Annotated in this window: 54 protein-coding genes, 1 tRNA gene and 1 pseudogene; 21 read left to right on the top strand and 35 right to left on the bottom strand. The window is 65.1% G+C overall.

Going from position 1 to position 55,317, the window contains the following annotated elements:
* Window positions 1-792 precede the first annotated feature (792 nt).
* Window positions 793-1,206, top strand: coding sequence for a hypothetical protein (locus FHX47_RS00275; protein ID WP_183356912.1), 414 nt, complete (start codon window positions 793-795; stop codon window positions 1,204-1,206).
* Window positions 1,207-1,650: 444 nt separating this feature from the next.
* Here the strand turns inward: FHX47_RS00275 and FHX47_RS00270 are convergent, their stop codons facing one another.
* The 3 genes from FHX47_RS00270 to FHX47_RS00260 all read right to left on the bottom strand — a co-directional run bounded on the left by FHX47_RS00270 (window position 1,651) and on the right by FHX47_RS00260 (window position 4,660).
* Complete coding sequence (locus FHX47_RS00270; RefSeq protein WP_183356911.1) at window positions 1,651-2,424, bottom strand: SDR family NAD(P)-dependent oxidoreductase; 774 nt, start codon at window positions 2,422-2,424, stop codon at window positions 1,651-1,653.
* A gap of 37 nt (window positions 2,425-2,461) precedes the next feature.
* A complete protein-coding gene (locus FHX47_RS00265; protein ID WP_183356910.1) occupies window positions 2,462-3,652 on the bottom strand; it encodes an acyl-CoA dehydrogenase family protein in 1,191 nt (396 codons plus the stop codon).
* 87 nt (window positions 3,653-3,739) lie between these two features.
* On the bottom strand, window positions 3,740-4,660 hold the full coding sequence (locus FHX47_RS00260; protein WP_183356909.1) for a LysR family transcriptional regulator: 921 nt from the start codon (window positions 4,658-4,660) through the stop codon (window positions 3,740-3,742).
* A 114-nt stretch (window positions 4,661-4,774) separates the two neighbouring features.
* Between FHX47_RS00260 and FHX47_RS00255 the strand changes: the two genes are divergently transcribed.
* Genes FHX47_RS00255 through FHX47_RS00240 form a run of 4 tightly spaced genes read left to right on the top strand, consistent with a single transcriptional unit; the run spans window position 4,775 to window position 7,211 of the window.
* A complete protein-coding gene (locus FHX47_RS00255) occupies window positions 4,775-5,464 on the top strand; it encodes a DUF4245 family protein (RefSeq protein ID WP_183356908.1) in 690 nt (229 codons plus the stop codon).
* Window positions 5,439-6,110, top strand: a complete 672-nt coding sequence (locus FHX47_RS00250) for a carbonic anhydrase (RefSeq protein ID WP_183356907.1) — start codon at window positions 5,439-5,441, stop codon at window positions 6,108-6,110. Before FHX47_RS00255 ends, FHX47_RS00250 begins: the two co-directional genes overlap by 26 nt.
* Window positions 6,111-6,162: 52 nt before the next feature.
* Complete coding sequence (locus FHX47_RS00245) at window positions 6,163-6,669, top strand: prepilin peptidase (RefSeq protein ID WP_246327921.1); 507 nt, start codon at window positions 6,163-6,165, stop codon at window positions 6,667-6,669.
* Between the two features lie 41 nt (window positions 6,670-6,710).
* The gene (locus tag FHX47_RS00240; protein WP_183356905.1) at window positions 6,711-7,211 is read left to right on the top strand and encodes an NUDIX hydrolase; all 501 of its coding nucleotides are present in this window, start codon (window positions 6,711-6,713) and stop codon (window positions 7,209-7,211) included.
* Here FHX47_RS00240 and FHX47_RS00235 read toward each other — a convergent pair.
* Window positions 7,201-7,743: an Lrp/AsnC family transcriptional regulator gene (locus tag FHX47_RS00235; RefSeq protein ID WP_183356904.1), complete on the bottom strand. Its 543-nt coding sequence runs from the start codon at window positions 7,741-7,743 to the stop codon at window positions 7,201-7,203. The genes FHX47_RS00240 and FHX47_RS00235 overlap by 11 nt on opposite strands.
* Before the next feature lie 166 nt (window positions 7,744-7,909).
* On the opposite strand from FHX47_RS00235, the gene FHX47_RS00230 reads away from it, so the two are divergent.
* On the top strand, window positions 7,910-11,410 hold the full coding sequence (locus FHX47_RS00230; protein WP_183356903.1) for an indolepyruvate ferredoxin oxidoreductase family protein: 3,501 nt from the start codon (window positions 7,910-7,912) through the stop codon (window positions 11,408-11,410).
* A gap of 73 nt (window positions 11,411-11,483) precedes the next feature.
* On the opposite strand, the gene FHX47_RS00225 is transcribed toward FHX47_RS00230, so the two are convergent.
* Genes FHX47_RS00225 through FHX47_RS00215 form a run of 3 tightly spaced genes read right to left on the bottom strand, consistent with a single transcriptional unit; the run spans window position 11,484 to window position 16,303 of the window.
* Complete coding sequence (locus FHX47_RS00225; protein ID WP_183356902.1) at window positions 11,484-12,647, bottom strand: acyl-CoA dehydrogenase family protein; 1,164 nt, start codon at window positions 12,645-12,647, stop codon at window positions 11,484-11,486.
* Window positions 12,644-14,698 (bottom strand): acetyl/propionyl/methylcrotonyl-CoA carboxylase subunit alpha, encoded by a 2,055-nt coding sequence (locus FHX47_RS00220; RefSeq protein ID WP_183356901.1) that lies wholly within the window; start codon window positions 14,696-14,698, stop codon window positions 12,644-12,646. Before FHX47_RS00220 ends, FHX47_RS00225 begins: the two co-directional genes overlap by 4 nt.
* 9 nt (window positions 14,699-14,707) lie before the next feature.
* Window positions 14,708-16,303, bottom strand: coding sequence for a carboxyl transferase domain-containing protein (locus FHX47_RS00215; protein ID WP_425484893.1), 1,596 nt, complete (start codon window positions 16,301-16,303; stop codon window positions 14,708-14,710).
* Between the two features lie 102 nt (window positions 16,304-16,405).
* Here FHX47_RS00215 and FHX47_RS00210 point away from each other — a divergent pair, with 102 nt between their 5' ends.
* Entirely contained in the window at window positions 16,406-17,041 is a 636-nt protein-coding gene (locus tag FHX47_RS00210; protein ID WP_183356900.1) for a TetR family transcriptional regulator, read from the top strand.
* A 42-nt stretch (window positions 17,042-17,083) separates the two neighbouring features.
* On the opposite strand, the gene FHX47_RS00205 is transcribed toward FHX47_RS00210, so the two are convergent.
* On the bottom strand, window positions 17,084-18,517 hold the full coding sequence (locus tag FHX47_RS00205) for a class II fumarate hydratase (RefSeq protein ID WP_183356899.1): 1,434 nt from the start codon (window positions 18,515-18,517) through the stop codon (window positions 17,084-17,086).
* A gap of 113 nt (window positions 18,518-18,630) precedes the next feature.
* Here FHX47_RS00205 and FHX47_RS00200 point away from each other — a divergent pair, with 113 nt between their 5' ends.
* Window positions 18,631-19,296, top strand: coding sequence for a rhomboid family intramembrane serine protease (locus tag FHX47_RS00200; RefSeq protein ID WP_183356898.1), 666 nt, complete (start codon window positions 18,631-18,633; stop codon window positions 19,294-19,296).
* Here FHX47_RS00200 and phoH2 read toward each other — a convergent pair.
* Window positions 19,293-20,591, bottom strand: coding sequence for an RNA 5'-3' helicase PhoH2 (phoH2, locus tag FHX47_RS00195; protein ID WP_343064308.1), 1,299 nt, complete (start codon window positions 20,589-20,591; stop codon window positions 19,293-19,295). The genes FHX47_RS00200 and phoH2 overlap by 4 nt on opposite strands.
* Window positions 20,592-20,895: 304 nt before the next feature.
* Complete coding sequence (uppS, locus tag FHX47_RS00190; protein ID WP_183356897.1) at window positions 20,896-21,795, bottom strand: polyprenyl diphosphate synthase; 900 nt, start codon at window positions 21,793-21,795, stop codon at window positions 20,896-20,898.
* 262 nt (window positions 21,796-22,057) lie between these two features.
* Between uppS and trhA the strand changes: the two genes are divergently transcribed.
* A complete protein-coding gene (gene trhA, locus FHX47_RS00185) occupies window positions 22,058-22,669 on the top strand; it encodes a PAQR family membrane homeostasis protein TrhA (protein ID WP_246327920.1) in 612 nt (203 codons plus the stop codon).
* A gap of 164 nt (window positions 22,670-22,833) precedes the next feature.
* Here the strand turns inward: trhA and FHX47_RS00180 are convergent, their stop codons facing one another.
* The gene (locus FHX47_RS00180; protein ID WP_183356895.1) at window positions 22,834-23,232 is read right to left on the bottom strand and encodes a hypothetical protein; all 399 of its coding nucleotides are present in this window, start codon (window positions 23,230-23,232) and stop codon (window positions 22,834-22,836) included.
* A gap of 46 nt (window positions 23,233-23,278) precedes the next feature.
* On the bottom strand, window positions 23,279-24,265 hold the full coding sequence (mca, locus tag FHX47_RS00175; RefSeq protein ID WP_183356894.1) for a mycothiol conjugate amidase Mca: 987 nt from the start codon (window positions 24,263-24,265) through the stop codon (window positions 23,279-23,281).
* Window positions 24,266-24,286: 21 nt separating this feature from the next.
* Here mca and FHX47_RS00170 point away from each other — a divergent pair, with 21 nt between their 5' ends.
* Both FHX47_RS00170 and greA read left to right on the top strand, forming a co-directional pair.
* On the top strand, window positions 24,287-24,727 hold the full coding sequence (locus FHX47_RS00170) for a DUF4307 domain-containing protein (protein WP_183356893.1): 441 nt from the start codon (window positions 24,287-24,289) through the stop codon (window positions 24,725-24,727).
* Between the two features lie 228 nt (window positions 24,728-24,955).
* Window positions 24,956-25,459, top strand: a complete 504-nt coding sequence (greA, locus tag FHX47_RS00165; protein WP_183357782.1) for a transcription elongation factor GreA — start codon at window positions 24,956-24,958, stop codon at window positions 25,457-25,459.
* Window positions 25,460-25,478: 19 nt separating this feature from the next.
* Here greA and ilvA read toward each other — a convergent pair whose 3' ends face one another.
* From ilvA to FHX47_RS00150, 3 genes are all read right to left on the bottom strand, one after another.
* Window positions 25,479-26,759: a threonine ammonia-lyase gene (gene ilvA, locus FHX47_RS00160; RefSeq protein WP_183356892.1), complete on the bottom strand. Its 1,281-nt coding sequence runs from the start codon at window positions 26,757-26,759 to the stop codon at window positions 25,479-25,481.
* A gap of 2 nt (window positions 26,760-26,761) precedes the next feature.
* Window positions 26,762-28,300 carry an AI-2E family transporter gene (locus tag FHX47_RS00155; RefSeq protein ID WP_246327878.1) on the bottom strand — a complete coding sequence of 513 codons (1,539 nt, stop codon included), beginning with the start codon at window positions 28,298-28,300 and terminating at the stop codon, window positions 26,762-26,764.
* A gap of 106 nt (window positions 28,301-28,406) precedes the next feature.
* The gene (locus FHX47_RS00150; RefSeq protein ID WP_246327877.1) at window positions 28,407-29,255 is read right to left on the bottom strand and encodes a Bax inhibitor-1/YccA family protein; all 849 of its coding nucleotides are present in this window, start codon (window positions 29,253-29,255) and stop codon (window positions 28,407-28,409) included.
* A 223-nt stretch (window positions 29,256-29,478) separates the two neighbouring features.
* Between FHX47_RS00150 and FHX47_RS00145 the strand changes: the two genes are divergently transcribed.
* The 3 genes and pseudogenes from FHX47_RS00145 to FHX47_RS11085 all read left to right on the top strand — a co-directional run.
* Window positions 29,479-30,096, top strand: coding sequence for a biotin transporter BioY (locus FHX47_RS00145; protein ID WP_183356890.1), 618 nt, complete (start codon window positions 29,479-29,481; stop codon window positions 30,094-30,096).
* Between the two features lie 11 nt (window positions 30,097-30,107).
* Window positions 30,108-30,737: an energy-coupling factor transporter transmembrane component T family protein gene (locus FHX47_RS00140; protein WP_183356889.1), complete on the top strand. Its 630-nt coding sequence runs from the start codon at window positions 30,108-30,110 to the stop codon at window positions 30,735-30,737.
* 55 nt (window positions 30,738-30,792) lie between these two features.
* Window positions 30,793-31,083 (top strand): annotated as a pseudogene (locus tag FHX47_RS11085) (virulence activator alpha C-terminal domain-containing protein); the annotation flags it as partial.
* A 189-nt stretch (window positions 31,084-31,272) separates the two neighbouring features.
* Here the strand turns inward: FHX47_RS11085 and FHX47_RS10705 are convergent.
* The 3 genes from FHX47_RS10705 to FHX47_RS00125 are packed head-to-tail and all read right to left on the bottom strand — an operon-like array spanning window position 31,273 to window position 33,450.
* Window positions 31,273-32,094 carry a hypothetical protein gene (locus tag FHX47_RS10705; RefSeq protein ID WP_246327876.1) on the bottom strand — a complete coding sequence of 274 codons (822 nt, stop codon included), beginning with the start codon at window positions 32,092-32,094 and terminating at the stop codon, window positions 31,273-31,275.
* A 4-nt stretch (window positions 32,095-32,098) separates the two neighbouring features.
* Window positions 32,099-32,992: an ABC transporter ATP-binding protein gene (locus tag FHX47_RS00130; protein ID WP_183356887.1), complete on the bottom strand. Its 894-nt coding sequence runs from the start codon at window positions 32,990-32,992 to the stop codon at window positions 32,099-32,101.
* A complete protein-coding gene (locus FHX47_RS00125) occupies window positions 32,989-33,450 on the bottom strand; it encodes an ATP-binding cassette domain-containing protein (protein ID WP_183356886.1) in 462 nt (153 codons plus the stop codon). Before FHX47_RS00125 ends, FHX47_RS00130 begins: the two co-directional genes overlap by 4 nt.
* A gap of 130 nt (window positions 33,451-33,580) precedes the next feature.
* Between FHX47_RS00125 and FHX47_RS00120 the strand changes: the two genes are divergently transcribed.
* The 3 genes from FHX47_RS00120 (at window position 33,581) to FHX47_RS00110 (ending at window position 36,115) form a co-directional block, all read left to right on the top strand.
* Complete coding sequence (locus FHX47_RS00120; RefSeq protein ID WP_183356885.1) at window positions 33,581-34,807, top strand: sensor histidine kinase; 1,227 nt, start codon at window positions 33,581-33,583, stop codon at window positions 34,805-34,807.
* Complete coding sequence (locus tag FHX47_RS00115; RefSeq protein WP_183356884.1) at window positions 34,798-35,457, top strand: response regulator; 660 nt, start codon at window positions 34,798-34,800, stop codon at window positions 35,455-35,457. The genes FHX47_RS00120 and FHX47_RS00115 overlap by 10 nt, the downstream gene beginning before the upstream one ends.
* A 274-nt stretch (window positions 35,458-35,731) precedes the next feature.
* Window positions 35,732-36,115, top strand: coding sequence for a hypothetical protein (locus FHX47_RS00110; protein ID WP_183356883.1), 384 nt, complete (start codon window positions 35,732-35,734; stop codon window positions 36,113-36,115).
* Window positions 36,116-36,202: 87 nt separating this feature from the next.
* Here the strand turns inward: FHX47_RS00110 and FHX47_RS00105 are convergent.
* The 12 genes from FHX47_RS00105 to FHX47_RS00050 form a co-directional block, all read right to left on the bottom strand.
* Window positions 36,203-36,279 (bottom strand) — tRNA-Leu (locus tag FHX47_RS00105).
* A 53-nt stretch (window positions 36,280-36,332) separates the two neighbouring features.
* Window positions 36,333-37,718, bottom strand: coding sequence for an NAD(P)/FAD-dependent oxidoreductase (locus tag FHX47_RS00100; RefSeq protein WP_183356882.1), 1,386 nt, complete (start codon window positions 37,716-37,718; stop codon window positions 36,333-36,335).
* A 75-nt stretch (window positions 37,719-37,793) separates the two neighbouring features.
* Complete coding sequence (locus tag FHX47_RS00095; protein ID WP_183356881.1) at window positions 37,794-39,338, bottom strand: S8 family serine peptidase; 1,545 nt, start codon at window positions 39,336-39,338, stop codon at window positions 37,794-37,796.
* Window positions 39,335-40,327 carry a Ppx/GppA phosphatase family protein gene (locus tag FHX47_RS00090; protein ID WP_183356880.1) on the bottom strand — a complete coding sequence of 331 codons (993 nt, stop codon included), beginning with the start codon at window positions 40,325-40,327 and terminating at the stop codon, window positions 39,335-39,337. The genes FHX47_RS00095 and FHX47_RS00090 overlap by 4 nt, the downstream gene beginning before the upstream one ends.
* Complete coding sequence (locus FHX47_RS00085) at window positions 40,324-40,932, bottom strand: DUF501 domain-containing protein (RefSeq protein WP_183356879.1); 609 nt, start codon at window positions 40,930-40,932, stop codon at window positions 40,324-40,326. Before FHX47_RS00085 ends, FHX47_RS00090 begins: the two co-directional genes overlap by 4 nt.
* Before the next feature lie 11 nt (window positions 40,933-40,943).
* Entirely contained in the window at window positions 40,944-41,564 is a 621-nt protein-coding gene (locus FHX47_RS11010; protein ID WP_183356878.1) for a septum formation initiator family protein, read from the bottom strand.
* A gap of 245 nt (window positions 41,565-41,809) precedes the next feature.
* Window positions 41,810-43,093 (bottom strand): phosphopyruvate hydratase, encoded by a 1,284-nt coding sequence (gene eno / locus FHX47_RS00075; RefSeq protein ID WP_183356877.1) that lies wholly within the window; start codon window positions 43,091-43,093, stop codon window positions 41,810-41,812.
* A gap of 84 nt (window positions 43,094-43,177) precedes the next feature.
* The gene (locus FHX47_RS00070) at window positions 43,178-43,603 is read right to left on the bottom strand and encodes a MazG nucleotide pyrophosphohydrolase domain-containing protein (protein WP_183356876.1); all 426 of its coding nucleotides are present in this window, start codon (window positions 43,601-43,603) and stop codon (window positions 43,178-43,180) included.
* A complete protein-coding gene (locus FHX47_RS00065; protein ID WP_246327875.1) occupies window positions 43,600-44,754 on the bottom strand; it encodes an adenosine deaminase in 1,155 nt (384 codons plus the stop codon). Before FHX47_RS00065 ends, FHX47_RS00070 begins: the two co-directional genes overlap by 4 nt.
* A gap of 87 nt (window positions 44,755-44,841) precedes the next feature.
* On the bottom strand, window positions 44,842-45,264 hold the full coding sequence (locus FHX47_RS00060) for a TA system VapC family ribonuclease toxin (RefSeq protein WP_183356874.1): 423 nt from the start codon (window positions 45,262-45,264) through the stop codon (window positions 44,842-44,844).
* Window positions 45,261-45,509, bottom strand: a complete 249-nt coding sequence (locus FHX47_RS00055) for an antitoxin (RefSeq protein WP_183356873.1) — start codon at window positions 45,507-45,509, stop codon at window positions 45,261-45,263. The genes FHX47_RS00060 and FHX47_RS00055 overlap by 4 nt, the downstream gene beginning before the upstream one ends.
* A gap of 82 nt (window positions 45,510-45,591) precedes the next feature.
* Window positions 45,592-45,978: a cupin domain-containing protein gene (locus tag FHX47_RS00050; protein ID WP_183356872.1), complete on the bottom strand. Its 387-nt coding sequence runs from the start codon at window positions 45,976-45,978 to the stop codon at window positions 45,592-45,594.
* Between the two features lie 120 nt (window positions 45,979-46,098).
* Here FHX47_RS00050 and FHX47_RS00045 point away from each other — a divergent pair, with 120 nt between their 5' ends.
* Window positions 46,099-47,574, top strand: a complete 1,476-nt coding sequence (locus FHX47_RS00045; protein WP_183356871.1) for a solute carrier family 23 protein — start codon at window positions 46,099-46,101, stop codon at window positions 47,572-47,574.
* On the opposite strand, the gene FHX47_RS00040 is transcribed toward FHX47_RS00045, so the two are convergent.
* From FHX47_RS00040 to FHX47_RS00020, 5 genes are read right to left on the bottom strand one after another with little or no spacing between them, the layout of a single operon-like run.
* Window positions 47,567-48,304 (bottom strand): DedA family protein, encoded by a 738-nt coding sequence (locus tag FHX47_RS00040; RefSeq protein ID WP_183356870.1) that lies wholly within the window; start codon window positions 48,302-48,304, stop codon window positions 47,567-47,569. The two genes, FHX47_RS00045 and FHX47_RS00040, sit on opposite strands and share 8 nt — an antisense overlap.
* 32 nt (window positions 48,305-48,336) lie before the next feature.
* Window positions 48,337-49,695: a thymidine phosphorylase gene (locus FHX47_RS00035; RefSeq protein WP_183356869.1), complete on the bottom strand. Its 1,359-nt coding sequence runs from the start codon at window positions 49,693-49,695 to the stop codon at window positions 48,337-48,339.
* Entirely contained in the window at window positions 49,692-50,201 is a 510-nt protein-coding gene (locus FHX47_RS00030; RefSeq protein ID WP_183356868.1) for a cytidine deaminase, read from the bottom strand. The genes FHX47_RS00035 and FHX47_RS00030 overlap by 4 nt, the downstream gene beginning before the upstream one ends.
* A 29-nt stretch (window positions 50,202-50,230) precedes the next feature.
* Entirely contained in the window at window positions 50,231-51,496 is a 1,266-nt protein-coding gene (locus FHX47_RS00025) for an amidohydrolase (protein WP_183356867.1), read from the bottom strand.
* Entirely contained in the window at window positions 51,486-52,601 is a 1,116-nt protein-coding gene (locus FHX47_RS00020) for a sugar phosphate nucleotidyltransferase (protein ID WP_183356866.1), read from the bottom strand. The genes FHX47_RS00025 and FHX47_RS00020 overlap by 11 nt, the downstream gene beginning before the upstream one ends.
* A gap of 241 nt (window positions 52,602-52,842) precedes the next feature.
* Between FHX47_RS00020 and sdhC the strand changes: the two genes are divergently transcribed.
* The 3 genes from sdhC to sdhA form a co-directional block, all read left to right on the top strand.
* Complete coding sequence (gene sdhC, locus FHX47_RS00015) at window positions 52,843-53,247, top strand: succinate dehydrogenase, cytochrome b556 subunit (protein ID WP_343064242.1); 405 nt, start codon at window positions 52,843-52,845, stop codon at window positions 53,245-53,247.
* A 4-nt stretch (window positions 53,248-53,251) separates the two neighbouring features.
* Complete coding sequence (locus tag FHX47_RS00010; protein WP_183356865.1) at window positions 53,252-53,752, top strand: succinate dehydrogenase hydrophobic membrane anchor subunit; 501 nt, start codon at window positions 53,252-53,254, stop codon at window positions 53,750-53,752.
* 66 nt (window positions 53,753-53,818) lie between these two features.
* Window positions 53,819-55,317 (top strand): succinate dehydrogenase flavoprotein subunit (gene sdhA, locus FHX47_RS00005; protein ID WP_183356864.1); only part of this gene is annotated, 1,499 nt, incomplete at its 3' end.

Below are 55,317 nucleotides of genomic sequence, written 5' to 3'. Positions count from 1 at the left end.
GTTCTCGTCGGGGACAACGGGATGGGGAAATCAACGGTGGTCGAAGTGCTGGCCGCAGCTTTCGGTCTCAATCCCGAGGGGGGCGCCCATAACGCAATGCATGAAACCCGTCCAATGGAATCGGGCCTCGCCGACCATCTTCAACTGATACGTGGCCCAGGCGCCTCCAAGCGGGGGTCTTTCTGCGGGCAGAGACTCTGCATGGCCACTTCAGTTATCTAGAGACGATCGGCCCGACCAATCTGCATGAACACAGTCATGGTGAAGCGTTCTTGGACTTCCTAAGTTCACGATCGGGCATTCACGGTCTCTGGATTCTGGATGAGCCAGAGTCGGCACTGTCCTTTTCAGACTGTCTGACCCTGATTGCCCTGCTACGCCAGCTCCAGGCGCAAGGATCGCAGGTTGTGCTCTCAACGCACTCACCGATTCTGGCGACATTTCCTGAGGCTGACCTACTCGAGGTCGGCCCCTGGGGCATCCGAGAGGCTTCCTACGATGACCTCAACCTCGTACAAAACTGGCGGCTTTTCCTTGAGGAACCTGAACGTTAGCTCCGCCACCTCGGCTGAAATCGACGCATGGTCTTCCACACCACCTTTGCCCCGTTAGTCGATCCTCTTGCGGCACGCTGTGAATTGAGGTGACCGTGCGCCGTCGCGCAAGCCACACCACTTCAATGGGTGCCAGCCAGACGCGACCAGCATTCATCCCGATACATGAGGCATGACAACTAACCGACCCTCGCCTGGCTGCGCCGAGTGTAAAAGTACACGGTAGTACGGTGAGGCCATGGCGGAGAACAGGTTATTCCTGGCACTTTCCTTGGCATGGGTCGTGGCTCTGACGGGTTGCGGCTCCGCACGCGGCGAACCGGATCGCGTGGAGACTTTTCCGGTTGACGGAGGAGAGTGCACTGCCCAGTGGTGGCTCGAACCGCTCGTCCAAGATGTTTCCGGCGAGGCATCGGCTGCGGCGGAACGTGCGCTGCGCGAGTCGACGGTTTCTGCCACGGACATCGCGGAGTGGGAGGAAACACTGCTCAATGCCCAGTCCCGCCACCAGGAGATTCCTGCCAAAAAGCTGGAAGGCTACGCCTATATCGAGACAGTGAGGGAGAAAGTGCGTTCCGGGCTGGACGAGGCTGGTTTCCCAGATGCCCCGACCCGCATCATCGAGACCTACGCGGACCTGGAGTGTTCCTGACTGCTTCATCACCGAATCGTCGCGTAGCTACCAGAAAGTGCACGCCGGCAAGGCCTTCGGCAGATACCCCCAATCCGTATGTTCCGCAGGCGACAGGAAGACCACCGGAGTGAACGAGGCGATGATCGGCGATAACTTTAGGATTTCCCCTGCGGCCGTTCAAGGACCCCCACCGAACACACCCGCCGCTGACCAGCAGCCTTGAAATCACGTGGGCAGGGGGTGTCCGTATAGGTGGTCCGGTGACTTGTCCGGTGACGGGAGCTAACAACGCCTGGACCCCTCCCATGTGCCAAGTACCACTTTCCGCCGGACCCTACACGTACAGTCCGCCCGTGATGGCGTTCTGCACCACAAAACCGGAGGTGCAGTTATCCATCTCCATGCACCCGAAGACCACCCACCCAACTAAAGTATTACCCGAGGCCCCTGCAGCAGAAAAAGTCACCGGGGCTCCAGCCGCACGGCTCCGTCGAGGCGGATCACCTCACCGTTGAGCATCGGATTGGCCAGCACCTGACTGACCATCAGCGCGTAGTCCTCGGCATTGCCCAGCCGCGGCGGGTGAAGGGTCTTGGCCTGCAGCGCCTCACGGGCCGCATCGGGCAGCCCGGCCATCATCGGCGTCTGGAACAGCCCCGGTGCGATGGTCACCACCCGAACGGCGCTGGAGGCCAGCTCACGGGCCGCCGGCAGGGTCATTGAAGCCACCGCCCCCTTGGATGCGGCATAGGCGATCTGTCCGATCTGCCCCTCGAAGGCCGCCACCGAGGCGGTGTTGATGACCACGCCGCGGTCCTCACCGGTGAGCTCATTGGATTTCATCGCTGCCGCGGCCTGCGCCATGAAGTTCAAGGTGCCGCTGGTGTTGATCGCCAGCACCTTGTTGAACGTGTCCAAGTCCAGCGGGCCGCTGCGGCCCACCAGTTTGCCCGGTGTGGCCACACCGGCGCAGTTGACCATCACCCGCAGCGTCCCCAGCTTCTGGGCGGCCTCGACCGCCTCGGCCGCAGTCTGGGGGTCGGTGACGTCTCCGGGGTGAAAGTGCGCCCGCTCTCCGATGCTGGCCACCGCCTGAGCTCGCGTGTCCTGCCCTTCGGCGTCTGGCAGGTCCACGACCACCACGTGCGCCCCGGCGTCGTGGAGCGTGCGGGCGGTGGCTGCGCCGAGCCCTGAGGCACCGCCGGTGATGATGACACTTGCTTGGGTCAGTTCCATAGTCTCCTCAAGTTCCCTATCCCTTGTGGCGGGCTGATCACCGGAATGCGGGCTCACCGGTGAGTCGGTGACCGATGATCAGCGTGTGGACTTCGTCCGTACCTTCATAGGTGCGCACTGACTCCAGATTATTCGCATGCCGCAAGGGTGAGTAGTCGGTGGTGATGCCGTTGCCGCCGAGAATGGTGCGCGCTTCGCGGCAGATCTCGATGGCCTGCCGGCAGTTGTTGAGCTTGCCGACCGAGATCATGTGGTCCTCCAGGGTGCCGGCATCCTTGGCCCGGCCCAGCTGCAGAGAGATCAGCTGGCCTTTGTTCAGCTCCACCGTCATATCGGTGAGCTTCTTCTGCGTCAGCTGGTAGCCGGAGAGCGGGCGGTCGAACTGCTGGCGCGCTGAGGCGTACTCAAGTGCCGCCTCAATGGAGTCGCGGGCTGCGCCCATTGCACCCCAGGCGATGCCGTAGCGCGCCTCTGACAGGCAGGCGAAGGGTCCGCGCAGTCCGGGGTTGTTCGGCAGGATGGCGTCTGCTGGCAGCCGGACTTCCTCCATGGTGATGTCGCACTGCAGGGAGGCACGCATGGAGAGCTTCTGCTCGATGTCGGAGACAGTGAAGCCGGCGGTGTCGGTGGGAACGATGAAGCCGCGGACCTTCTCGGTGATCTCGCCGTCCGCTCCTTCAGTGGGCGCCTTGGCCCAGATGATGACAATCTGGGCGATGCTGGCCAACCCGATCCAACGCTTCTGCCCGTTGAGCACCCACTCATCGCCATCCCTGCGCGCAGTGGTGGCCATCGACGAGGGGTCGGACCCGGCAGTAGGCTCGGTCAGCCCGAAGGCCCCGATGACCTCGCCGGCGGCCATCTTCGGCAACCACTGATTCTTCTGCTCCTCGGAACCGTTCTTATAGATCGCCGACATCGCCAAGGACCCCTGGACTGAGACCACAGTGCGCAGCCCGGAGTCTCCTGCTTCCATCTCCTGCATGGCCAGCCCATATTCGGTGGCGCTGCGACCGGCACAGCCGTAGCCATGCAGGTGCATGCCGAACAGCCCCAGCTGGGCCATCTCGCCGATGAGCTCCACGGGCAGTACGGCGTTCTCGTACCAGGTGCCGATGTTCGGGCGGATCCGACGATCGACGAAGTCAGCTGTACGGTCCCTGACCTCGAGTTCCTCAGCGGTGAAGTGGGACTCGATGTTCAGCAGGTCTGTGGGGTGTTTCGGCATGTGAGTCTCTCTTTGGTCAGGGTTTCGGCCTACTCTTCTATTCTGCGCACCGCAGGGCTCGGATGCCCCTTTGTTGCGAAACGCTCATCAATCTCTGACGCTTCTCGCCTGACTGCCGCGCACCGGGTACAGGGCTTCGGCGACGTCGATGACCTCTGCCAGAGCCGGGCTGGGATCCTCCCTCCTCCAGACCAGCCGCACCGGAAGCGGCGGCGGCGACTCCGCAATGGGGCGAAACACCACTCCGGGGGCGTAGATGTGCTGCTGCACACTGGACTGGGTCATCGCCACGCCGAAGCCCGAGGCGACCAGCACCAGCGACGTCGTCGAGTCCGGCGCAATCTGGGTGATCCGCGGGACGAACCCGACCTTGGCGGCCAACATATGCAGCCGCTGCGGCAGGGCGGCTCCGGGCCCGGAGGGCAGGGTGATCCAGCTGTCGCGCTCCAGCTCCTTCAACGACACCTTGGCCCGTGTGGCCATCGGGTGACCCTGAGGCAGCGCGAGCACCAGCTCCTCGTGGGTGACCACCCGGGAAGCGACCTCAGCCGGCAGCAGGTCCCAGCGTCCCAGGGCTATGTCGAGACTGCCCTCCAGGATCTGTTCCAGGCCCCGGTGGGACAGGGCCGAGGACTCCAGCTCCAGGCGGAGCCCGGGCAGCCGACGGCGAATCTCACGGGCCAGCGACCCCACAATGTGATTGGTCGAGGCACTGGCGAACCCCAGGCGGACTCTGCCGGTGCGCCCCTGCGCCGCCTCGCTGACGATGTCTGCGCACCGATCAGCCAACGTGATGATCTCACGGGCATGCGGCAGCAGCGCCTCCCCCGCCGGGGTCAGCTCCGCTGAACGGGTGGTGCGCTCGACCAGCTTGGAGCCCAGCGACCGCTCCAGCTGGGCCAGCGACCGGCTCAGGGCCGACTGCGTCAGGCGAAGCCGGTCCGAGGCCCGCCCGAAGTGCAGCTCCTCTGCCACGGCGACGAACCCTCTGGCCTGCTGAATTTCCATACCCTCATTGTAGGAGGGTCCAGTGATGCGCATCGCACATGATTCGACGGCGACAGTCCTCGCAGCCGTACCCGGCCGTCATGAGAACCCAGCAGTGATGAGACAATGCACAGTGTGACCGATCAGAAACCTGAGACTGCCCGCGCACCCCTGGCCGACGAGGACGCTGTGGGGACCCGCGCGCAGAACGAGGGCGCCGACGACGCGCCCACACCCCAGCTGACGCAGTCGCAGGCCAAGCGGCTGCTGACCCCCATGATGGGCATGGTCATCACCATGGGCGTACTGGTGGCGATACTCGCGGCGATATGGTTCATGAACCCGGAGCCGGATGTCACCTACACCCGCGACGAAGACGTTCCGCAGGCGGCCTCCTGGGCAGACGATGTGGCCGAATACTCGCCCCTCTCCCCCGATGTGCCGGCGGAATGGTCTGCCAACTATGCCCGCTGGGAGACTCGAACCGAATTCGGCGTCGACGTCTGGGAGGTCGGCTACACCACCGAGGCGGTCGACTTTGTGGGCTTCGCCCAGACCGACGACGCCAACGCGGCTTGGGTGAACGCAGAGGTCGACCAAGCCCCACAGACCGGCACCACCACCATAGCGGGACTGGACTTCCGGACCCACCAGCAGGAGGACCGCCGCTACTACGTGCTCGAGGGGCAGAACAATGAACGCGACGGCACCACTGTGGTCATCAGCGGTGATGCCGGTGATGCGGAGTTCGATCTTGCCATGGAAGCGATCATCGACTCGCTGGGACGCGAGGTCTCCGATGCCGCCGACAACGACAACCCCTAGGAGACCCACAGTGGCTGACACGAGCACCAGCACTCCCCTCCAGCCCAGCCCCGCTGAGGCCTGGCGCCTGCTGCAGGCCGGCAATGATCGGTTCGTCAGCGGAGATGTGGCCCACCCGAACCAGAATGCCGCCCGGCGCTCCTCACTGACCGAGTCCCAGCATCCGATCGCAGTGATCTTCGGCTGCTCCGACTCCCGGCTGGCGGCCGAAATCATCTTCGACGTCGGCCTCGGTGACGTGTTCGTCGTCCGCACTGCCGGTCAGGTGATCGACGACGCCGTGCTGGGCTCCTTGGAGTTCAGTGTGGATTCGCTGCAGGTGCCGCTGATCGTGGTGCTCGGCCACGACTCCTGCGGCGCCGTGACCGCAGCCCTGGAGTCGTCCACAACCGGGCAGCTGCCTGCTGGCTACGTCCGGGACCTGGTGGAGCGCATCCTGCCCTCTGTGCTCGCCGCCCAGCGGGACGGGGCGGACACGGTGAACGAGACGGTGGTCGAGCACGTCAAACAGACCACCGAGCGCATGATCGATCAGTCCAGGGTGCTCCACGACGCCGTCGCCGATGGCCGGACCGCCGTCGTGGGGGTGACCTACCGGCTGGCCGAGGGCCGAGCGGACCTGGTCTCCCAGGTCGGCCAGCTGTAGACCGCCCTTCCCGCGGCGGCCCACTCTCCTTAGGCTGGGAGCTGTGATCTCGATGATCGGTGAGCTGCTCACCTCCGGCTCGGCTGCCCACATGGTGGCGGCGGTGCTGCTGCTGGGCGGCGGCGCGGTCTTCGCGGTGTGTGGGACGGCGTTGGGGTTCATCGACGTCCGCGAGCACCGGCTGCCCAACCGGATCGTCTACCCCTGGGCGGCCATCACCTTCGGGCTGCTGGTGCTGACCGCGTTTCTGCTCACCGACGCGGCAGGCCTGGGCCGGGCCGTGGCCGCAGGCCTGGGATGGGGCCTGCTGTTCCTGCTGGTGGCGCTGATCCATCCGCCTGCGGTGGGGATGGGGGATGCCAAGCTCGCCGTCGTGCTGGGCATGTACACCGGGTTCTTGGGCTGGGGCACCTTCGCCGCCGGACTGGCACTCTCCTTCGTGCTGGGCGGGGTGGTCTCGATCGGTCTGCTGCTGAGCCGGCGGGCCGCATCCACCAGCCGCATCGCCTTCGGCCCGTTTCTGATCATGGGCACCGCCCTGGCCCTGATCTTCAGCTGATCTCTTCAACTCATCGCCCCGCCCTGGCCTAAGGTGAGGCTATGCCTACCCCGGAGTTCGTGAAGGATCTGCGCCGCAGCATCGACACCCAAGAAATGTGGCTGCCCGGAGTCAGCGCAGTCGTGGTCAAACACCATGACGACGACGGCGCAGCACTGGCTGTGCCGCAGGTCCTGCTGGTGCAGCGCAGCGACAACGAAGAGTGGACCGTCACCTCCGGCATTCTTGAGCTGGGTGAGGACCCCGCCCCGGCAGGGGTGCGCGAAGTTCAGGAGGAGACCTCGGTGATCGCTCGTGCGGTCAGGCTGGCCGGAGTGTGGACGATGCCGCTGGTCACCTATGCCAACGGTGACAACTGCCGCTACCTGGACAGCGTCATGGAGTTCGAGTGGGTCTGCGGGACCCCGAGGGTCAACGATGATGAATCCCGCGACGTCGGCTGGTTCAGCCTGGCCGCCCTGCCGGCTGGACTCAGTGCCGCCCAGCAGCGCAAGATCGACTGGGCTGCGGACTTCGGCTCCGCCGCCAAATTCATGAGGTGAGCGTCGATGGTGCCGGCCCGGCACTGTGGGGCTGGAGGCTCTGTCCGGCAGCCTCGGCGGCGAGCGCACGGCGCAGCGACTGCAGCAGCGGCCGCGTTCGGGCCGGGATCCGCTGCCGCAGAACGGTCTCAGTTCGGGTCCGATGCACGCCCGGGATCGCCAGGATCCGTTGGATCGCCTCCTCCAGATCCTGCGGGCTGGACGTGACCACCACGCAGAGAATGTCACTGTCTCCGGTGGTGGAGTCTGCCTCCATCACCTCCGGAAGCCCGACCAGGTGCTCAGTCACCTCATCCAACACCCCCTGCGCCAGATTCAGCCGAATGAAGGCCTTGGACTCATAGCCCAGAGCCGTCGGATCGATCACCGGCTGCCACCCGTGAAAAATCCCCCTGCGCTGCAGGTTCTCCAAACGGGCCTGGACCGTTCCGCGTGCCACCTGCAGCTGCCGTGCGTACTCACGAATACCGGCTCGGGGCTGCTCAACGCAGAGCAGCAGGATCTGCAGATCCAAATCATCGATCGCCTTCATCAGCGCCTTCCGCAGGTGTGGTACATGTCACATTGGTCACTGTAACCCGACAAAACGTGCTGTGACTAGTCCAATGGCCCAGTTCAAAGCAGCGGTCATTGAATCTTTGGCTCAGAGAACACCATGATGGGGATCACAATGACGCACCTGCGACCCAAGGCCTGACATGACTCTCGAACTGCAGAATCCGTCACAACCGGCTCCCACCCCGTTGGAGTCGCGCTATACGGATAATTCCGGAATCGTCCAGCTCACCGGCATCCAAGCGCTGACTCGGCTGCCGGTGGACCAGCATCGGCGCGACCGGGCCACCGGGCTGAACGTCGGCACCTACATCTCCGGATACGAGGGCTCCCCGTTGGCCGGCTACGACCTGGAGCTGGCCCGGCACCGCGAGCTGCTCGACGACAACGACATCCACCACCGCCCCGGACTCAATGAAGAGTCCGGCGCCACCGCCATCCAGGGGACCCAACTGGTCCAGACCCTGGAGGGCGCCACCCGGGACGGCGTCGTCGGGATCTGGTACGGCAAGGCCCCCGGCCTGGACCGGGCCGCTGACGCGCTGCGCCACGGCAACCTGATGGGCGCCCATCCCAACGGCGGCGCAGTCGTGCTGGTCGGTGATGATCCGGCCGCGAAATCCTCCACGGTGCCCTGCGCCTCCGAGCTGGCCCTAGCAGATCTGGGCATGCCGGTGCTCTACCCCGCTGACAGCCAAGAGGTTCTGGAGATGGGCCAGCACGCGGTGGAACTCTCCCGGGCCAGCGGGCTGTGGGTGGGGATGAAGATCGTCACCGCAGTGGCCGACGGGTCCTCCAGCGTAGACCTGCACTCTGTGGCACAGCAGCCTCGGCCCCGCATCCCGCAGGGGGCGAAGAAGCACGTCCCCACCGGTCGGCTGCTGCAGCCGACGCTGGGTCCGCTGGAGCGCGATATGGTCACCACCCGATGGAGGATCGCACGCGAGTACGGCGCCCTCAACGGGCTGAACACGATCGTCGGGGCCTCCGACAGCGACTCGCTGGGCATCGTCGCTCCCGGACGCACCTGGCATGAGGTCATCGCCGCGCTGGGCCGGCACGGCATCGACCTCAGCACGCTGAGCTCCACACCCGTCCGGCTGCTCAAAGTCGGTATGCCCTGGCCCATGGATGAAGCGACCATCGCGGAGTTCGCCGACGGGCTCGATGAGGTCCTGGTCATTGAGGAGAAGCGCTCCTTCATCGAATCTGCAGTGCGCGACGCGCTCTACGGCACCGCTGAGGCTCCGCTGATCACCGGCAAGCGAAACAGCGACGGCGCCGAGCTGATCCCGGCCTACGGGGAGCTGGACGCCTCCACCCTGGAGCGTCTGCTGGCTCGGAGGCTGCCCTCCCACGGGCTGAGCACCGCCGCCGTCGACGTCTCTCCGGGCTCGCCCAACGGCCGTCTGTCACTGCCGCTGACCCCGGCGGCGAAGCGGGCTCCCTACTTCTGCTCCGGCTGCCCGCACAACTCCTCCACCAAGCCTGCCGAGAGTGACTCACTGGTGGGCGCGGGCATCGGCTGCCACACCATGGTTCTGCTGATGGATGACTCCCAGGTGGGTCACGTCACCGGCATCAGCCAGATGGGAGGCGAGGGCCTGCAGTGGGTGGGCATGGAACCGTTCATCGACCGCGACCACTTCGTGCAGAACATCGGCGACGGCACCTTCGACCATTCCGGGTCCCTGGCGGTGCGCGCCGCAGTGGCCAGCGGGGCCAACATCACCTATAAGGTCCTCTACAACTCAGCGGTCGCCATGACCGGCGGCCAGAGTCCAGTGGGAGAAATGTCGGTGGAGCGGGTGCTGAAGGTGCTTCAGGCCGAGAACGTCTCCCGCATCATTGTCACCACCGAAGACCCGAAGCGCTACCGCGGCAGAAAACTGCCCCGCGGAGTGCAGCTCTGGCACCGGGACCGGATGGAGGAGGCCCAGCGAACCCTGGCCGAGACTCCCGGCGTCACCGTGCTGCTGCACGACCAGGAGTGCTCCACAGAGCTGCGGCGCAAGCGCAAGCGCGGCACTGCTGAGACCCCCACCACTCGCATCGCCATCAATGAGCGGATCTGCGAAGGCTGCGGCGACTGCGGGGTGAAGTCCAACTGCCTCTCCGTGCAGCCGGTGGACACCGACCTGGGACGCAAAACCCGGATTCACCAGACCTCCTGCAACTTTGACTACAGCTGCGTCAAAGGTGATTGCCCCGCCTTCATCAGTGTCGAATCCACCGGTCAGGAAGCGACGGTCACCGCCGCCCCGCCGCTGGAGGAGGACGACCTGCCCGCACCGCCGAAGGGTGAGCCGAAGGAGGATTTCGGCGTCCGGATGACCGGAGTGGGCGGCACCGGTGTGGTCACCAGCTCCCAGATTCTGGCCACCGCCGGACTGCTGGCAGGGTGGTATGCCCGTTCTCTGGATCAGACCGGCCTGGCGCAGAAGGGCGGGGCCGTCGTCTCCGATGTGCGCTTCACCCGAGGCGGCGCACCGACGTCGAATAAGCTCATCGACGGCGAGTGCGACCTCTATTTGGGCTACGACGTGCTGGTGGCCGCTGAGGAGGCCAATCTCAGTGCAGTCTCCGGGCAGCGGACCACCGCAGTGATCAACACCGCCCTGGTGCCCACCGGGCATATGGTCGCTGATGCATCAATCGACTCTCCCGACACCGAGCAGCTCAGTCAGGATGTGGCCCAACGTGCCGCCTCCTCCTCCGTTGCGCTGAACGCGGCCCAGCTGGTCCGGGAACTCTTCGGAAACGACCAGTACCTGAACACCTTCATGATCGGTGTCGCGTATCAGACCGGGGCGCTGCCGATTGCGGCATCAGCCATCGAGGAGGCGATCCAGCTCAACGGAGCTGCAGTGGAGTCCAATGTGCAGGCCTTCAGACGCGGGCGGCAGCACATTGCTGACCCGCAGGCGCTGATGGCAGCTGCCGCGGAGGCGGTCGGCAGCACTGATTCAACCAGCAGATCTGAGCTGCAGGACCCGTGGGCGCAGCTGCCCGGAGAGTCCGAGCTGCAGCGGCTGCTCCGCACCCGTGCCGATGACCTGGTCGGATACCAGGATGAGAAGTACGCCCAGCAGTACCGGCAGGTCGTTGAAGAAGTCCGTGACCGTGAGGAGCTGGTGAGCCCGGGGCGCACTGATCTGGCCGAAGCTGCCGCGCGCTATCTCTACAAGCTCATGGCCTATAAGGACGAGTACGAGGTCGCTCGGCTCGCCCTGGATGCGCAGATGGATGAGCAGATCGCCCAGGACTTCGGCCGCGATGCTAAGACAACCTGGCATCTGCATCCACCGATGCTGCGCGAGTTGGGCATGGACCGCAAGATCAAGCTTGGCAGCTGGTTCCGCCCGGCCTTCTCCACGCTGAAGCGAATGAAGAGGCTGCGCGGCACACCGTTGGATCCCTTCGGCCGTGCCCATGTGCGTGTGCTGGAACGTGAGCTGATCAGCGAGTACCGGCAGCTGGTCGACTACGTGCTGGCCAAGCTGACCGAACAGAATCACGCTCAGGCGGTGACGCTGCTGTCGCTGCCGGACATGGTGCGCGGCTATGAGTCAATCAAGCTGGACAACGTGGAGCGGTACCGGCAGGAGAAGTCCGCCCAGCTGGCGCAGTTCGACGCAGTCTGAGGACCAGGCTGAAACTCAGCTCAAGGATCGGCGGAGCCGGGGAGTCTGCGACCTCCGGCTCCGCGTCCGCGCCTCAGACCATTCCCAGCGAGCGTGCGATCAGCATCAGCTGCACCTCAGTGGTGCCCTCGCCGACCTCCAGAATCTTGGAGTCGCGGTAGTGCCGGGCCACGGTGTACTCGTTGATGAATCCGTAGCCGCCGAAGACCTGGGTGGCGTCGCGGGCATTGTCCATGGCGGCCTCCCCGGCGATCAGCTTGGCCATAGCGGCCTCCGTCTTGAAGGGCTTGCCGGCCAGCATCAGGTGGGCAGCGTGGTAGTAGGCCTGCCTGGCGGCGTGTGCCCGTGTCTGCATGCGCGCGATCTTGAAGGAGATGCCCTGGTAGGAGCTGATCGCTGAGCCGAAGGTCCGGCGACTTGTGGCGTACTCCACGGCCTGGTCCACGCACCCCTGAGCCGCCCCGGTGCCCAGAGCGGCAATGGCGATCCGTCCCTCGTCGAGAATGCCCAGGAAGTTGGCATAGCCGCGGCCGCGGTCTCCCAGCAGGTTCGCCTCCGGCACGCGGCAGTCGGTGAACGAGAGTGGATGGGTGTCCGAGGCGTTCCAGCCGACTTTGTCGTAGCCGGGGCCCACATGGAAGCCAGGGGTCCCGGAAGGCACGATGATCGTGGAGATCTCCTTCTTGACTCCGCCCTGGGCCGTCTCCGTGGTGCCGGTGACCGCGGTTGCCGTCACCAGCGAGGTGATGTCCGTGCCGGAGTTGGTGATGAACTCCTTGGTGCCCTCGAGCACCCAGTCCCCGTTGTCCAGCCGGGCCGTCGTCGCCGTACCGGAGGCGTCAGAGCCCGCGTCAGACTCCGTCAGCCCGAAACCCGCCAGGCGCTTGCCGGAGAGCAGATCTGGCAGCCACTGCTCTTTCTGCTCCCGGGTGCCGTACCGGTTGATCGGCATTGAGCCCAGCCCGACGCCGGCTTCTAAGGTGATGGCCACCGATTGGTCGACCTTCGCGATCTCCTCCAGGGCCAGGCAGAAGGCCAAGTAGTCGCCGTCCTCGCCCCCATACTCCTCCGAGAAGGGCAGACCGAAGAGGCCCATCTGGCCCATCTGGTCGATGACCTCATAGGGAAAGCTGTGTTCGGCGTCGTGCTTGGCTGAGACCGGGGCGATGACCTGGTTGGCGAAGTCCCGGACCGATTCAGCCAGTGCCTGGTGCTCATCGGATAGCAGCTGTGTCATGACTCGTCCTTACTGTTGTCTTCGGTGCTCGCCTCAACTGTGGCCAGCACCTGGCCGAGCGAGACTTGGTCCCCCACGGCCACGTTGATTCGAGCAGTGCCCTCTGACAGGGCGGTCAGGCGGTGTTCCATCTTCATCGCCTCGATGGTCACCAGCAGGTCCCCGACAGTGACCTCGGCACCTGAGGCAACCTCCACGGCGACCACGGTGCCGGGCATCGGCGCGGTCACCTCTGGTACGGCGTCGACGAGCTCCGCCTCGATCTCTGCCAGCTGCCGGTGGGTCTGGGCCTCTGCGTCGAGCACGGTGAACATGCCCGTGAAGTCCTCAGCAGTGACCCAGACCTCTGCTCCGGTCCGGCTGCGGGTGCCCAGGCTGATGTGCACCGGGATGCTGCGGTGCTCGGTCTGCAGCTCCCACTGGCCGCAGCCGGAGCCCGGCAGCAGCGCAGCGGCACCGTCAACGGGGACCTCAAACTGGTCGGTCGTCGCTCCGGTGCGGCTGCAGGTGACGCTGAAGGTCGGGGTGTGCCCCGTGCCGGGGCGCCACCCGTCGCTCTGCCACGCGGCGGGGCCCTGTACTGGAGGGTGGAACGGTGCTGGAGGGTGGGACTGCGCGGCAGCGTCCGGCAGCAGCCCCCTCTGCTGGGCGAGGAACAGTGCGGCTGCGGCTGCGTGGTGCTGCTGCGGCACCGGGAAGTCCAGATCGGGCAGCTTGCGCTCGATCATCGTGGTGTCCATCGTCCCGGCCCGCACATCAGAGTCTGCGGTCAGCTGCCGCAGATAGGAGATGTTGGTGCTCAGCCCGTGCACCACAGTGCCGCCCAGGGCCCGGTGGAGCCGGGAGAACGCCTGGTCCCGGTCAGCGCCGGCGGCGATGACTTTGGCAAGCATCGGGTCGTAGTCGGTGCCGATCACCTGGTGCTCGCGCATACCGGAATCGACCCGGATGCCTGGGCCGTGCGGCTCGCTGAGGCCCAGGACCGTTCCTGCACTGGGCAGAAAATCAGCCTGGGGGTCCTCCGCGTAGATGCGGGCTTCGACGCTGTGTCCGCTCAGGGCGACGTCGTCCTGCGTCATCCTCAGCGGCTGGCCGGCGGCGATGCGCAGCTGCTGCTCCACCAGATCGATGCCGGTGATCTCTTCGGTCACCGGGTGTTCGACCTGCAGCCGGGTGTTCATCTCCATGAAGTAGAACTTCTGCGGCTCCTGGTCGGAGACGAGGAACTCGACTGTTCCCGCGCCGCGGTAGTCCACACTCGCGGCAGTGTCGCAGGCCGCTTGGCCGATGCGGGCTCGGGTCTCTTCGTCCAGCAGTGCAGAGGGTGCCTCTTCGATGATTTTCTGGTGCCTGCGCTGCAGCGAGCATTCGCGCTCCCCCAAGTGGATGACGCTGCCGTAGGAGTCTGCGAGGATTTGGACTTCGATATGCCGCGGAGTGCGGATGAGCTGCTCGATGAACAGGGTGTCATCGCCGAAGGCGGCTTTGGCCACCCGCCGGGCGGTGATCAGGGTCTCTGCTAAGTCCTGCGGATCCTCGACGACGTGCATGCCTTTGCCGCCGCCTCCGGCCGAGGGCTTGATCAGCACCGGGAAGGTCATCGTCGCCGCGGCTGCCACAAGCTGCTCGTCGCTCAGCCCAGGTTCGCTGGTCCCCTCGACCATGGGCACACCCGCGGCGGCGACGTGGTTCTTCGATCGGATCTTATCGCCCATGACCTCCAGGGCGTGCTCCTCGGGGCCGATGAAGGTGATCCCGGCTGCCGCGCAGGCTCGGGCGAACTCTACGTTCTCAGAGAGGAACCCGTAGCCGGGGTGGATCGCTTCGGCACCTGTTTCTGCGGCCGCATCGATGATGGCCTCGATGTTCAGATAGGAGCGTGCGGCAGCGGCTGGCCCCACACAGACCGCACGATCTGCCATCGCAACGTGTTTGGCCTGCGCGTCAGCCTCGGAGTAGATCGCAACGGAGGCGATGCCCATACTTTTCAGGGTGGTGATGATGCGGCAGGCGATCTCACCGCGGTTGGCGACTAGGACAGTGCTGAACATGACGACCTCCTACATCCGGAACAGGCCGAAGCCAGTGTCGGGCAGCGGCACGGAGGCACAGGTCTGCAGGGCCATACCCAGCACCCGCCGGGTATCGGCAGGGTCGATCACCCCGTCGTCCCACAGCCGCGCTGTGGAGTAGTAGGGCTGGCCCTGCGCCTCGTACTTCTGCCGAATGGGCTCTTTGAAGGACTCTTCCTCCTGCGCCGTCCACTGCTGGTCGGCGGCCTCCATCTGGTCCCGCTTGACCGTTGCCAGCACCGAGGAGGCCTGGGTGCCGCCCATCACCGAGATGCGCGCATTGGGCCACATGAACAAAAATCGTGGAGAGTAGGCGCGACCACACATCGAGTAGTTTCCTGCCCCGAAGGAGCCGCCGATGATCAGCGTGATCTTCGGGACCCTGGTGCTGGCCACCGCGGTGACCATCTTGGCGCCGTTCTTGGCGATGCCGCCAGCCTCATAGTCGCGGCCGACCATGAATCCTGAGATGTTCTGCAGAAAGAGCAGCGGGATCCCGCGCTGATCGCACAGTTCGATGAAGTGTGCCCCCTTCAGCGAGGACTCGGAGAACAGGATCCCGTTGTTCGCCACAATTCCCACGGGGTGACCGTCAATATGGGCGAAACCGGTGACCAGAGTGGTCCCGTAGTCGCGTTTGAACTCATGGAAGACGCTGTCATCAACGATGCGTGCGATCACCTCCCTGACCTCGAAGGCCAAGTTCACATCCTGTGGGATGAGCCCGTAGAGCTCCTCAGCCTCCTGCTGGGGAGGCAGCGGGGCCTGCACCTGCCATGCGCTGTGCTGCGGGGCAGGCAGTGTTGCCACAATGTCGCGCAGAATCTGCAGGGCGTGGTCGTCGTTCTCCGCGATATGGTCGGCCACCCCGGATTCGGCCGTGTGCACCTTGGCACCGCCGAGCTCCTCGGCGGTGACCACCTCCCCGGTGGCCGCTTTCACTAAGGGTGGGCCGCCCAGGAAGATCGTTCCTTGGTTGCGCACGATGACCGACTCATCGCTCATCGCCGGAACGTAGGCGCCGCCGGCGGTGCAGGAGCCCAGCACGGCGGCAATCTGGGGGATCTTCTTCGCTGAGAGGTTGGCCTGGTTGTAGAAGATGCGGCCGAAGTGGTCCTGGTCCGGGAAGACCTCGTCCTGCATCGGCAGGAATGCTCCGCCGGAGTCGACCAGGTAGATGCAGGGAAGGTGGTTCTCCTCGGCGATCTGCTGGGCGCGCAGGTGCTTTTTGACGGTCATCGGGAAGTAGGTGCCGCCTTTGACCGTCGAATCGTTGCAGACGACCATGACCCGGCGCCCGTGCACCAGGCCGATTCCGGTGATGATGCCGGCACCGGGTGCGGCGTCGTCATACATCTGGTGGGCGGCCAGCGCGGCGATCTCCAGGAAGGGGCTGCCCTCGTCCAGCAGCCGGTTCACCCGGTCCCGAGGCAGCATCCGCCCCCGGTCGATGTGCCGTTGACGGGCCTTCTGTGATCCGCCGCGCGAGACGGAGTCGAGGTGGCGCCTCAGCTCCTCAACCAGCTCTCGGTTGACCTGCGCATTTGATTGGAAATCCGCAGAATGCGGATCCGCTTGGCTCAGCAGTGACTCCAAATCTGCCTCTCCTGTCACTGGTGCACTCGAATTTGAGTTAATATCGACTAACTGAAACTAAGATAGTGGTGGTGATCACATTTGTCCAGCGTGAGAGATGAACATGCCGGGTCCAAACCCAAGACGCGGCGTCAGGCGGAGAAGGAGCAGCGGTACCGGGATCTTGTGGAGACTGCCGGCCTGCTTTTCGGCACCCGTGGCTTTGCCGCGGTGACCCTGGATGACATTGGTCGTGAAGTCGGCGTCTCCGGGCAGGCGATCTACCGGCACTTCAGAGGAAAGCAGGACCTGCTGGGCAAACTGCTGCTGGGAGTCAGCGCCACCCTTCTGGAGGGCGGTCGCCGGATTCAGGCCGAGCACCCGCAGCTCAACGACCGGATCGAGAGTCTCATCGGTTTCCATACGGCATTCGCCCTGGCCAGCCCAGAGGTCATCCGCGTGCAGGAGCAGGAGATGCCGCAGCTGCTTGAGGCAGACCGTCGAGATGTTCGGCGCCTGCAGCGTGAGTACATCGAGATTTGGCGTACGGCCATCGGTGAAATCCACCCCACGATCAGCCCCGTGGAGCTGCGCACCCGGGTGCACGGGGTCTTTGGACTGATCAACTCCACTGTGCGCTCGATGAAGCGCTCCCCACAGCAGTCGCCCGCCTCACCGGAGGTCGCTGACATCGCGCCGACGCTTCATGCCATGGCGCGCGCCGCGCTCGACTGCCGGGTGACCTGAGGCCACCCGGGACGGCGGTGCGGGATCTACACTGTGCAGGTTTTACACCGTGGGGTTGGGGTGGGTCATCGACATCACGTCCAGACCGGAGTCGAGCTGCTCCTCGGTGAGCTCGCCGCGCTCCAGGTAGCCCAGCTCGATGACCGCGTCACGGACTGTGACTTTGTTCTTCACCGCATGTTTGGCGATCTCTGCGGCGGCCTCGTAGCCGATGTATTTGTTCAGCGGGGTCACCACCGATGGTGAGGCGCCGGCGAGGAAGGCGCTGCGTTCGACGTTGGCGCTCAGGCCCTTGATCATTTTGTCTGCCATCACCCGGCTGGTGTTGCTCAGCAGCCGTACTGACTCCAGCAGGTTCTGTGCCATCACCGGGATCCCGACGTTGAGCTCGAAGGCGCCGTTGGTGGAGGACAGTGCCACCGTGGTGTCGTTGCCGATCACTTGGGCGCAGACCTGGATGGCCGACTCGCAGATCACCGGGTTGACCTTGCCCGGCATGATGGAGGATCCGGGCTGCAGGTCGGGGATGTTGATCTCGCCCAGGCCGGTGTTGGGCCCGGAGCCCATCCACCGCAGGTCGTTGTTGATCTTCATCAGTGAGTAGGCGATATTGCGCAGCTGCCCGGAGGCCTCCACCAGGCCGTCGCGGTTGGCCTGGGCCTCAAAGTGGTCGCGGGCCTCCGTCAGCGGCAGGCCGGTGTCCGCCGCCAAATGGGCAATGGCCTTCTCTGCGAAGCCCAGCGGCGTGTTGATGCCGGTGCCCACTGCTGTGCCGCCCAGCGGAACCTCAGCGACCCGCGGCAGGGAAGAGTCGACGCGTTCGATCCCGTAGCGGACCTGGGCGGCGTAGCCGGAGAACTCCTGCCCCAGGGTCACCGGTGTGGCATCCATCAGGTGGGTGCGTCCGGCCTTCACAACATCTGCGAATTCTCCGGACTTCTCCTCCAGGGCGGAGGCCAGGTGAGCCAGGGCCGGTTTGAGGTCGTTGACCAGCGCGTTGGTCGCGGCCACGTGCACCGAGGTCGGGAACACGTCGTTGGAGGACTGGGAGGCGTTGACGTGGTCGTTGGGGTGGACTTCGGCGTCCAGGCCCTTCTCCTGCAGCCAGGTGTTGGCCAAGGTGGCCAGCACCTCGTTGGTGTTCATGTTTGAGGAGGTGCCGGAGCCGGTCTGGAACACGTCGATGGGGAAATGCTCGTCCAGGTCCCCGGACTCCACCTGCCCGGCGGCGACGACGATCGCCTCAGCCAGGTCGGCCTCCAGCACGCCCAATTCGGCGTTGGCTTGGGCAGCGGCCTTCTTCACCTGTGCAAGGGCCTGAATGTGGGTTCGTTCCAGAGTGCGCCCGGAGATCGGGAAGTTCTCCACTGCCCGCTGCGTCTGGGCGCGGTAGAGTGCGCGGGCCGGCACCTTCACCTCGCCCATGGTGTCGTGCTCGATACGGTAGTCGGTCTCACCTGATGTCTGCTCAGTCATAACCCCCATCCTATGGACTGGCGGTGGCGGTGCACCAGTATGACGACGGATCAGGGGTGATTCAGGGTGGGCTCAGGGCCCATCGGCCTCTGGGCTTCCGTAGCATGGGAGGCATGAGCGAATCTGGAGACTCTCTGGGATCCATCGGCCAGGACATGGTTGCCGGGGTGAAGCGCAGGTTCATTCCTGTGCTGCTGCCGCTGGCAGCCATGTGGGTGCTGTTCCTGATTTCCTTTGCTGTGGGCAACTGGTTCAACCGGACTCTGGCGCTGGAGGCGCGCAGCCTCTCCGGGCTCGTGGGGATCATCTTTATGCCCCTGCTGCACGGCGGCTTCGGCCATCTTATCGGCAACACGGTGTCCTGGTTGGTGCTGGGCGGAATGACCTCCATGCTGACCAGGCGGTTCACCCAGGTCATGGTGATGCTCTGGCTGCTCTCCGGAGCGATTCTCTGGCTGATCGGCACCCCGTGGATCTGCCATGCCCCGGAAGGCAGCAGCTGCGTGGTCAATCATGTGGGCGCCTCCGCAGTCATCTACGGGTTCGCAGCGTTCATCATCACCTTCGGAATTCTTGCCCGGCGAGTGCTGCCCATCCTGTTCGCGATCTTCGTCGCCTTCGCCTACGGCATCTCCATGCTGGTGGGCATGCTCCCGGTCACCCCGGGAGTCTCCTGGTCAGGCCACCTCGCCGGCGGGGTCGCCGGGGTCGCCGTCGCCTTCTTCCTCACCCGGGAGGCCAGGGCCCAACGCAGCGGCACGCCGCAGATCGAGCACTAGCCCTCCTCGAGCAGCTCAGTGACCAGCGCGGCGATCCGGCTGCGCTCGGACCGGGTCAGGGTGATGTGGCCGAAGAGCGGGTTGTCCTTCAGGATCTCGACCACCGCTCCGACGCCGTCGTGGCGTCCCACCCGCAGGTTGTCCCGCTGGGCGACGTCGTGGGTGAGCACGATCTTGGAGTTCTGTCCCATCCTCGACATCACGGTGAGCAGCACGTTCTTCTCCAGGGACTGAGCCTCATCGACGATCACCCAGGCATCGTGAAGGCTGCGTCCGCGGATATGGGTCAGCGGCAGCACCTCCAGCAGACCGCGGGCCACCACCTCCTCCAGCACGTTCTCGCTGACCACCGCACCCAGGGTGTCGAAGACGGCCTGGCCCCACGGGTTCATTTTTTCGGCCTCACTGCCGGGCAGGTACCCCAGCTCCTGGCCACCGACGGCGTAGAGCGGCCTGAAGACGATGATCTTCTTGTGCTCACGGCGCTCCAGCACCGCTTCCAGGCCGGCGCACAGTGCCAGCGCCGATTTGCCGGTGCCGGCCCGGCCGCCCATGGAGACGATGCCGACCTCGCGGTCCAGCAGCATGTCGATGGCCAGACGCTGCTCGGCCGAGCGGCCGTGGAGTCCGAAGACGCCCCGGTCCCCGCGCACCACCTGCACGTACTTCTGCGAGGCGGCATCGATCTTGACCCGGCCCAAGGCCGAGCCGTGCCCGGAGGAGATGACCAGTCCGGTGTTGGTGGGCAGGTCCTCGGCCGCATCGACGTCGACGCGTTCGCCCTCGTACAGCTCGGAGATCTGGTCTTCGGTGGCGCTGATCTGGGCCAGACCGGTCCACCCGGAGTCGGTGACCCATTCGTTGCGGTACTCATCGGCGGTCAGCCCCATGGCCGAGGCCTTCACCCGCATGGGCAGGTCCTTGGAGACCACGGTGACGTCGCGCCCCTCATCGGCGAAGCTCTTGGCGACCGCCAGAATGCGCGAGTCGTTGTCTCCGTGGCGGAAGCCCGCCGGAAGCACGCCCTCGTCGATGTGGTTGAGCTCCACCAGCAGGTGCCCGCCGGCATCGTTGAGCGGGATCTGTTGGTTCAGCGAACCGTAGCTGAGCCGGAACTCGTCCAGCAGCCGCAATGCCGAGCGCGCGTAGTAGCCCAGCTCGGAGTCGTGGCGCTTGTTCTCCAGCTCGGAGATCACCACGATCGGGATGATGACCTCATGCTCAGCGAAGCGCAGCGCGGCCTTCGGGTCGGAGAGCAGCACCGAGGTGTCCAGCACATAGGACTTCTGGGCCACTGCGGAGGCGACCTCGGAGTCGAGTTCCTCAGTGACGGTGTGGGTAGTGTTCAAAGAAGCCACAGTTTCTCCAGACCGGGGACCGCGGCTGGACTCAGCCAGTCCTCACATCGATACGCGGATGGTGGTCGGTCGGCCCGCGGCCAGGGTGGCGGCCAGGGACCGTACCGGCCCCTGCTGCCACTGGGCATAGACGTTGGGCCTTCCGGTCAGTGTTCTGACACTCCCAATCTAGGCAATGCAGGCGTCGTTTCCCGGCAGAAACGCTCAACGGAAGATGTCGGTCTGATGAACAGCTGCTGAATCAGGAACCGTAGCGGCGCTGGCGCTGCCCGTAGTCGCGCAGAGCGCGGATGAAGTCCACCCGGCGGAAGTCGGGCCAGAGTGCTTCGCAGAAGTAGAACTCGGAGTAGACCGACTGCCACATGAGGAACCCGGAGAGCCGCTGCTCACCGGAGGTGCGGATGATCAGGTCCGGGTCGGGCTGCCCGCGGGTGTACAACCAGGATGAGATCGAGCCTGGGGTCAGCTCCTCGGCGACCTCGTCCAACGTGGCTCCGCGCTCCTCAGCCTCGCGCAGCAGCGCCTTGACCGCGTCGACGATCTCCTGGCGCCCGCCGTAGCCGACGGCGACGTTGACGTGGATCGCTGGTGCTTCCTGGGTCCTGCCGACCTTTCCGGCGATCCGGCGCAGCGACCCGGTGGCCGTGGAGACCACCCCGGACGACGATTCGGCAGCAGGTTCCTGGGCAGCGGCGTCGTCAGCGGCGTCGTCGTCGGTGGTCAGTGCGCGCAGCCGCGAAGCCAGCGCCTGCGGAAGCAGCTCCGGCTGGCCCACGGGATGGACCCGCACCGCGCCACCGTTGGGCCGCGACTCGGCCAGCCGGTCGAGGGTGTCGGCGATGATCTCCATCAGCTGCTCCAGCTCTTCGGCCGAGCGGTTCATGTTGTCGGTGGAGAGCATATAGAGCGTCACTGTGGGCACCCCGAGCTCTGCGCACCAGCCGATGAACTCCACGATCTTATCCGCCCCGGCCAGGTGTCCGTCAGCGGTAGAGGAGTCGGCGAGCTTGGCCCAGCGCCGGTTGCCGTCGACCACCACCCCGATGTGGGCGGGCATGCGGTCATGGCGCAGATCACGCTGCAGCTGCCGCTCATAGAGCCGATAGGCCAGCGTGCTGAGGCCTGGAACCTTCAGCGCCATTGCGCTCCTCTCTGCCGGGCGGCCCAACTGATCGTGGAATTCCACTGTATGTGACGCGGCTCCCTGGTGAGGACCCGGAGCACCCTGGTGAGGAGCCGGAACAGTGTTACCGGAGCGTCACTATACTGGGAGCATGGTCCATGCTGACGTCGACCCCGCAGGGGACCCCACAGAGCATGCTCGGGCAGGCAGTGAGCAGCCCACCGGCGGCACGGCCGCGCCGAACCGGCTCTTTGACACCGACGTGACGCTCAAACCGCGGATGCGCGGCTGGCTGCACGCCGGAATGGTTCCGCTGGCCCTGGCGGCCGGCATCGTCGTCGTCGTCCTGGCGCCTGGCACCGCGCTCACGGTCGCCTCGGCGATCTATGCGATCACCGGGCTGCTGCTGTTTGCGGTGTCAGCGACCTATCACCTGGGAACGTGGTCACCGCGGACGGCTCGGGTGCTCAAACGCCTGGACCACACCAATATTCTGCTGATCATTGCCGGGACCTACACTCCGGTGACCTTGGCGCTGCTGCCGGAACCCAGAGACGTGATTCTGCTGACCAGCGTCTGGTTCGGCGCCATCGGCGGTGTCGCCTTCCGGCTGCTCTGGACTGACGCGCCGAGGTGGCTGTACACGATCTTCTACATTGTGCTGGGCCTGGCGGCGGTGGTGTTCATGGGCGACTTCTTTGCCGCCAGCATTCCGGCCGCGGTGCTGCTGTGTGTGGGCGGGGCCGCCTACATCACCGGCGCGGTGTTCTACGCGATGAAGCGGCCGAACATCTCCCTGCAGTGGTTCGGCTTCCACGAGCTCTTCCACGCATGCACACTGGCGGGCTTCATCTGTCACTACATCGCCATCATGTTTGCCCTGCTGGCCTAATCCAGCTCGGCCAACGCTGAGGCAACCGAGGGGCGCTTGGGGACCGATCAGATCACTGGCAGGTGAGGAAGCTGGCGCTGCTGCCGAGGGCTTCGCAGAGCTGAGACGGTTGGCCATGGCGTCCACGCTACCGGCCGGTGCCGCAGGGCGTCTTCGCGCCAAGCTCAGGAGCGGGGCTTCTCCGGGTCTGCGTGATCGTCCTCATCGGAAGTCTGCGAGGCGGCGCCGGGGCCGAAGCGGGCCTCGGCGGCGGCGGTGCGAGCGTGCTGCTGGGACTCGGAAATACCGGCCGGAACGATCTCGCCGGGGAACTCAGCCTCTTCGCCGGAGGCCTCCGCATCCATCTGATTGTGGTACTTCATCCGGCGCATGCGCTTGGCCATGTCGCGGACCACCAGAATCGCCAGTCCCACCATGAGCGCGGTGAAGAGAAAGCCCAGAATCCCGGGCGTGATATCAGATTCCTCCAGCCCGGGTCGCAGATCCGGGGTCTCTCCTCCCCCACCGCCGCCGGGCCACCAATTGGTCAGGGCGGGGAGTATAGCCGCAAACGAAGAAGTCACAGGCTCAGTCTACCGCCGATTGCCTCCGGTGCAGAAGCGGGACCGTTCAGTCGCGCAGCCCTGCGAAGAGGTCGTCCTCGGGAAGCTCGGTGTGCACCGCCGAGTCCACCAGCACGTAGTCGTCGTAGGGCCATACCTCGCGCAGAAAGTCGTTGGGAGTGGCGAAGAAGAAGCCCTCCGGGTCCACTTGGGTGCGGTGGGCGCGCAGTGCGGCGTCGCGCTTTTCGAAGAAGTCGCCCACCGGGACCTTTGTGGTGACCTCGTGGGTGGTCAGCCAGTCCGGCCGGTCGCCCTGTTCGAAGCGCAGCAGACGCTCCTCATAGGGGGATTCGATGCCAGCTTCCACCAGCGCCTCGTGGAGCGCCCGCAGCCTGCCGGGGTTGAACGCTCGGTCGTAGTAGAGCTTCTGCGGCGCCCACGGCTGCCCGCACTCGGGGTACTTCTGCGGATCTCCAGCTGCGTGGTAGGCCTCGACGGTGATGCGGTGACTCATGATGTGATCCGGGTGCGGATAGCCTCCGGACTCGTCATAGCCGGTGACGACATGGGGTTTGAAGGCCCGGATGAGTCGTACCAGCGGTGCGGCGGCCTGTTCCAGCTCCAGGGTGCCGAAGCTGCCGAACGGCAGCGGCGGCATGGGATCTCCCTGCGGCAGGCCGGAGTCGACGAAGCCCAGCCAGGCGTGGCTGACTCCCAGGGTTTCAGCCGCGTTCTTCATCTCGGTGCGGCGCAGCCCGGTCATGTCGCGGTGACATTGGGCGGTGTCTGCGGCGGGGTTGAGCAGGTCTCCGCGTTCGCCCCCGGTTGCGGTGGCGACCATGATCTCGGCGCCGGCGTCGGCGTAGGCAGCCATCATCGCCGCACCCTTTGAGGCTTCGTCGTCGGGGTGTGCGTGGACTGCCAGCAGCCGCAGTCCAGTGGAGTCCGGCAGCTTCTGCGGCGCCTGCGGCGCTCTGCTCTGCAGCTCATCAGCAGCTTTGGCTGCTCGTGGGTCGGCAGCGGGAACAGTGCCGGGAAACGTCTCTTTGGCCATAACCACATAGACTAGTCTCTGATGCCCGTCTCTGAACCAATCGGTCCCACTGAGTCTGATTCCGCACTTGCCGATCGCTATGGTCCGGCACGTCGGAAACCGTCCCGAACTGCCCAGAAGTGGGCAATCATCGCAGCCCTAGCGGCTGCCGTGGCCGTCGTCGCGTGGTTCACGGTGAATCTCACATCAGAGACGCTGGACTATGAGGACGTCGGCTACACCATCGAATCCGATACCCGTGCCTCCGTGGAGTATGAAGTCACCAAGGATTTCGACGCCACTGCTCAGTGCATGCTTCACGTTCTCGACGATTCCTACGCCGTCGTCGGTTCTCGGATTGTGACGATCGGCCCGCACGAAGGAACAACAGCTGATGAGCGCAGCCAGTACTTCCGCAGCGACCTGCGCACCGAGCACCTCGGGGTCACCGGTATTGTGGAATCGTGCTGGCTGCTGGACTGAGGGCGCACCCCAAGCACACTGATCCAGCTGCGGCGCTGCGACCTCACCCGGCCGGCGGCCTGTTCACAGTGGGCATAAACCTCCGGAATCTTTGAGATTCGGGCACGGCTCGGACTAACATGTTCAAACACGCAACAAACCCCGCCAGGGACTGTCCCGGCGGGGTCTCTGTTTAGGTCGGCATCTTTGACGCCGTGCGACCTCAAGACCTCGAAGGAGACGATCATCGTGTCAGCCAACACCCCAGAACTCGACGCGAACACCGAGTGGCTGAGCCAGGAAGCCTACGATCGCCTCTCTGCGGAGCTGCAGCACCTGAAGGGCCCCGGCCGCCAGGCGATCATCGACAGCATCGCCGCCGCCCGCGATGAAGGGGATCTGAAGGAGAACGGCGGCTACCACGCCGCCAAGGAGGAGCAGGGCAAGGCCGAGGCTCGGATCACCTACCTCTCCCGGCTGCTGGAGAACGCCTCCGTCGGCGAGGCCCCACAGGGCGACGGCACGGTGCGACCCGGTATGCGGGTCAAGGCCAAGGTCGCCGGACGCGAGATGGAGTTCATCTTCGGCAACCGCGAGATCGCCGGAGACACCGACCTGTCGGTCTACTCCGACTCCTCACCCATGGGTGAGGCGATCAGCGGCGCCAAGGCCGGCGACAAGGTGACCTACCAGGCGCCCAACGGCAGCGATATCACCGTGGAGATCGTCGACGCCGAGCCCTACACCGGCTGACAGGCGCGTCCGGGTTCGATCAGTTCCGCACCAGAGGTTCGTAGCCCTCGGCCCGCAGTGCGTTGAGCACCAGGGAGGAATGCTCCTGGCCCTTGGTCTCCAAGTTGATCACGATCGACACGTCCCCCATGGACAGCTCTCCGCCGATGCGGGAGTGGTCGACGCCGATCACGTTGGCGTCGCTGTCGGCGATGATCTTAGAGATCTGCGCCAGTTCGCCGGGTCGGTCCTTGAGCATGATTTTGAAGGTGAGGAACCGATCGGCCGCGGAGAGGCCGTGCTGGATGACTCGCAGCATCAGCATCGGGTCGATGTTACCGCCGGAGAGCACCGCGACGACGTTCTTGGTGGAGACGTTGAGCTCGGCGAGCTTGTCCTCCATCAGGGCGGCGACTCCGACCGCTCCGGCCGGCTCGACGACCATCTTGGAGCGTTCCATCAGAAAGATCAGCGCCTTGGCGATCGCGTCTTCGCTGACCGTGACGACTTCGTCAACCAGCTCTTTGATGATCTCGAAGGGGATCTCACCGGGGCGGCCCACAGCGATTCCGTCGGCGATGGTGCGTACCCCCTGCAGCGGCACCAGAGCATCAGCGGCCAGCGACGGCGGGTAGGCTGCGGCGTTCTCCGCCTGCACACCGATGAGGGTGATTCTGCGTCCGCGGCGTGCGGCCTCCTGCTTCAGCGCCACTGCTGCGCCGGCCAGCAGCCCTCCCCCGCCGATGCCCATGACCACGGTGTCCACCTCAGGCTGCTGGTCTAGGATCTCCAGGCCGATGGTCCCCTGGCCGGCGACCACATCGGTGTTGTTGAAGGGGTGGATGAACACTGCACCGGTCTCCTCGGAGCACCGTTGAGCCTCCGCCAGGGCCTCATCCACATTGGAGCCGTGCAGCATGACTTCAGCCCCGTGGTCGCGCGTGGCCGCCAGCTTCGGCAGTGCGACCCCGCGGGGCATGAAGATTTTGGCTCTGATGCCCAGCTTCTTGGCCGCCAGGGCCACACCCTGAGCGTGGTTGCCGGCCGAGGCGGCGACCACACCGTGTGCCCGCTCATCGTCGCTGAGCCGTGCCATGCGAACATAGGCTCCGCGGACCTTGAACGATCCGGCCCGCTGCAGGTTCTCTGCTTTCAGGTGCACGGTGGCATCCAGCATGCGCCCCAGTGCCCGGGAGTGCTCCATCGGGGTGTGGACGATGACGTCGTTCAGCAGCTCCTGGGCCGCACGAATGTCCTGAAGCTGAACGCTGAGCCCACGGCCTGGGATCTCGGGGTGTTCATCAGCGGTGGCTGCGGTCATGCTCAGCGTTCCCTCTTCTCATCGTGGTGATCTGCATCGGCTGCCGGCTTGGGCGCGGGCACAGCAGCTTCGGCCTCCGGGGTCTTCGGGTCTTCAGCAGAACCGCCCTCAGCGGGATCCTGCGCCCGACGCGCAAACGGCGATCTCCTCGGGTCCAGTCCCGGGATGGTGTCGAAGATTCGTTCTTTCAGTGTGGCCAGGTTAGCTTGTTCCTCGGCTTCGTGCTGCTCTCTGCGGGCCGCGCGTTTCAGCCTCTCCTCCTGCAGCTCTCGCTCCATCTGCAGAGCTGTGCGGTCTGCGCGCCATTCCTCCTCGGTGAGGTACTTGGTGGCGCGGATGATGAATGCCAGGACCGGCACTGCGAACAGCGCACCGGCGATACCCATCAGCGTGCTGCCGGCGGTGATGGCCAAGATCACTGCCAGCGGATGGAGCTTAATGGCCTTGCCCATCACGATCGGCTGCAGAACGTTTGATTCCAGCTGCTGAACCAGCAGCACCACACCAAGCATCAGAAGAGCCGTGACGAAATCGTGAGCGACCCAGGCCAGCAGAACCGCGATCGCGCCGGTCACGAAGGCGCCGACGATGGGAATGAACCCTCCGAAGAACACCAGCACAGCAATGGGCAGCACAAGCGGGACATCAAGCAACCAAGCTCCCAGCCCGATGCCCACAGAATCGACGAAAGCGACGAACACCTGGACCCGCATATAGGTGCCCACTGCTGTCCACCCGCGTCGGCCGGCCCCGTGGATCGCCGGGCGGTGCTTCGACGGAGCGAAGACCAGCACGAACTCCCAGATTCGGCGCCCATCGGAGAGGAAGAAGATCAGGGTGAACAGCATCAGCACCGTGCCGACGCTGACATTGGTCGCGGCTGAGCTGAAGCCCACCGCCGAGGACATGATGGTGTCCTGATTCTGCTGGACCCAACCGACCAGCTCCTCCAGTGCTTGGTTGAACTGGTCGGCGGAAATGTCGAATCCAAGCTGCTGAGCTGTCTGGTCGGCCCAATCAATGAGTCCAAAGATGCCAGACATGACCTGGTCCGCCATCTGAGCAAAGCCCTGGATCAGCTCGCTTCCGACCAGATAGAGGATCCCAAAGACCGCCGTGAGCATCACCGCGATCGAGGACAAGGCGGCCAGCAGGCGGGGGAACTTCAGCTTCAGAAAACCATTGTGCAGCGGTCGTAGGAGGGTGGAGAGCAGAGCGGCGATCATCAGCGGAATGATGAGCAGCAGCAGGAACCCGAGCAGCCAGACAGCCACACCGATGGCGATCAGGATGATGATGGCCCTCCACGACCAGGCTGCCGCGATGCGCACGCCCCAGGGGATGTCCGCCTGGATGCGCTGTTCCTCAGCCATGGCTGGGGTCTCAGGCGGCCGCGGGTCATCGGCGTGCGGGGCGACTGGAACGCTTGCGCCCGCAGCTGCTTCGGGAAGATCTCCTTCTGCGGTGCTCGCCGGGACCTCAGAAGCGGGGTTCGGTGAGTTGTCCGCCGATCCGCTGCCTGGTGTCTGATCGGTGCTCATGGGCTATATCCTGCCATTGATTAGCTGGAGTTCTGAAGAAAAGAACGGACCCGCCGTCACCCTCAGGTGTTCGGCGGGTCCGTTCTTCTGATTCAGTCCAGTGCTGTCACTCAGCCAGTGATCGGAGAATGACGATAACCCGCAGGATCTCCACGTAGAGCCAGACGAGGGAGACCGTCAGACCGAAGGCCGCCGCCCAGCCGTACTTCTGCTCCACGCCTGCGTCCACACCCTCCTGGATGTTGGTGAAGTCCAGCACCAGTGAGTAGGTGGCCAGCAGGATCGCGAAGGCTCCGATGGCCACGCCGAGCCAACCGCCGCGCATGCCGAACATGCCGATGTCGGTGAAAATCATCAGGCCCAAGTTGAGCAGGCTGAACACTGCGTAGGCGATCAGCGCGGTGAAGAACATCTTGTTGAGTTTGGGGGTGGCGCGGACCTTTCCGGACTTGAACAGCGCCAGCACGGTGCCGAACACGACCAGCGTGGCGGTAACGGCCTGGACGGCGACGCCCGGGAATTGGACCTCCAGGACCCAGGTGAGCGCCCCGAGGAAGAAGCCCTGCGTGGCGGAGTAGGCCAGGATCAGGCCGGGGTTGGGCTCCCGCCGGAAAGCGTTGACGAGGCCGAGCACCAGCCCGGCGAGCACCGCCACCAGCGCCAGACCCATGGCCGCCCCCGGCATCAGTGTGGCCAGTGTGACGGCGGCCCCGGCGCCGACCAGCAGCACGGCGAAGCTGGTGACCGACTTACGGATGACGTCGTCGTAGGTCATGGCCACACCCTGGGAGCCGGCGGCCCCGGGCATGTTGTACTGCTGCTGCAGCTGCTCATTGCCGGGCACACCGTGCTGCTGGGCGTAGGTCCGCTCCTGACGAGGCATTTCGCGCACTGACCCGGCGTCGGAGTTCATGTAGAAGCGGCGCCGCTTGTCCGCGTTGAACTGGTCGGGCATGGCACCAGAGTTGAATACTGGATTGCTTGATCTGCCGAACTGTGTGGCCATTATCGTTAAGCTCTCCTTGTCAGGGTCCTCTTGGGGCGGATCCGTCGATTCTGTACAGTCTAACCGCTCACGGTTGGAGTTTATGCCTCAGAGCCCTCAGGTGAGCCGGCCGGATTCACTTGTAGGAACCATCCAACAGACCACCGCACCGGACTCGCTTAGGATCAAGACCATGACCAACTCCGAAACGGAGACCGACGCGCCGCGGCAGGGCGGCTCCGGTCGTCGCAGATCAGCACCCTCAGTCGGCTCCGCTGCCCGCAACATTTCCCAGATGGCGATATTCGCCGCACTGGTGGCGGTGCTGGGTCAGGTGGCGGCCATTCCGGTCGGACCGGTGCCGATCACCCTGCAGACCCTGGGTGTCATGCTGACCGGGGCCGTGCTGGGCCCCTGGCGCGGTGCCGGCGCCATGCTGCTGCTGAACGCGCTGACTGCCGCAGGTATGCCGCTGATGTCCCAAGGCTCCGGTGGTCTTGGTGTCTATGCCGGTCCGACGGCGGGCTTTGCCCTGGGGTTCATCCCCGGTGCCCTGGTGATCGGTCTCATCATTCAACACCGGTGGCCGCTGAGCTGGTGGCGCACCATCGTCGGGGTACTCCTCGGGGCAGCCGTGATCTACGCCTGCGGGATTCCTGTAATGGCCTACCAGTTGGGCATCAGCCTGCAGCAGGCCCTTGGGGTGAATCTGATCTTCCTGCCCGGTGATGGGCTCAAGGCAGCCATGACAGTGGGGATCACGCATTCGCTGGCGCGAGCCTACCCGGCGGCGTTTACTGGTAGGCGGTAGGACGCCCAGCGATGATTCCGCTCTACAGCCCAGGGACCTCTGCTCTGCACCGGGCTCCGGCCGGCGCAAAGCTTGTGGCACTGGTGGCGGTCGGCCTGGCTGTCAGCATCTGGCGCGACTCTGCGTGGGTGGCTGCCGGGGCATGGGCGATGGTGCTCTGCGGATACATGCTCGCCTTTCGGAGGTGGCGCGGAGCCGCCGCGCTGCTGAGTCGACTCTGGGCGCTGAAATGGCTGGCACTGCTGATCGCGGTGCCGCAGCTGATCTTCGTGCCTGCACCGGAGGCGGTCATCACCTCGGCGCGGATTCTGGCAGTGGTGATGCTGGCTGGGCTGTTCACACTCACCACCCGGGTCACTGCGGTGATGGAGCTGGTTCTTCTCGGGTTCCGCCCGGTGGAGCGGCTGGGGTTCGGTCGGCTGGGCCTCACTGCAGAACGCGTGGCACTGGCCATGTCGTTGACGATGACGGCGATTCCCACGGTGTTCGGATTCTACGGAGACATTCGTGAAGCCAGGCGCGCACGGGGGGCCAAGCAGGGGCCCGGTGCCGTGGTCTCCACCACAACTGCGCTGCTGGTGATGACGCTGAAGCACGCTGAGGAGACCGCGGAGGCCCTGGTCGCCCGCGGCGTGCGCTAGTAAGCACCGTCATCGCGCATACCCCACTTGTCCCACTACAAGGCCCGCACTCATCGTGCTTGGTAGTCGTTGCCTGCCAGGACACCAATGTACGTCTGTCAGAAAAGATGCACCGCCGACGTCGAAGAACCCTGGAGAACGAAGGCTTCACCCGAGAGGAAGGTGCGCCTACTTGAGGGGCTGGTGCGCGGTTCGGGATACATCGCCTCTCCAGACACAGTCGACTCGCGACCACTTCTTGGCGCGGCTGTTCTTCGCACCCAGAATGCCGATAGATGAGATACGGAAACTGCTGGACGCCCGCCGGCGGGAAGTGAGCGAGCAGCTGCGGGCGTTGGAACCGATCAGTATTGCCGATGCCGCGCCGGAGATAGTCACCGAGGTGGAGCATGCCCATCCGATTGGCCACGCTGGCCAATGGCATGCCTCACGCCAGGACAGAGATCGACTGGCTAAACGCCACCGAACAACAGCTGGAAGGGGCCACGGCATGAGCCATCTTGTTTCGGCGTCCTCGGCCCCCTTTCCTTACGATTCAGGCGTCGTGTTTCTTGAATACGGGCCAGGCGACCAACGTCAGTCCCAGCGCCCATACCGCAGTGCCGAGCATCCCCTGGGTGATGGCCCACCCACTCTGATCCGGGTTGGGCAGATGGGAGGCAGATAGCGCCTCCAGGACATGGATCATCGGCGTATTCATGGCAAGCGCCTCAGCGACCGGCCGCAATTGCTCAGGGACGTACATGCCGGCGACGAGGAAGGCCATCGGAAGAATTACCAGCACTCCGATGAACAGTAGAATACCGGCCGAAGAGCGGCGCACCAGAGTGGTCAGCCCGAAGGAGATCGTGGCCAACAGTGCCGATCCAATGATGGCCAGAGGCACCGCCACCAGGACCCAACCCGTCGGACCAGGTCCGTGTGTCAGAAGGCTCAGTCCGCAGAGGATCAGCGCCACGGCGGAGGACGTCCCAGCGGCGACTGTGGCATAGCCGACTGCTCGTGCGATGTAGAGGCGGCCGCGTCGCGGCACCAGGCCCAGGGCCAGGCTGATCTGGCCCTGGCTGTCCCTGCCCACGGTGAAGACTGTGGCCAGCGCAATAATGAACGCGCTGACCCCGACGCCGAGCTCCACCGCGAGGACGTTGAAGTGCCCACCAATGCTCTCGGCCAACGTGGCGTCGAGGAGCAGCATCAGGCCGCCGATCCCAGTGCCGATCACCAAAGCGGCCAGTAAGGTCCCCCGCATGCCGCCGCGACGCAGATGTCGGGCGATCTCTGCCCGCGAAACTGTGGTCAGGCTCTGGGCAACAGCCTGCTGACTGCACTCCGTGGTCTGTTCCGTAGTGGTCGTCATCGGATCAGTGCCTCGTATCCCGGGTCTGGAGCACGCTGAAGTAGGTGTCTTCAAGGGAACTCCTCTGCCTCGTCAGGTGGGTGAGCCCCACGCCGGCCCCCACCAGAACAGCGGCCAAGCCGTCGGGGGACGAGCCCATTACCATCATGCCGTTCTGCTGCGCCTGGACTTCCAGCCCTTGGTCTTGAACAGCACGCTCCGCGGCCGAGTCATCAGTGGTCTCCACATAGACCGGAGCCTGCGGCTCCGCAGCAATGAATTCGGCGATGGACCCCTGTGCCGCGATCCGGCCGGAATCGATCATCACCACCTGGTCAGCTATCGCCCCCAACTCCCGCATGTGGTGCGAGGAGAGGATGACGCACACCCCGGCCTGGGCGGCCGAGAGCACGAAGTCGCGGAACCAACGGATACCGTCGGGGTCCAGCCCGTTGGCCGGTTCATCGAGTATCAGATGTGAGGGCTCACCGACCGTGGCCGCACCGATGCCCAGCCTCTGGCGCATACCGAGGGAGAATGATTTGACCTTCTTATTCGCGACCTCGGCAAGACCGACCTCGTGCAGCAGCCGCTGTGCGCGCGTCCGCCGTAATCCCTGGGTGTCACAGATGTACTCAAGAAAGCCGCGGGCCGTCATGGCCCCCGGGATGCCCTCGGCAGACAGAAAGAGCCCCAAATGGTGTGCAGGACGCTCGGCCTGCGCGAAAGTCATCGCTCCGATCTGCACCTGACCCTCGCTCGGTTGGGTCATCCCGGCCGCGATCCGCAGGGTGGTGGTCTTTCCGGCACCGTTAGGACCGACGAAACCTGTGATGGCGCCGTCGGGCGCCTCGAAGGAGACTCTGTCCAGGACAGTACTGTCTCCGTATCTCTTTGTGACGTCATCGATGCGGATCATGGTGTGATCTTCTTTCTCCTGCGTGAAGAAGCGATATATTCTCCACAACGGGTGGCGGCCAGTTCGACTGTGCGCAATCCGTGATCCTCAGGACCACGGCGCTGAGTGTCTTTGGCATCCCTGCAGAACAATGGGCAGTAGAACAATCTGTGTTCCAACGTGATGCCGTGAGGGTCCGGAGCCACCAAGAAGCCGTGGACCTTTACCAACTCCACCTCGCGTCGGGCAGGCTGCCGACTTGGCGAAGCGGGGGCCGAGTCCCTGTAATTGTGTCCGTCGAACTGTACCCGCCCGCTATCGGGAGGGGCCAACCTTAGCGCGGTCCGCATCGTGGTCCTCTTGCCCGCGCCGTACGGCCCCACGAACCCGGTGATGCTGCCATCACCGACGGTGAACGACACATCGCGCAGCACAGGTCGATGCACCATCGTCTTGGCGGCGTTCTCATTCGTGATCATGCACCCAGTCTTGCCGGGACACACCGCGGGCCACATCGGACGATGCGTCGCCTTGGGTCATCCTTTTGGCCACATCCTTCGGCCGAACGGTCGTGGCAGTCCACGCGACACGGTCCATACAATCGAAGAAATGGTTGGAGCGATGGAAGCGAGACATGCGATGCGTAGAACGCTCCGGCGCGGCTGGCCGTATCTGGTTGTCGCTTTCGCCGGTGCTGTGATCTGGTCCACAGTCTGGGGCGCACATGTCGAGACGATTCCCGCTGGCGCAGACGAGGAGACGGTCGGCAGCACCGGAGCCTTCATGCTGCTCGACCTCGTGGTCGGCGTGATCGCCGTTGCGCTCATCCCGCTCCAGCGACGGGCACCGCTGACGATAGCCATCCTCGCCGCCCTAGCGCTCGCGGTGTCCGCGTTCGCGAGCGGCGCCGCGATCCTGGCGGCCTTCCGGTTCGCCACCACCGGCACTCGCACCGGAGTGATACTCCTCGGTGCGATGTGGGTACTCTCTGGCGCGGGCAATGTTGCCGTCGTCTTCCCCGTGCTGGGCTCTCCCGCCGGGGCTGGCGAGACGGTCGTGATTCTGACGCTCGGTGTGCTCATCTACGTGGCACTCGTGGCACTCGGCCGATACCGCCAAGCTCGTATCGAGACGCTGAGGCTCGTGCACGAGCGTGCGGTGAATGCCGAACGTGAGCGCGAACGCCACGTCAAAGCTGCACGGGAGGCCGAACGACTGCGAATCGCCCGCGAGATGCACGACATCCTCGCCCACCGCATCTCCCTTGTCTCGATGCACGCTGGAACACTTGCCTATCGCGACGACCTGCCTCGCGAGCAGATGGCACAGGCTGCCAGCGTCATCAAAGACAACAGCGCGGTGGCGCTGCGCGAGCTGCGACAAATCCTCGGCGTCCTGCGCGACAACAACGACTCGGGTCAGAACGCGCCCCAGCCCACCCTGGCGCAGCTTCCTGCCCTGCTCGCAGAGGCCAGGGCCTCAGGGTCAGCGACGGAAATAGAATTCTTCGGTATCAGCGCTGAAGACGAGGAGCCGATACTCGACGAGCTCGACCCGTCACTATCACGTGCGGCGTACCGGATTGTTCAGGAAGCGCTCACCAATGCACGGAAGCACGCGCCCGGTCTTCCCGTTCACATTCGCATCGAGCGCACTACTGGCCAGCTGAGCATCGAGGTGCGCAACAAGGTCCCTCCAGGAACGTACCACACCAATAACCGCGGTATGGGATTGGTCGGACTTTCCGAACGCCTCGACCTTTTAGGGGGAAGTATCGACTACCAGAGAACCTCTGAAAGCATATTTGTCGTGAGAGCGTGGCTACCATGGTGGTGAACATACGCATTGGGATCGTCGATGACGACGCGCTCGTGCGCGCCGGGCTACGCATGATGCTTGCTTCCGACTCCATCACGATCGTGGGTGAAGCGGCCGACGGGGACGAAGCCCTCGCATTAGTTTCCCGAGAACGCCCCGACCTGCTGCTGCTGGACATCCGTATGCCGAACAAGGACGGCATTGCCGTCACTCGGGCACTTCGCAAACAAGGCGACACCACCCGTGTCCTGGTGCTAACCACGTTCGACACGGACGAACTTGTCATCGCTGCGCTTCGGAACGGAGCCAACGGATTCCTACTCAAAGACACCGAACCAGCAGACATCGTCGCCGCGATTCACCAAACGATGCAAGGGCAACCGGCCCTTTCACCCGCAGCAACTGCACGCCTCATCGCGGCTGTCCGCGACGCTCCCGACGACAGCGTCCATCGTGCCCGAACGCTTCTGGACACCCTCACCAACCGAGAACGAGATGTGGCCCTCGCTATCGCGAAGGGCCGCACCAATCAGCAAATCGCGCAGGAACTGTATATCAGCCTCACGACCGTCAAAACACACATCAGTGCCCTGTTCACAAAACTCTATGTCACCAACCGGGTAGAGATCGCACGGGCGATCTACGACGCTCGCGTCAACGATCTCTGAGACACAGTTAGGCCGGCAGGTCTACAAGAAACGCAGAAACTCCTCGGCCCCAGTGTGAGTCCCCCCCCCCGCAAGGTCGCGAACAGATGACGGCGTCGCCCATAAGCAGCCCGTTCGACCACGCGAGGGCGGTCGGCAGATAGTGGTGGAGAAACAGCCTCATGCGGGGAGCAACGGCACCTGGCGTTCGTTCAGCGTGGCCGCCGCGAACCTGAGAGCCTGCTTGATGTCTTCGGCTTCACGTTCGGGGAAGTCATCGAGAATCTGCCCGGTGGTGCGCAGGATCGCCGATGGTGACATCAGAGCCACCAAGGTCGGCACCCACCATCGCGTCCCACTGGCCGAGTACGAGCGCTACAGCCGAGAACTGATGCACCGGTGGCGGAGGCTTCGGCGGCTGATATCGAAGCCGAGCCGTTCGGTGAGTGAGTCGCCTCTTCTCTTCCTCGACGCCAACATCCTTGCTTCGCCGGTCACTTGCACCCTGGTGATCGCCGGTGCACGCGCAGACGGCTTGATCCTCGGCACCGAGCTGTCACCGACAGCGCTCAGTACATCGGGGCTCGCCACAACGACGTCCAAGGATCGGCAGGTGATGGCCGACGCGATCCGCGCGGATGCGTGGTATCTGTTCACCACCGCAAAGAGCGATCGCTAGGCACAGGCCACCGCCCTCGCCCGCCAGGCGGCAGGCCGAATCGGGCAGATCAAATCGGGAATGTCGCTGGTGTGAACAACGACGCTCTGGTGCCCCCAGTGGGACTCGAACCCACACTGGACCGATTTTAAGTCGGCTGTCTCTACCGATTGGACTATGAGGGCAGATGAGGGACCGTGCACCCACGGCCCCTCATCATCTGCGGGTCAGGATGACCCTAGTTGTCGGCGGTTTCCTTCTTGTGTCCACCGGCGGCCTCGAAGAACTCCTTGGTGGGGTTCTCCAGGTTCTGCAGCGGTGTGAAGTCGCGGCCGAAGACCAGTTCGCTGGCCCATCCGCTGATGACACGAGCCTTGCGCTCCAGGCTGGGAATCGCGTAGCTGTGGTATCCGCGGTGGGCGGCCCAGGCAACGATGCCCTTGAGCTTCACGCCCATCGGGTTGCCCACGCCCTGGAAGAGTCCCAGTCCTGCGACCGCACCCATCGACTCGTGCTTGTAGTCGGTGACCTCACCGCTGCCGAAGCGCACGGAGAGCAGATTCTTGGCAAGGTGCTTCGCCTGGCGCACCGCGTGCTGAGCATTCGGCACGCAGAAGCCTCCCGGGCCGGCGCCGGTGAGGTCGGGAATCGCAGCAACATCGCCTGCTGACCAGGCTCCCTCGATAACGTCGCCGTCCTCGTTGAGGATCTGCAGGGTGGCTGCACCGGTGATGCGGCCGCGCTCGTCCACCGGGAAGCTGGAGGCGCGGGCGATCGCGTTGGCCGCCACTCCAGCGGTCCACACCAGGGTGTCGGCGGCAAAGGCGTCCACCTCGGATTTGTCCTCCATGGACATCAGTTTCAGCTCCCCGTCCACCGCGGAGCTCAGGGAGGTGTTCAGCAGCACCTCAATGCCGCGGCCGCGCAGGTGCTCCACCACACCGACGGCCTGGTCCTCCGAGACTTCGGGCATGATCCGGCCCATCGCCTCCACCAGGACGATCCGCACATCAGACTGTGCCAGCCGTGGGTTCGCGTCCACTGCGGCTCGGATGATGTCTTCCATCTCGGCGATGACCTCAATGCCAGCGAACCCACCGCCGACCAGTGTGAAGCTCAGTGCGCGCCGCTTAGCCGCCTCATCGGTCATCGTGGAGGCGGCCTCCAGGCGCTCCAGGATGTGGTTGCGCAGGCTCAGCGCCTCCTCGACGGTCTTCAGGCCGATGCCGTTCTCCGCCAGCCCCTCGATGGGGAAGGTCTTCGTGGTGGCACCGGCGGAGATCACCACGTCCTGGTAGGGAAGCTCCACACTCTGACCGTCTTCGAAGCCCACCTTGGCAGTTTTGGACTCGTGGTCAACACTGGTGACGGTGCCGTTGACGATTTCGGTGTTCTTCAGGTGACGCCGGTGGGAAACCACCGCGTGGCGGGCTTCGATGTGGCCGCCCACAACCTCCGGGAGGAACGGTTGGTATGTCATGTAGGGCAGGGGGTCCACCACAGTGACGATGCCGCCTGCGTCTTTGACCTTCTTCTGCAGGTGCTGGGCAAGGGTGAGGCCGACGTAGCCGCCGCCGACGATGAGTACGCGGGGTTTCTCTGAGAACTTTGGTGCCATGTGCATCATCCTATCCGGATTGGTCAGTTATGCGTTCAGTCAGATTCGAGGACCGGTCAGTTTCCAGGACACTGTGGGTATCTACTGCGCAGACTGCTGATCGTCTGCGGACTTGTTGGTGGCGGTGCTTCGCCGACTCAGCAGGTGAACTGCGGCACCGGTCATCAGCAGCACGACCGCCAGCCCTCCCACGCCCAGAGTGACAGGACCGGCCCAGTCCTGGACGGTTCGAGCTTCAGCCGCCTGAGGCGCCTGGCGCGGTTCCCCCTCCGGCCCGGCCACGACGCCGGAGTCTTCGGGGATCTCCTGGTGCTGATCGGCGTCGTCGTCGCTTTCGGCTCGACGGTGCACTCGGATCCAGTCCTGCAGGGTCTCGGTCGCGGCGGCGTCGAACGCCGGCACGCTGCCGGTGACGGCCTCGGCCACATTGAGCACCCCATGACCGTATTCGGGGTCGATGCCCTCAGAGCCGGCCGAGTCTGCCGTGCTGAGCAGCCGGTGCTTCACCTCTGGCGCGGAGAGCTCAGGGTGGGCCGCCATCACCAGTGCAGCCGCCCCGGCGACGATCGGCGTGGCCCCGGAGGTGCCTTCCCATGCGGCGTGTCCTCCATCGGGCATTGCTCCGGCCAGCGGTTCAGAGGCTGCGGCGATGTCGATCGCGATGCCCTGGGAGGAGGAGTCTTGGCTGATATTGCGCTCCTCGTCCACTCCTGCCACAGAGAGCACACCGGGGATGGTGGCCGGGGCGCCCACCGAATAATGGCCAGCAGCGCGGTTTCCTGCTGCGGCGACGACCAGCACATCGTTCTCCTCCGCGTGGAGGAACGCCTCGTCCCACGACTGGGGCCATTCTTGGGTCCCGGAGCCGATGGACATGTTGATGATGTCTGCTCCGTTGTCCACCGCCCACGTCACCGCCTGAGCGATCTGATCCTCAGTGCCCGGCCCGTAGGGATTGGGGTCCTCCAGCACCAATGAGATGGAGAGAAGTTCTGACTCGGGCGCGACGCCGATCACCCCGGCCGGCCGCTCCCCGGCCTCTCCGTCCTCCTCGGCGTCGTCCTCGGACTCTTCATCCTCAGCATCGGCCTGGTCGTCGATCCCGGGGAACTGGCGAGTCTCGTAGAACTCATCGATCCGTTCCTGGTCGACTTCGTCCTCCCAATCCTCACCGTAGGTCTCTTCGAGGTCGGCTTCGAAGTCGTCAAACCACTCGTCCCACTCCTCATCAGTCATCTCTTCAAAGTCTTCCCCCTCGGGCGCCTCCTCCGCGGGCTGACCGCGGCCCGCCAGCAGCGAGGCGACCAGTGTGCCGTGCTCGGTGGTGGTCTGCGAGACCGGGCCGCCGGAGGAGTCGCCGCCGCCGGAGACGTCGGTGCCGCCGACGACCGCGCCCTCCAGGGTGGGATGTGAACCTTCCACACCGGTGTCGATGACCGCAACGGTCACCCCCTCGCCGCGGGTGGTGTCCCAGGCCTCTTCGACCCCGTAGTCGTCGAGCCAGTACTGGTAGTCGCGCCACAGATCCGCCTGCGCCGGCGGCGCCTGGGCTACTGCGCCCACGGCGGACGCCGGCCCCAGCAGCATGACGGCACCCAGTGCCAGCAGAGATCGTCTGCGCCTCACATCTGCTCCCTTGCTGCGCTGGTCTGTGCGGATGCCACAGAGATGGCGATTCCGTCGAGGATGTCGTGCTCACTGGACACAGCAGTGCTGACTCGTCCCTCGGTGACCTTGTTGAGGTAGTCGAGGATGGTCCCCCAGATCAGCGCCCCGGCACCGATGACGTCGACCCTGCCGGGGTGCATGAACGGCATGACCGCCCGCTGCTCGCGGCGTGCGCTGACCAGGTCCTCCACGGACTGCTGGACAGTGTCCAGGTCCAGCTCGGCGCCGTGGATGGCTTCGGCGTCGTAGTCCTCCAGCTTCAGCGCGTGGGCGGTGACCGTGGTAACCGTGCCGGCGACCCCGATGACCGTCTGAGTCTGGTGCAGCGGTATGACCTCGGCGACGTCTTCGAGGATGGAGAGCGTCTCAAACTCCGTCATGGAACGTTCGGTCTCCTGCGGAGGGTCGGAGCGCATATGCCGCTCGGTGAAGCGCACACAGCCCATATCGGTCGAGATAGCATGCTGCGCCGATGAGCCGGAGCCGAGCACAAATTCGGTCGAACCGCCGCCCAGATCGACCACGAGCACCTTCTGCTGCGGGTCCCAGTCGATCACGCTGGCAGCACCGGCGAAGGACAGGCCTGCCTCCTCGGAGCCGCGGATGACTTCAGGGCCGGTGAACTCGGTGAACAGCGGGTTCAGCCGGTCTCTGACGCCCTGGACGAACTCCTCACGGTTGGAGACGTCCCGCGACGCCGAGGTGGCGACGAACCGCAGGCCCTCCGCCTGGTGCCGGCGGATGAGCTCAGCGTAGTCGTCGACGGCGGCGAAGCATCGGCTCAGCGCCTCGGCGGAGAACTCTCCGGTCTCATCGACGCCCTCGCCCAGGCGCACCACGGTCATGCGACGCACCACGTCGGCCACGGTCCCGGTGCCGGGAATGTCGACGTCGGCGATGAGCAGACGGATGGAGTTGGTTCCGCAGTCGATGGCGGCGACTCTCATGAAGCTTCCTTGTTCTGCAGACGGCGCACGTGGCGGCTGAGGTCTTGGCTGGGCACTTCGGCGGTGTGGTCCCACGCGGACTCACAGGTACACATCTGCGGCGTCCATTCATCACTGATGCGCTGCAGCGTCTCATCCCCCAGCACGTTGACGCCCGGGCCGACGGCGAGCGCATGGCCGGTGAGCGCGTGGAGGCATTTGACCCGGTCGGGCATGCCGCCGGCGCTGACCCCGGCGATCTCGTCCACCGCGGCCAGTCCGGCCAGCTCACGGATGCGCTCACGCTCGGCGAGGTAGTTGTGGTGTGCCCTGGTATGGGCCGCCGCCAGGGCGTCGTCGTGCTGCAACCGCTGCGACATCTCAGCCATCACCCCGGCGGCCTCCACACGGGAGACGGCAGCGGTGAGTGTGGGGTGGGTGAGATAGAACGTGGTGGGAAAGGGGATCCCGCTGCTCAGCCGCGGCGCAGTGGCTGCCGCCAACGGGTTGCCGCAGCGGCACCGGGCGGGAATTTCGACCACATCGCGGACGGGGCGCCCCAGCTGCAGGCTGAGGGTGCTGAGGTCCTCGGGCCGGGGCACACGTGTGGTGGGGGCGCTGTTCACAGCACACCAGCCTACTCGTCCGCCGACTCAACCACCGACTCCCAGAGAGTCTCGGTCCATTCGTCCTCATCCTCAGCCACCTCGTCAGCGACGTTTTCGACGTCGGCCTCGCTGAGGTCTCCGATGACGTGGTAGCGCCGCTCCCCCGGCATGACCAGGTTGATGCGTTCGCGAGCCTGCTGGCGCACAAATTCTGGATCATCCCACCGCTGCAGCTGGGAGTACAGCTCGGCCTGGCGCTGCTCCTCCTGGGCGATCTGCTCGGAGAGCGCCTCCATCTCCGCGTTCTGCTGGAAGTAGGTGCGCACGGTGGGAACCAGGAAGGAGATGACGACCAAAGTGACGATGGTCAGCACGATCAGCCGGCCGGAGAAGGTGCGTTCCGGTACCAGGGCCTGGGCGGAGACGGGGGTCTTCTTGGAGGGGCGGGTGCTTGCGCGCTGGGGCTTATCGGAGCGCCGGGCCCGGCGTGCGGTGATCTCTGCCGGCGTGCGGATCTCTCCGGAGACCTGCTCCCGCTCTGCCAGACGGCGCTTCTCAGCTTTGCGGACTCGGGCTTCGGCTCCTCGTTGGCTGCGGGTGCGATGCTCTGCCGAGTTGGCCGCACCGGAGGGACGAGCGTGTCGGGCCACGAGGTTCACCGCCTTGGGAAGTCGCTGATGGGAAGCGTGGGTCGCCTGTCTACACACAGTAGTGCGGGCGGAGTATAACCGGGCCCACGGACACGCGCAGTGTCAGCGATTCGGGGTGGGGTTCCCCCCGCCAAACACGCGTTCGGTCACGCACCCTGACCGTTTCTGCCGCCGTTGGGGCGCCGAATTATCGTCAGGGTGCGTGACCGAACGAGAGCGGGGGCGGGGTGCTTGCCCCGGGCTGCTCAGCTGGTGCTGAAGCGGGGGAACGCCTGGGCCCCGGCGTACCGGGCGGCGTCGCCGAGCTCCTCTTCGATCCGCAGCAGCTGGTTGTACTTGGCGACCCGCTCGGAACGTGCCGGGGCCCCGGTCTTGATCTGTCCGGCGTTCACCGCCACCGCGATATCGGCGATGGTGGTGTCCTCCGTCTCCCCCGAGCGGTGGGAGATCATGGTGGTGTACTGGCTGCGCTGAGCCAGGCTGATCGCGTCCAGGGTCTCGGTGAGCGAGCCGATCTGGTTGACCTTGACCAGCAGCGAGTTGGCGGTGTCCGCTTCGATCCCGGTAGCCAGTCGGTCGGGGTTGGTCACGAACAGGTCGTCGCCGACTAGCTGCACCTTCTCACCGATCGTCTCGGTGAGCGTCTTCCATCCGGACCAGTCCTCCTCATCCAACGGGTCCTCAATGGAGACCAGCGGGTAGGCGTCCACCAGTTCGCTGTAGTAGGCGCTCATCTGCTCCGGGGTCTTCTGCTCACCTTCGAAGGTATAGCTGCCCTCGGCGAAGAACTCGGTGGCGGCGACGTCCAGGGCCAGCGCAATGTCGGTGCCCGGGGTGTATCCGGCGCGGGTGATGGCTTCGGTGATCAGGTCCAGAGCATCGCGGTTGGACGGCAGGTCGGGGGCGAATCCACCCTCGTCGCCGAGGCCGGTGGACATGCCCTTCTCCTTCAGCAGCGCCTTCAGCCCGTGATAGACCTCGACGCCGGCCCGCAGCGCCTCGGAGAAGGTCGCGGCGCCGATGGGGGCGATCATGAACTCCTGGATGTCCACGTTGGAGTCGGCGTGGGAGCCGCCGTTGAGGATGTTCATCATCGGCACCGGCAGCAGGTGCGCGTTGGGGCCGCCCAAGTAGCGATACAGCGGCAGGTCAGAGGCATCGGCCGCCGCCTTGGCCACCGCCAGCGAAACGCCGAGGATCGCGTTGGCCCCGAGGCTGGACTTGTTCTCCGTGCCGTCCAGATCCAGCAGCACCTGGTCGATGACACGCTGCTCGGCGGCGTCGAGGGTCTCCAGGGCGGGGGCGATGATCTCGTTGATGGCCTTCACCGCCTCGCTCACCCCCTTGCCGAGGTAGCGGCCCCTATTGCCGTCACGGCGCTCTACGGCTTCGAAGGCGCCGGTGGATGCGCCTGAGGGGACGGCGGCGCACCCGGTGCTGCCGTCGTCGAGCAGCACGTCCACCTCCACAGTGGGATTGCCGCGGGAATCGAGGATCTCGCGGCCGAAGACGCTGGCGATCAGGGACATAGGTTCTCCTTCTGCGGTGATGATGTGACCAAAGTCGCCGTTGACTTCACTCAAGCCTAATCGAGGCGGCGCACCGCCCGGCGGCTATCCGCCGAACTGCTCGGCCTCGGCCTTCTCCTCAGCCTTGATGCGGTTCCACGCGGCGTCGACCTCTTCGATCGTCGCAGGTGTGGGATTGAGCGTGCCGTCCGGGTCAAAGACGTGGGGGTTGCGGCGGATGAGTTTGGCGCAGATGGCCTCGGCGACCGCATCCAGGTCGAATTCTCCGCGCTCCTCGGCGATCGCCGCGTGCAGCACCACCTGCAGCAGGATGTCGCCCAGCTCCTTACGCAGCGGGTCACCGACGACGCCGGCATCAATCTCCTCCTTGACCTCTTGGGACTCCTCTATCAGGTAGTCGGTCAAGGACTGATGGGTCAGCTGCGAGGTCCAGGGACAGTGTTCGCGCAGATCGGCGATCACCTGCTTCAGCGCCGGAACGTGCGGCAGCGGCCCGCCCGGTGTGCTCACTGCCAGGCCTCCAGAATGTGTGCCGAGAGCGCCTCACGCTCCTCATAGCCCAGGAAGCTGGCTTCAATCGCGTTGATCTGAAAGTCGGCGAGCTCGGCGAGCTCGTAGTCGAAGGCCGCAGCCACTGCGGCCAGCTCCCCGGTGAGGGTCACCCCGGAGACCAGCCGGTTGTCCGTGTTGACGCCGACGTTGAAGCCCAGCTGATAGAGCATGTCGAAGGGGTGCTCCTGAAGCTGCGCCCGAGCCTCACCGGTCAGTGCGCTGGCCGCACCGGTCTGCAGATTGGAGGTTGGGGAGGTCTCCAGGTGGATCTGCCGGTCACGGACCCACCGGGCCACGGGCCCCAGGACGACTTCGATGAGGTCCTCAGCATCCTCCTCCGCGCGGTCCTGATCGTCCTGATCCTCCGGTGCTTCCTGGGAGATGCTGATGTCTTCGGCGATTCGGATGCCGTGGCCCAGCCGCTGGGCGCGTCCGTGGACCAGGGCGTCGCGAATGGACTCGACCCCGTCGGCCTCACCGGCGTGCACTGTAGCCGGCAGCATCTGCTCGGCCAGTCGGGTGAACGCCGCGGAGAACTTCGAGGCTGGAAATCCCGCCTCCGGACCGGCAATGTCGAACCCGACGACGCCGGATTCGCGGTGCCGCAGCGCCAGCTCCACAATCTGATCACCGTTGTCGTTCTGACGCATCGCAGAGATCAGCTGTCCGACGGCGATGATCCCGTCGTTGCCGGCCACCGATTCCACGCCCTGCTCAATGCCGGCTTGGACCGCCTCCACGGCCTGGTCCAGGGTGAGTCCCTCGGCGGTGTGCTGCTCAGGAGCCCACCGGACCTCGGCATAGACCACGCCGTCAGCTGCGAGGTCCTCCACGTATTCGCATGCCACCCGCTGCAGGTTCTGCGCAGTCTGCATCACCGCAGTGGTGTGGGCAAAGGTTTCCAAGTACTTCACCAAGTCACCGGAATCGGCATTGGTGCTGAAGATCTCGGCGAGCTGCTCCGGGTCGCTGCTGGGCAGCTGGTGTCCGATCTGCCCGGCCAGCTCAATGAGCGTGGCTGCTCGCAGGGAGCCGTCTAAGTGGTCGTGCAGGGAAACTTTGGGAAGCGGGCGGAGTTGGGCTTCCAGTGCAGAGGAGGTGCTCATCATTCCAGCCTACCGGCTGCCGCTTGTGCATACCTGCGGTCGACCCCGCCGCGATCAGCCTCTGCCTCTGGGCTCCTTCGGGCCCGCCGTCTATGGTCTCGCCCACTGGACTCCAGGAAATCGTCCGAAGTCAGAGTCGAAGGTGATGATTTCGGCCGAGTGCGCTCGTGCCAGAGCCGCCAGGTAGGCGTCGTTGACCAAGTTGCCGCCGGATCCTGTGGATCCGAGATGTGTGCGCAGGTGACCCAGAACGTCACGCGAGTCATCGGGCACATGTGCCGCCGGAGAGGACAACCATAGCTCCACGATGTCCAGAGCGGCACTGGTCTGCAGCGGCTCATCGTATATTCGGGGATGGGTCACGATCCTGACAAAGGCCAACAGCGACACCCAGGGCAGCAGCACTGTCTCCATGGAGCCCAAAGCGTGGTCCAACCATCGCTTAGCAGACTCATGATGCTTAGCAGAGCCATCTACTGAATAGATCAGGACATTGGCATCGACAAGTTTCATTTGCCCAGCCCCTGCTTGGACAACAGTGCTTCATCCTCTAATTCGCCCGCGAGGGTCAGGGCTCTCTCCAGCGGCAGCCGAGCCTCTCCTAAGTGGTGGACCGGGGTGTCGATGACTTCGGTCCTTGGTGCCACGCCTCGGACAATGGCCGTGTTGACGGCCTCTTTGAAACTTAGGTCTCGCTCATGCATCAGTCGGCGGATCAGAGACTCCGCCTCAGGGGTCAACGTAATAGTCGTCCTCATGGGTGCATCATAGCATCACGAACAATGATGCCATGATGCTGCGCCTGGACGGTGGCAGCCCGAGTCGGCTCCGCTGAGCCCGCTACCCCGAGTCGCGTGGGGGCTGCAGGTTCAGCGCCTGCCGCTTGCGATGCACGGTGAGGTAACGCAGGCCGGACTGTCCCGCAGTGAAGCCGCGCCGGGTGCCTTTGGGCATCCAGATCAGCCCGCCGGGCCGCAGCTCAAGGTCTTCGGCTGCGGTGTGCAGGGTGCCGGTGCCGGCCAGCACGTGGATGAGAACGTCGACCTCGGGGCCTGGGTGCCTCTCGATTCTTCCGGCGGCCGGCAGGGCGATCACATTGGAGTCCAGATCCCGGTGCGGCTGCTGCAGCTTCCATACTGCGCCTGCCGCGTCGTCGTCGGCTGCAGCCAGCAGATCCTCGGTGTTGACCAGCATCTGCGGCGTCGTCTCCGGTTCGTTCTCGCTCATTCTCGCCTCCCAGCATTTTCACAACCCAGCACAGACCCTACCGTGTGCCGCGGATGTGCTGGTGGGCAGGTGCCGGTGTGGGTGGTCGGCGGTGCGCCGGAGCGGATACAGTACTCTTCCGTGCACCCCGAGCAGAAACCCCCGCGCCCCTCTCCGCAGCCCCGCGGTTCCATCGACAGGTACTTTCACATCAGCGAGCGCGGCTCCACCGTCGCTCGTGAGCTGCGCGGAGGGTTCGCCACCTTCTTAGCGATGTCCTACATCATCGTGCTCAACCCGCTGATCATCGGAGCCTCGGCCGACTCCACCGGCCAGTTCCTCGGCGGCGGCAGCGAGCCGAATCTGCCCGCCGTCGCCGCGGCGACCTCCCTGATCTCTGGGGTGATGACCATCCTGATGGGGGTGCTGGGCAAGTTCCCGATGGCCGTCTCCTCCTCCCTGGGGCTCAGCGCGTTCATCACCTACGGGATCGTGGTGCTGCCGGGCATGACCTGGGCCGATGCGATGGGTCTGGTGGTCATCGAGGGCGTCATCCTGCTGGTGCTGGTGCTCACCGGGTTCCGCTCGGCGATCTTCAACGCGGTCCCGGGTGCGCTGAAGACCGCGATCAGCGTGGGCATCGGACTGTTCATCGCGCTGATCGGCATGGTCAACGCCGGCTTCATTCAGAACTCCGGAGGCACCGGCTTGGAGCTGGGTGTGGACGGGTTCGTCTTCGGCTGGCCGCTGCTGATCTTTCTGGTGGCCCTCTTCGCCCTGTTCGTGATGTGGACGATGAGCGTGCGCGGGGCCATCCTGTATTCGATCGTCGGAGCCACAGTGCTGGCGATCACCATCGAATCGGTGCTGCGGGTGGGCCCCGCCACGGAGGAGCACCCCTACGGCTGGGAGCTGACGACCCCCTCCCTGGACCAGAACTGGTTCAGCCTGCCCGACTTCTCCATCCTGGGCGAGTTCCACCTGCTGGGATCCTGGGAGTCAGTGGGCGTGGTGGGCGCCACGCTGCTGGTGTTCACCCTGCTGCTGGCCAACTTCTTCGACCTGCTGGGCACCATGGTGGGAGTCTCCAACGCTGGAGGCATCAGGGACTCCGATGGTGAGATCCCCTACTCCCGGCGCATCATGGTCTCTGATGCCGTCGGCACCATCGGGGGCGGCATCGGCGCCACCTCGGTGAATTCAGGGTTCATCGAGTCCACAGTGGGTGTCGGCGACGGCGCCCGCACCGGGCTGGCCAATGTGATGACCGGCCTTCTGTTCCTGGCCACGATCGTGCTGGCACCGTTGGCCGCAGTGATTCCCGTGGAGGCCGCCTCGGCCACCTTGGTGCTGGTCGGGTTCCTCATGATGCAGCAGATCGTCCGCATCGACTGGACCGACCTGGAGATCGCGATCCCGGCGTTCATGACCGTGGTGATCATGCCCTTCAGCTACTCCATCACCAACGGCATCGGTGCGGGCTTCGTCACCTATGTGGTCATCAAAGTGCTGCGCGGCAAATGGCGCGAGGTCCACCCCTTGATGCACCTGACGGCCGGGCTGTTCGTGCTGTACTTCGTCTCCGGCCCGATTCAGGACGCGCTCGGGGTCAGCTGACCGGCTCTTCGTCGTCGTTGTCGCCGCGCTGACGACGACGGCGCAGATGAACGGGCGACTCGACCGGGATGTCGGAGGTGTCCTGATATCCTTCGCGGTCAATATGCACTCCGCGATGGTCCAACCAGCGGGAGAGGCGGTGGAACAGCTGGTCGAATATCCAGCCCAGCAGGGTCGCCACCGCAATGCCGACCACCAGCGAGATCAGCGTGTTGTCGAAGAGCGCCGTTCCCGCCGCCCCGATGCTGAAGTGCCAACTCGCCCACACCAATGAGGCGATGGCGTCGATGATCAGGAAGCGCCGAATCGAGTACCTGGTGGTGCCAGCGACAAAGTTGATCGCCACGCGAGCACCGGGGATGAAGCGTCCCACGAAGATCAGGAACACCCCACGCTTATCCAGTCCGTGCCGGGCCCACGCCAGGGTGCGCTGGGTAGCGGGTCTGCGCATCCACCGGAAGCGGTCCTTGCCGATGGCCCGGCCGATCCGGTAGGCGATGAAGTCCCCCAGCAGCGCCCCGCCGGCGGCCACCGGTATCACCCAGAACCAGGGTGGTGTTCCGGGTTCGGAGCTCACCGAACCCAGTCCGAGCACCAGTGTGTCTGAGGGTACAATGGGAAAGAACCCGTCGATCACGCTCAGCACGAACAGTCCGATGAGCGTCCACGGCCCCGACGCGGCGTCGAGGATCAGCTCATTGAGCCCCTCGAGTAGATCACTCAGCCCCATAGCGTCTCAGTCAGTGCCCTCCCACGCCCGGTTCACAGGTCATCGGCGGTGATGCGCCCACGGATCAGATCACCGACGACGACGGGGCCTTCGGTGATCTCCACCGCGTCGGCCATGGCCTGCTCCGCGCGCACCAGCCGGTGATCCTCATCGGTGCCCAGCGTCAGCAGCGGCTGACCTGCGGTGACGGTGTCTCCGGGTTTGGCGTGCAGGCGCACTCCGGCGGCCGCCTGCACCGTGTCCTCCTTGCGGCCGCGTCCGGCGCCCAGACGCCATGCGGCGATGCCGACTGCGTAGGCGTCCAACCGGCTCAGCGTGCCGGAGGCCGCTGCGGTGATGGTGTGTTCGTACTTCGGCTGCGGCAGGGCCGCATCCGGGTCGCCGTCCTGCGCGGCGATCATGGCTCGCCAGGAGTCCATGGCGTGGCCGTTGCGCAGATTCTCGGCCGGATCCACGTCGGTGAGACCCACGGCGGCGAGCATCTCCGCCGCCAGCGCCACCGTCAGCTCCACCACGTCGCTCGGCCCGCCGCCGGCGAGCACCTCCACCGACTCCTCGACCTCCACGGCATTGCCGGCAGTCAGTCCCAACGGGGTGCTCATATCAGTCAGCAGCGCAGTGGTGGCCACTCCGGCATCGGTGCCCAGCGCCACCATCGTCCTCGCCAGTTCGGCGGCGTCGTGCTGGGTCTTCATAAACGCACCGCTGCCGACTTTGACGTCGAGCACCAGCGCGTCGGTGCCCTCGGCGATCTTCTTGGACATGATGGAGCTGGCGATCAGCGGGATAGCCTCCACAGTGCCGGTCACATCGCGCAGGGCATAGAGCTTCTTATCGGCTGGAGCCAGTCCGGTGCCGGCTGCGCAGACCACCGCGCCGATGCTGTCCAGCTGCTGCATGATCTCGGCGTTGCTCAGCGCGGCGCGCCACCCGGGGATGGCCTCCAGCTTGTCCAGGGTGCCGCCGGTGTGCCCGAGGCCGCGGCCGGAGAGCTGCGGCACCGGCACCCCGTAGGAGGCCACCAGTGGCGCCAGCGGAAGGGTGAGCTTGTCCCCCACTCCGCCGGTGGAGTGCTTATCAGCAGTCAGCCTGCGCGTACCGTCAGCCCGCGTCAGCGCATCGAAGTTCATCCGCTCGCCGGTGCTGATCATCGCCGTGGTCCATTCGGCGATCTCCTGCCGGTCCATCCCGCGGATCAGAATCGCCATGGCCAGTGCGCTCATCTGCTCATCGGCCACGCCACCATGGGTGTAGGAGCTGATGAGCCAACGGATCTGCTCCGGGCTGAGGGTGCCGCCGTCACGTTTGGTGCGGATCAGATCGACGACGTCGAACGCCGCCGCGGCTGCCCCCTGCTCGCCCGTGGCCGCAGTGAATCCTTGATCGCTCACGGTGTGGTTCTCCCTCGTTGACGGTCATGATGGGCAAGGTCCTGGCCCCCGAATGCCTGGGGCAGCATGCCGTCCAGGTCTGTGATGCCTTCCGGGGTGAGGATCTGGAAACTCTCCGCGGCGAATTCGTTGAGCAGCTGTCGGCACCGACCGCAGGGCATGATGATCTCACCTGCGCCGTTGACGCAGGTGAACGCTGCGATCTTCCCGCCGCCGGTCAGCTGCAGCTGCCCCACCAGGGCGCATTCAGCGCACAGCCCGACGCCGTATGAGGCGTTCTCCACGTTGCAGCCGGTGATCAGCCGCCCGTCCTCGGTCAGGGCGGCGGCTCCCACCGGAAAGCCGGAGTAGGGGGCGTAGGCCTGCCGCATGGCGTCGCCGGCGGCCTCGATCAGCCCGTGGAATCCGCTGGGCTCCTGCCCGGCGGCGGTCTGATCCACTGGGGGGTGCTGAGTGGTGTGACTCTGAGCGGTCTGGCGCTGAGGGGTCTGAGGCTGATCAGGCATAGGGAGATTCTACGGTTTCGGGGGCCCGGCTATGCGGCCGGCTCCAGCTCATCCAGTTCAGCGACGGCGGCCTGGGCCACGGCGGTCATCACCGACACGCCCACGGCAATGGCGCCTTCGTCGGGGGCGTAGTCTCCGCGGTGCAGGTCGTAGCTGATCCCCTGCGGAGTCATCGTGCCCAGCCGGAACATAGCCCCGGGGACTTCCTGGGTCATCCAGCCGAAGTCTTCTCCGCCCATGGACTGTTCGGCCAGTGTCAGGCAGTCATCGCCGAGGGTGCGCCTGGCTGCAGTCTCGACGAGCATGGTCTGGGGGTCAGAGTTGTAGACCGGGGGCACACCGCGCACGTGGTCCAGGTCGACGGTGACCCCGTAGGCCGCTGCAGCCTGTTGGACCACCGGTTCCAGCACACCGCCGGCGGCTTTCCACACATCGGCGTCGAGTATGCGCAGTGTGCCGTGCAGGGTTCCAGCAGCGGGGATCGCATTGGCGACGCTGCCGGCATGAATGTGTCCCCACACCAACGAGATGCCGCTGCGGGTGTCGATGCGTCGGGACAGTACGGCGGGCACCACAGTGCTCAGGTGCCCCAGCGCTCCGACGACGTCTTGGGTCAGGTGGGGTCGGGAGGTGTGGCCCCCGCTGCCGGTGACGTTGATCCGCACCACGTCTGAGGCGGAGGTGATGGGCCCGATCCGGGTGCCGATCTCACCGACGGTGAGCTTGGGGTCGCAGTGCAGTGCGAAGACCTGCGGCACCGACTCCAAGATGCCCTCTCTGATGACTTCCAGGGCACCGCCGGGCAGCTGTTCCTCCGCCGGCTGGAAGATGACCCGCACCCGGGCGCCCAGTGCCCGACGCTGGTGCAGCCGTTGGCAGGTCAGTGCCAGTCCCAGCATCACAGTGGTGTGAATGTCGTGGCCGCAGGCGTGGGTGACCCCCTGCGTTGCTGAGGCGTAGTCCAGCCCGGTGGTCTCTGCCAGCGGCAGCGCATCGATGTCGGCGCGGAACGCCGCGGCAATCGGCGCATCGGCGGCACCGATGTCGACGTAGAGCCCGGTGCTGTGCGGCAGCCGCTGCGGCAGCAGGCCGGCGTGCTGCAGTGCGGCGGCGATCTGTTCGGTGCTCCGGTGCTCCTGCCAGGACAGCTCCGGGTGCTGGTGGATATCGCGGCGAAAGTCGATCAGCTGTGCCTGCAGCTGGTCGATGATCACAGCCGCCGCAGAATCAGCCTCTGCTGCGCCGATCTCCTCGACGGTGCGGGCAGTGGTGTCATCGGCTGAGTCATAGGACATCGGAGTCGCCCTTCTTCTTCAGCGCCGCAACGGCCTTCTTCACGTTTTGGGCGTGGTCAGTGGTGGTCACCAGCAGGGCGTCGTCGGTGTCGACCACCACGATGTTCTCCACCCCGATCAGCGCCACCACGCGCTGAGTGTCGGAGACGACGACGCCGGAGGCATCCTCGGAGTAGACGCGGGGCTGTTTGCCCAGCACGATCATATTCTCCTGCTGGGCCGCCGGATTGAGCCGGGCGATGGCCGCGAAGTCTCCCACGTCGTCCCAGGTGAAGTCTCCGGGGATGACGGAGACGTCTCCGACATCGGCCGCCGGCTCGGCGACCGCATAGTCGATGGCCGTCTTGGGCAGAGTCGGCCAGATGCGCTGCAGCACCTCATCCTGGGCCTCGGTGTCCCAGGCGGCGGCGATCTCCGTGAGCCCGGCGTGCAGCTCCGGCTCCGTGGCGGCCAGGTGCTTCAGCATCAGAGCGACCGGCCCCACGAACATTCCCGCGTTCCACAGGTAGTCCCCGCTGCCCGAGTACTGTTTGGCGACCTCGTCGCTGGGCTTCTCCACGAACTCCACCACATGGCGGGCGCTCGGCGCCCCCGGGATCTGGTGCGCATCGCCCACACGGATGTAGCCGAACGCGGTGGAGGCGTGCGTGGGCTTGATCCCGATAGTCACGATTCGTCCGGTGGCGGCAGTGACCACAGCCTCGCGGACAGCCTCCTGGAAGACGTCTACGGGGGCAATCACCTGGTCTGCGGCGAATGAGCCCATGATGCTCTCCGGGTCCCGACGGTGCAGAATCGCCGCCGCCAGTCCGATCGCCGCCGCCGAGTCCTTCGGCTCAGGCTCAAGCACCAGGGCGCTCTGCTGAAGCTCCGGAAGCTGTTCGATGACCGCGTCTCGGTGGTTCTCCCCGGTGACCACCATCGTGCGGCCCTCGGCCAACGGTGTCAGACGATCATAGGTCGAGCGGATCAGTGTGGTGCCGGACCCGGTCAGGTCATGGAGAAACTTCGGCGCGTCCTCCCGCGAGAGCGGCCAGAGCCGCGTGCCTACGCCGCCAGCAGGAATGACGGCATGGAATCGGTTGAACGCCTCTGATGAAGTCACCACACCAGAGTAGTCCCATAGTCGGCGAATCACCGCGCCGGGGTGATCTGGGTCATATTGTTTCCCCCACCCTAATTTCTACATGTTGTAGAAAACATTGTGGTCTCCCCAGACATTACGATGGGCGGCGCAGCAGCGGAACAGCGGCCTGTTCACCATCGCACGCACCAGGCCCCAGTGCCGTAAGCTGGTGCACAGCAGAACACGCCATGCGACCGACGCTTTGAAAGGTTCAGGACAGGTGACGCAGACAAAGTCCTCCCCTGGCGGAAGGGGAACTCTCTATAGGGGCCGGGAAGGCATGTGGTCCTGGGTGGGGCACCGAATCACCGGTGTCGGCATCTTCTTCTTCCTCCTGGTCCATGTGCTGGACACCTCGCTGGTCCGGGTCTCACCAGACGCGTACAACGCGGTGATCGGCGCATATAAGCACCCCATCATGATCCTTGGTGAGATCGGCCTGGTGGGCGCGATCGTCTTCCACGCCTTCAACGGGCTGCGGATCATTCTGGTCGACTTCTGGAAGCAGGGCACCCGCTACCACCGGCAGATGCTGTGGGCCGTGCTGGCGCTGTGGCTGGTGACCATGATCGCCTTCTCAAGCCGGCATCTGGTGCTTTTCTTCAACGGTTGGGAGGGCTTCTAGAACGATGACTACCAATACTGACGCGGTCCTTCCGGCTCAGGGCATTGAGGCTCCCCGCTCGGGCCGCATCGACCCCAAATACTTACGCTCCAGCCTGAGCTCCGGCTCCTTCGAGATGTTCGGCTGGCTGTTCATGCGCCTCTCCGGAGTTGCCCTGGTCGTGCTGATCTTTGTGCACCTGTGGGTGAACCTGATGGTCGGCCAGGGCATCCACCAGGTCGACTTCGGGTTCGTGGCCGGAAAGTGGGCCAACCCGGTCTGGCGCTTCTGGGACCTGACCATGCTGTGGCTGGCTATGCTGCACGGGACCAACGGCATGCGCACCATCATCAACGACTACGCCGAGAAGGACTCCACACGTCTGTGGCTGAAGGGCATCCTGTACCTCTCCACCGTCGTCATCATCATCCTGGGCACTCTGGTGATCTTCACCTTCGAGCCCTGCATGGTCGATACCAGCGGCAATCTGCTGGATGAGGCGCCGGCCTTCTGCCAGAACCTCTAGCCCCCGGCGCCCAGCCCACAGACTCGCAATCTCCAGAACCCTAAGAAAAGAGAGCCGAAGAAGAACATGCAGGTTCACAAGTATGACGTCGTCATCGTCGGCGCCGGTGGTGCCGGCATGCGCGCCGCCATCGAATCCGGTCAGCGAGCCCACACCGCAGTGCTGACTAAGCTCTACCCCACCCGGTCCCACACCGGTGCCGCCCAGGGCGGCATGTGCGCGGCCCTGGCCAACGTCGAAGAGGACAACTGGGAGTGGCACACCTTTGACACCGTCAAGGGCGGGGACTACCTGGTGGACCAGGATGCCGCCGAGGTGATGGCCAAAGAGGCCATCGACGCCGTACTGGACCTGGAGAAGATGGGGCTGCCCTTCAACCGCACCCCCGAGGGCAAAATTGACCAGCGCCGCTTCGGCGGACACACCCGCGATCACGGCAAAGCTGCCGTGCGCCGCGCCTGCTACGCCGCCGACCGCACCGGCCACATGATTCTGCAGACCCTCTACCAGAACTGTGTGAAGCAGAACGTCGAATTCCACAATGAGTTCTACGTCCTTGATCTGCTCACCGTGGAGGAGGACGCAACCCGCGCCGACGGCACCACCTATAAGCAGAAGCGGGTGGCCGGCGTCGTCGCCTATGACCTGGCCAACGGAGAGCTGCACATCTTCCAGGCGAAGTCGGTGGTCTTCGCCTCCGGCGGTCTGGGCAAGATCTTCAAGACCACCTCCAACGCACACACGCTCACCGGTGACGGTATGGCCATCGCCTACCGTGCCGGTATCCCGCTGGAGGACATGGAGTTTGTGCAGTTCCACCCCACCGGTCTGGCTGGGCTGGGCATTCTGCTCTCCGAGGCGGCCCGCGGCGAAGGCGGTATTCTGCGCAACAGCGAGGGGGAACGCTTCATGGAGCGCTACGCCCCGACGATCAAGGATCTCGCCCCACGTGACATCGTCGCCCGGTCCATGGCCAACGAAGTGCGCGAGGGCCGCGGCGCCGGACCCAACAAGGACTACGTGCTGCTGGATCTGACGCACCTGGAGCCGGAGCACATCGACGCCAAACTTCCAGACATCACCGAGTTTGCCCGCACCTATCTGGGTGTGGAGCCCTACACCGAACCGGTTCCGGTGTTCCCCACCTGTCACTACGCCATGGGCGGCATCCCCACCACCGTCGACGCCGAAGTCCTGCAGGACAACGACACCACGGTCCCCGGCCTCTACGCCGCCGGAGAGGTCGCCTGCGTCTCAGTGCACGGCTCCAACCGGCTGGGCACCAACTCGCTGCTGGACATCAACGTCTTCGGCAAGCGCGCCGGCATCCAGGCAGCCGAGTACGCCCAGCGGGCCGATTTCGTGGAGGTGCCCGAGGACCCGGAGAACTTCGTGGTGGATCAGCTGGGTATGCTGCGGGACTCCGAGGGCTCCGAGCGGGTGGCCACCCTGCGCGCAGAGCTGCAGGAGACCATGGACTCCAACATGCAGGTCTTCCGCTCCGAGACGACCATCAACGAGGCGCTGGCCAAGATTGCTGAGCTGAAGGGCCGCTACGAGCAGAC

It is taken from the genome of Garicola koreensis (genome assembly GCF_014195445.1).
In the GTDB taxonomy this organism is placed as follows: domain Bacteria; phylum Actinomycetota; class Actinomycetes; order Actinomycetales; family Micrococcaceae; genus Nesterenkonia; species Nesterenkonia koreensis.
This window is presented reverse-complemented; position numbering and strand designations above follow the sequence as displayed.

What these genes read in the sequence shown, in the direction of transcription:
- FHX47_RS00275 (WP_183356912.1), top strand. Translation starts at nt 793, where the DNA reads ATGGCGGAGAACAGGTTATTCCTGGCACTTTCCTTGGCATGGGTCGTG.
- FHX47_RS00270 (WP_183356911.1), bottom strand. Translation starts at nt 2,424, where the DNA reads ATGGAACTGACCCAAGCAAGTGTCATCATCACCGGCGGTGCCTCAGGG.
- FHX47_RS00265 (WP_183356910.1), bottom strand. Translation starts at nt 3,652, where the DNA reads ATGCCGAAACACCCCACAGACCTGCTGAACATCGAGTCCCACTTCACC.
- FHX47_RS00260 (WP_183356909.1), bottom strand. Translation starts at nt 4,660, where the DNA reads ATGGAAATTCAGCAGGCCAGAGGGTTCGTCGCCGTGGCAGAGGAGCTG.
- FHX47_RS00250 (WP_183356907.1), top strand. Translation starts at nt 5,439, where the DNA reads ATGCCGCCGACAACGACAACCCCTAGGAGACCCACAGTGGCTGACACG.
- FHX47_RS00245 (WP_246327921.1), top strand. Translation starts at nt 6,163, where the DNA reads ATGATCGGTGAGCTGCTCACCTCCGGCTCGGCTGCCCACATGGTGGCG.
- FHX47_RS00240 (WP_183356905.1), top strand. Translation starts at nt 6,711, where the DNA reads ATGCCTACCCCGGAGTTCGTGAAGGATCTGCGCCGCAGCATCGACACC.
- FHX47_RS00235 (WP_183356904.1), bottom strand. Translation starts at nt 7,743, where the DNA reads ATGAAGGCGATCGATGATTTGGATCTGCAGATCCTGCTGCTCTGCGTT.
- FHX47_RS00230 (WP_183356903.1), top strand. Translation starts at nt 7,910, where the DNA reads ATGACTCTCGAACTGCAGAATCCGTCACAACCGGCTCCCACCCCGTTG.
- FHX47_RS00225 (WP_183356902.1), bottom strand. Translation starts at nt 12,647, where the DNA reads ATGACACAGCTGCTATCCGATGAGCACCAGGCACTGGCTGAATCGGTC.
- FHX47_RS00220 (WP_183356901.1), bottom strand. Translation starts at nt 14,698, where the DNA reads ATGTTCAGCACTGTCCTAGTCGCCAACCGCGGTGAGATCGCCTGCCGC.
- FHX47_RS00205 (WP_183356899.1), bottom strand. Translation starts at nt 18,517, where the DNA reads ATGACTGAGCAGACATCAGGTGAGACCGACTACCGTATCGAGCACGAC.
- FHX47_RS00200 (WP_183356898.1), top strand. Translation starts at nt 18,631, where the DNA reads ATGAGCGAATCTGGAGACTCTCTGGGATCCATCGGCCAGGACATGGTT.
- uppS (WP_183356897.1), bottom strand. Translation starts at nt 21,795, where the DNA reads ATGGCGCTGAAGGTTCCAGGCCTCAGCACGCTGGCCTATCGGCTCTAT.
- trhA (WP_246327920.1), top strand. Translation starts at nt 22,058, where the DNA reads ATGCGCGGCTGGCTGCACGCCGGAATGGTTCCGCTGGCCCTGGCGGCC.
- mca (WP_183356894.1), bottom strand. Translation starts at nt 24,265, where the DNA reads ATGGCCAAAGAGACGTTTCCCGGCACTGTTCCCGCTGCCGACCCACGA.
- FHX47_RS00170 (WP_183356893.1), top strand. Translation starts at nt 24,287, where the DNA reads ATGCCCGTCTCTGAACCAATCGGTCCCACTGAGTCTGATTCCGCACTT.
- ilvA (WP_183356892.1), bottom strand. Translation starts at nt 26,759, where the DNA reads ATGACCGCAGCCACCGCTGATGAACACCCCGAGATCCCAGGCCGTGGG.
- FHX47_RS00155 (WP_246327878.1), bottom strand. Translation starts at nt 28,300, where the DNA reads ATGAGCACCGATCAGACACCAGGCAGCGGATCGGCGGACAACTCACCG.
- FHX47_RS00150 (WP_246327877.1), bottom strand. Translation starts at nt 29,255, where the DNA reads ATGCCCGACCAGTTCAACGCGGACAAGCGGCGCCGCTTCTACATGAAC.
- FHX47_RS00145 (WP_183356890.1), top strand. Translation starts at nt 29,479, where the DNA reads ATGACCAACTCCGAAACGGAGACCGACGCGCCGCGGCAGGGCGGCTCC.
- FHX47_RS00140 (WP_183356889.1), top strand. Translation starts at nt 30,108, where the DNA reads ATGATTCCGCTCTACAGCCCAGGGACCTCTGCTCTGCACCGGGCTCCG.
- FHX47_RS10705 (WP_246327876.1), bottom strand. Translation starts at nt 32,094, where the DNA reads ATGACGACCACTACGGAACAGACCACGGAGTGCAGTCAGCAGGCTGTT.
- FHX47_RS00130 (WP_183356887.1), bottom strand. Translation starts at nt 32,992, where the DNA reads ATGATCCGCATCGATGACGTCACAAAGAGATACGGAGACAGTACTGTC.
- FHX47_RS00125 (WP_183356886.1), bottom strand. Translation starts at nt 33,450, where the DNA reads ATGATCACGAATGAGAACGCCGCCAAGACGATGGTGCATCGACCTGTG.
- FHX47_RS00120 (WP_183356885.1), top strand. Translation starts at nt 33,581, where the DNA reads ATGGTTGGAGCGATGGAAGCGAGACATGCGATGCGTAGAACGCTCCGG.
- FHX47_RS00115 (WP_183356884.1), top strand. Translation starts at nt 34,798, where the DNA reads ATGGTGGTGAACATACGCATTGGGATCGTCGATGACGACGCGCTCGTG.
- FHX47_RS00100 (WP_183356882.1), bottom strand. Translation starts at nt 37,718, where the DNA reads ATGCACATGGCACCAAAGTTCTCAGAGAAACCCCGCGTACTCATCGTC.
- FHX47_RS00090 (WP_183356880.1), bottom strand. Translation starts at nt 40,327, where the DNA reads ATGAGAGTCGCCGCCATCGACTGCGGAACCAACTCCATCCGTCTGCTC.
- eno (WP_183356877.1), bottom strand. Translation starts at nt 43,093, where the DNA reads ATGTCCCTGATCGCCAGCGTCTTCGGCCGCGAGATCCTCGATTCCCGC.
- FHX47_RS00065 (WP_246327875.1), bottom strand. Translation starts at nt 44,754, where the DNA reads ATGATGAGCACCTCCTCTGCACTGGAAGCCCAACTCCGCCCGCTTCCC.
- FHX47_RS00060 (WP_183356874.1), bottom strand. Translation starts at nt 45,264, where the DNA reads ATGAAACTTGTCGATGCCAATGTCCTGATCTATTCAGTAGATGGCTCT.
- FHX47_RS00055 (WP_183356873.1), bottom strand. Translation starts at nt 45,509, where the DNA reads ATGAGGACGACTATTACGTTGACCCCTGAGGCGGAGTCTCTGATCCGC.
- FHX47_RS00050 (WP_183356872.1), bottom strand. Translation starts at nt 45,978, where the DNA reads ATGAGCGAGAACGAACCGGAGACGACGCCGCAGATGCTGGTCAACACC.
- FHX47_RS00040 (WP_183356870.1), bottom strand. Translation starts at nt 48,304, where the DNA reads ATGGGGCTGAGTGATCTACTCGAGGGGCTCAATGAGCTGATCCTCGAC.
- FHX47_RS00030 (WP_183356868.1), bottom strand. Translation starts at nt 50,201, where the DNA reads ATGCCTGATCAGCCTCAGACCCCTCAGCGCCAGACCGCTCAGAGTCAC.
- FHX47_RS00025 (WP_183356867.1), bottom strand. Translation starts at nt 51,496, where the DNA reads ATGTCCTATGACTCAGCCGATGACACCACTGCCCGCACCGTCGAGGAG.
- FHX47_RS00010 (WP_183356865.1), top strand. Translation starts at nt 53,252, where the DNA reads ATGACTACCAATACTGACGCGGTCCTTCCGGCTCAGGGCATTGAGGCT.